This window comes from Terrabacter sp. RAF57 (genome assembly GCF_052113925.1).
Classification (GTDB): domain Bacteria; phylum Actinomycetota; class Actinomycetes; order Actinomycetales; family Dermatophilaceae; genus Terrabacter.
In genome coordinates, this window is sequence record NZ_JBFRDT010000003.1 from 1 (window position 1) to 57,671 (window position 57,671).

The 57,671-nt window shown below is 70.9% G+C and carries 49 protein-coding genes and 2 tRNA genes (1 of these 51 running past the window's edge); 25 read left to right on the forward strand and 26 right to left on the reverse strand.

Features of this window, described 5'->3' with window-relative positions; all coding sequences use genetic code 11:
- Nucleotides 1–340: 340 nt before the first annotated feature.
- On the reverse strand, nt 341–4,369 hold the full coding sequence (locus AB4Y83_RS04985; RefSeq protein WP_442296198.1) for a PKD domain-containing protein: 4,029 nt from the start codon (nt 4,367–4,369) through the stop codon (nt 341–343).
- 648 nt (nt 4,370–5,017) lie between these two features.
- Entirely contained in the window at nt 5,018–5,776 is a 759-nt protein-coding gene (locus AB4Y83_RS04990) for an endonuclease/exonuclease/phosphatase family protein (RefSeq protein ID WP_442296199.1), read from the reverse strand.
- 304 nt (nt 5,777–6,080) lie between these two features.
- On the opposite strand from AB4Y83_RS04990, the gene AB4Y83_RS04995 reads away from it, so the two are divergent.
- Complete coding sequence (locus AB4Y83_RS04995) at nt 6,081–6,971, forward strand: alkaline phosphatase family protein (RefSeq protein ID WP_442273365.1); 891 nt, start codon at nt 6,081–6,083, stop codon at nt 6,969–6,971.
- A gap of 115 nt (nt 6,972–7,086) precedes the next feature.
- Here AB4Y83_RS04995 and AB4Y83_RS05000 read toward each other — a convergent pair whose 3' ends face one another.
- Entirely contained in the window at nt 7,087–7,725 is a 639-nt protein-coding gene (locus AB4Y83_RS05000; RefSeq protein WP_442273366.1) for a DUF4203 domain-containing protein, read from the reverse strand.
- A 255-nt stretch (nt 7,726–7,980) separates the two neighbouring features.
- Between AB4Y83_RS05000 and AB4Y83_RS05005 the strand changes: the two genes are divergently transcribed.
- Nucleotides 7,981–8,304, forward strand: coding sequence for a hypothetical protein (locus tag AB4Y83_RS05005; RefSeq protein WP_056777381.1), 324 nt, complete (start codon nt 7,981–7,983; stop codon nt 8,302–8,304).
- 182 nt (nt 8,305–8,486) lie between these two features.
- Here AB4Y83_RS05005 and AB4Y83_RS05010 read toward each other — a convergent pair whose 3' ends face one another.
- From AB4Y83_RS05010 to AB4Y83_RS05050, 9 genes are all read right to left on the reverse strand, one after another.
- Entirely contained in the window at nt 8,487–9,227 is a 741-nt protein-coding gene (locus AB4Y83_RS05010; RefSeq protein ID WP_442273367.1) for an ANTAR domain-containing protein, read from the reverse strand.
- 37 nt (nt 9,228–9,264) lie between these two features.
- Nucleotides 9,265–9,972 carry a GAF domain-containing protein gene (locus AB4Y83_RS05015; protein WP_442273368.1) on the reverse strand — a complete coding sequence of 236 codons (708 nt, stop codon included), beginning with the start codon at nt 9,970–9,972 and terminating at the stop codon, nt 9,265–9,267.
- 60 nt (nt 9,973–10,032) lie between these two features.
- Nucleotides 10,033–10,761 (reverse strand): glycosyltransferase, encoded by a 729-nt coding sequence (locus AB4Y83_RS05020; RefSeq protein ID WP_442273369.1) that lies wholly within the window; start codon nt 10,759–10,761, stop codon nt 10,033–10,035.
- Nucleotides 10,758–12,110, reverse strand: coding sequence for a PIG-L family deacetylase (locus AB4Y83_RS05025; protein ID WP_442296200.1), 1,353 nt, complete (start codon nt 12,108–12,110; stop codon nt 10,758–10,760). Before AB4Y83_RS05025 ends, AB4Y83_RS05020 begins: the two co-directional genes overlap by 4 nt.
- Nucleotides 12,104–13,201, reverse strand: a complete 1,098-nt coding sequence (locus tag AB4Y83_RS05030) for an acyl-CoA dehydrogenase (RefSeq protein WP_442273371.1) — start codon at nt 13,199–13,201, stop codon at nt 12,104–12,106. The genes AB4Y83_RS05025 and AB4Y83_RS05030 overlap by 7 nt, the downstream gene beginning before the upstream one ends.
- Before the next feature lie 163 nt (nt 13,202–13,364).
- On the reverse strand, nt 13,365–14,840 hold the full coding sequence (locus AB4Y83_RS05035) for a glycoside hydrolase family 3 N-terminal domain-containing protein (RefSeq protein ID WP_442273372.1): 1,476 nt from the start codon (nt 14,838–14,840) through the stop codon (nt 13,365–13,367).
- Nucleotides 14,841–14,960: 120 nt separating this feature from the next.
- On the reverse strand, nt 14,961–15,812 hold the full coding sequence (locus AB4Y83_RS05040; RefSeq protein ID WP_442273373.1) for an alpha/beta fold hydrolase: 852 nt from the start codon (nt 15,810–15,812) through the stop codon (nt 14,961–14,963).
- 410 nt (nt 15,813–16,222) lie between these two features.
- Nucleotides 16,223–17,275: a glutaminase A gene (gene glsA / locus AB4Y83_RS05045; RefSeq protein WP_442296201.1), complete on the reverse strand. Its 1,053-nt coding sequence runs from the start codon at nt 17,273–17,275 to the stop codon at nt 16,223–16,225.
- 85 nt (nt 17,276–17,360) lie between these two features.
- Nucleotides 17,361–18,815 carry a DUF2252 domain-containing protein gene (locus AB4Y83_RS05050; protein WP_082619866.1) on the reverse strand — a complete coding sequence of 485 codons (1,455 nt, stop codon included), beginning with the start codon at nt 18,813–18,815 and terminating at the stop codon, nt 17,361–17,363.
- Nucleotides 18,816–18,967: 152 nt separating this feature from the next.
- On the opposite strand from AB4Y83_RS05050, the gene AB4Y83_RS05055 reads away from it, so the two are divergent.
- On the forward strand, nt 18,968–19,666 hold the full coding sequence (locus AB4Y83_RS05055) for a 4'-phosphopantetheinyl transferase family protein (protein ID WP_442273375.1): 699 nt from the start codon (nt 18,968–18,970) through the stop codon (nt 19,664–19,666).
- A 4-nt stretch (nt 19,667–19,670) separates the two neighbouring features.
- On the opposite strand, the gene AB4Y83_RS05060 is transcribed toward AB4Y83_RS05055, so the two are convergent.
- Nucleotides 19,671–21,050, reverse strand: a complete 1,380-nt coding sequence (locus AB4Y83_RS05060) for a M1 family metallopeptidase (protein WP_442296202.1) — start codon at nt 21,048–21,050, stop codon at nt 19,671–19,673.
- Complete coding sequence (locus tag AB4Y83_RS05065) at nt 21,047–25,084, reverse strand: Pls/PosA family non-ribosomal peptide synthetase (RefSeq protein ID WP_442296203.1); 4,038 nt, start codon at nt 25,082–25,084, stop codon at nt 21,047–21,049. Before AB4Y83_RS05065 ends, AB4Y83_RS05060 begins: the two co-directional genes overlap by 4 nt.
- A gap of 202 nt (nt 25,085–25,286) precedes the next feature.
- Between AB4Y83_RS05065 and AB4Y83_RS05070 the strand changes: the two genes are divergently transcribed.
- The 4 genes from AB4Y83_RS05070 (at nt 25,287) to AB4Y83_RS05085 (ending at nt 29,868) form a co-directional block, all read left to right on the forward strand.
- Nucleotides 25,287–26,423 carry an aminopeptidase P family protein gene (locus AB4Y83_RS05070; RefSeq protein WP_442296204.1) on the forward strand — a complete coding sequence of 379 codons (1,137 nt, stop codon included), beginning with the start codon at nt 25,287–25,289 and terminating at the stop codon, nt 26,421–26,423.
- 197 nt (nt 26,424–26,620) lie between these two features.
- Nucleotides 26,621–28,084, forward strand: a complete 1,464-nt coding sequence (locus tag AB4Y83_RS05075; protein WP_442273379.1) for an APC family permease — start codon at nt 26,621–26,623, stop codon at nt 28,082–28,084.
- Entirely contained in the window at nt 28,081–28,524 is a 444-nt protein-coding gene (locus tag AB4Y83_RS05080; protein WP_442273380.1) for a hypothetical protein, read from the forward strand. The genes AB4Y83_RS05075 and AB4Y83_RS05080 overlap by 4 nt, the downstream gene beginning before the upstream one ends.
- 6 nt (nt 28,525–28,530) lie before the next feature.
- Entirely contained in the window at nt 28,531–29,868 is a 1,338-nt protein-coding gene (locus AB4Y83_RS05085; RefSeq protein ID WP_442273381.1) for a dipeptidase, read from the forward strand.
- A gap of 25 nt (nt 29,869–29,893) precedes the next feature.
- Here AB4Y83_RS05085 and AB4Y83_RS05090 read toward each other — a convergent pair whose 3' ends face one another.
- Nucleotides 29,894–31,432 carry an MFS transporter gene (locus tag AB4Y83_RS05090; protein ID WP_442273382.1) on the reverse strand — a complete coding sequence of 513 codons (1,539 nt, stop codon included), beginning with the start codon at nt 31,430–31,432 and terminating at the stop codon, nt 29,894–29,896.
- A gap of 125 nt (nt 31,433–31,557) precedes the next feature.
- Between AB4Y83_RS05090 and AB4Y83_RS05095 the strand changes: the two genes are divergently transcribed.
- Nucleotides 31,558–32,946 carry a threonine/serine ThrE exporter family protein gene (locus tag AB4Y83_RS05095; RefSeq protein WP_442273383.1) on the forward strand — a complete coding sequence of 463 codons (1,389 nt, stop codon included), beginning with the start codon at nt 31,558–31,560 and terminating at the stop codon, nt 32,944–32,946.
- Nucleotides 32,947–32,971: 25 nt separating this feature from the next.
- Here AB4Y83_RS05095 and AB4Y83_RS05100 read toward each other — a convergent pair whose 3' ends face one another.
- The 8 genes from AB4Y83_RS05100 to AB4Y83_RS05135 form a co-directional block, all read right to left on the reverse strand.
- Entirely contained in the window at nt 32,972–34,267 is a 1,296-nt protein-coding gene (locus AB4Y83_RS05100) for a cation:proton antiporter (RefSeq protein ID WP_442273384.1), read from the reverse strand.
- 17 nt (nt 34,268–34,284) lie between these two features.
- On the reverse strand, nt 34,285–35,646 hold the full coding sequence (locus AB4Y83_RS05105; protein WP_442296205.1) for a M20/M25/M40 family metallo-hydrolase: 1,362 nt from the start codon (nt 35,644–35,646) through the stop codon (nt 34,285–34,287).
- 43 nt (nt 35,647–35,689) lie between these two features.
- A complete protein-coding gene (locus tag AB4Y83_RS05110; RefSeq protein ID WP_442296206.1) occupies nt 35,690–37,045 on the reverse strand; it encodes an anaerobic C4-dicarboxylate transporter family protein in 1,356 nt (451 codons plus the stop codon).
- Between the two features lie 32 nt (nt 37,046–37,077).
- A complete protein-coding gene (locus AB4Y83_RS05115; RefSeq protein WP_442296207.1) occupies nt 37,078–37,464 on the reverse strand; it encodes a hypothetical protein in 387 nt (128 codons plus the stop codon).
- Between the two features lie 41 nt (nt 37,465–37,505).
- Nucleotides 37,506–38,642, reverse strand: a complete 1,137-nt coding sequence (locus tag AB4Y83_RS05120; protein ID WP_442296208.1) for a M20/M25/M40 family metallo-hydrolase — start codon at nt 38,640–38,642, stop codon at nt 37,506–37,508.
- Nucleotides 38,639–39,019, reverse strand: a complete 381-nt coding sequence (locus tag AB4Y83_RS05125; protein ID WP_442296209.1) for an SHOCT domain-containing protein — start codon at nt 39,017–39,019, stop codon at nt 38,639–38,641. The genes AB4Y83_RS05120 and AB4Y83_RS05125 overlap by 4 nt, the downstream gene beginning before the upstream one ends.
- 125 nt (nt 39,020–39,144) lie before the next feature.
- Nucleotides 39,145–39,372 carry a hypothetical protein gene (locus AB4Y83_RS05130; protein ID WP_056825321.1) on the reverse strand — a complete coding sequence of 76 codons (228 nt, stop codon included), beginning with the start codon at nt 39,370–39,372 and terminating at the stop codon, nt 39,145–39,147.
- Between the two features lie 140 nt (nt 39,373–39,512).
- Nucleotides 39,513–42,110: a LuxR C-terminal-related transcriptional regulator gene (locus AB4Y83_RS05135; RefSeq protein WP_442273387.1), complete on the reverse strand. Its 2,598-nt coding sequence runs from the start codon at nt 42,108–42,110 to the stop codon at nt 39,513–39,515.
- A gap of 151 nt (nt 42,111–42,261) precedes the next feature.
- Here AB4Y83_RS05135 and AB4Y83_RS05140 point away from each other — a divergent pair, with 151 nt between their 5' ends.
- The 3 genes from AB4Y83_RS05140 (at nt 42,262) to AB4Y83_RS05150 (ending at nt 43,418) form a co-directional block, all read left to right on the forward strand.
- Nucleotides 42,262–42,489, forward strand: a complete 228-nt coding sequence (locus AB4Y83_RS05140) for a hypothetical protein (protein WP_056777314.1) — start codon at nt 42,262–42,264, stop codon at nt 42,487–42,489.
- Nucleotides 42,490–42,598: 109 nt separating this feature from the next.
- A complete protein-coding gene (locus AB4Y83_RS05145) occupies nt 42,599–43,051 on the forward strand; it encodes a DUF6325 family protein (RefSeq protein ID WP_056777311.1) in 453 nt (150 codons plus the stop codon).
- Between the two features lie 88 nt (nt 43,052–43,139).
- The gene (locus tag AB4Y83_RS05150) at nt 43,140–43,418 is read left to right on the forward strand and encodes an SHOCT domain-containing protein (RefSeq protein ID WP_442296210.1); all 279 of its coding nucleotides are present in this window, start codon (nt 43,140–43,142) and stop codon (nt 43,416–43,418) included.
- Nucleotides 43,419–43,487: 69 nt separating this feature from the next.
- Here the strand turns inward: AB4Y83_RS05150 and AB4Y83_RS05155 are convergent, their stop codons facing one another.
- Nucleotides 43,488–44,330, reverse strand: a complete 843-nt coding sequence (locus AB4Y83_RS05155) for a class II glutamine amidotransferase (RefSeq protein WP_442296211.1) — start codon at nt 44,328–44,330, stop codon at nt 43,488–43,490.
- Nucleotides 44,331–44,503: 173 nt separating this feature from the next.
- Here AB4Y83_RS05155 and AB4Y83_RS05160 point away from each other — a divergent pair, with 173 nt between their 5' ends.
- The 11 genes from AB4Y83_RS05160 (at nt 44,504) to AB4Y83_RS05210 (ending at nt 53,273) form a co-directional block, all read left to right on the forward strand.
- Nucleotides 44,504–44,830 carry a putative quinol monooxygenase gene (locus AB4Y83_RS05160; protein WP_442296212.1) on the forward strand — a complete coding sequence of 109 codons (327 nt, stop codon included), beginning with the start codon at nt 44,504–44,506 and terminating at the stop codon, nt 44,828–44,830.
- A 107-nt stretch (nt 44,831–44,937) separates the two neighbouring features.
- Nucleotides 44,938–45,010, forward strand: a tRNA-Gly gene (locus AB4Y83_RS05165).
- Nucleotides 45,011–45,121: 111 nt separating this feature from the next.
- Entirely contained in the window at nt 45,122–46,099 is a 978-nt protein-coding gene (ligD, locus tag AB4Y83_RS05170) for a non-homologous end-joining DNA ligase (protein WP_442296213.1), read from the forward strand.
- Nucleotides 46,100–46,252: 153 nt separating this feature from the next.
- Entirely contained in the window at nt 46,253–46,735 is a 483-nt protein-coding gene (locus tag AB4Y83_RS05175) for a glutathione peroxidase (protein WP_442273731.1), read from the forward strand.
- Nucleotides 46,736–46,751: 16 nt separating this feature from the next.
- A complete protein-coding gene (locus AB4Y83_RS05180) occupies nt 46,752–47,804 on the forward strand; it encodes a chorismate-binding protein (RefSeq protein ID WP_442296214.1) in 1,053 nt (350 codons plus the stop codon).
- Between the two features lie 52 nt (nt 47,805–47,856).
- The gene (locus AB4Y83_RS05185; RefSeq protein WP_442296215.1) at nt 47,857–48,702 is read left to right on the forward strand and encodes an aminotransferase class IV; all 846 of its coding nucleotides are present in this window, start codon (nt 47,857–47,859) and stop codon (nt 48,700–48,702) included.
- Nucleotides 48,699–49,178, forward strand: coding sequence for a TIGR02611 family protein (locus AB4Y83_RS05190; protein WP_442273393.1), 480 nt, complete (start codon nt 48,699–48,701; stop codon nt 49,176–49,178). Before AB4Y83_RS05185 ends, AB4Y83_RS05190 begins: the two co-directional genes overlap by 4 nt.
- A gap of 105 nt (nt 49,179–49,283) precedes the next feature.
- A tRNA-Val gene (locus tag AB4Y83_RS05195) sits at nt 49,284–49,357 on the forward strand.
- A gap of 186 nt (nt 49,358–49,543) precedes the next feature.
- A complete protein-coding gene (locus AB4Y83_RS05200; protein WP_442296216.1) occupies nt 49,544–51,295 on the forward strand; it encodes a SulP family inorganic anion transporter in 1,752 nt (583 codons plus the stop codon).
- Complete coding sequence (locus AB4Y83_RS05205) at nt 51,292–52,647, forward strand: diacylglycerol/lipid kinase family protein (RefSeq protein ID WP_442296217.1); 1,356 nt, start codon at nt 51,292–51,294, stop codon at nt 52,645–52,647. The genes AB4Y83_RS05200 and AB4Y83_RS05205 overlap by 4 nt, the downstream gene beginning before the upstream one ends.
- Nucleotides 52,644–53,273 carry a phosphatase PAP2 family protein gene (locus AB4Y83_RS05210; RefSeq protein WP_442296218.1) on the forward strand — a complete coding sequence of 210 codons (630 nt, stop codon included), beginning with the start codon at nt 52,644–52,646 and terminating at the stop codon, nt 53,271–53,273. The genes AB4Y83_RS05205 and AB4Y83_RS05210 overlap by 4 nt, the downstream gene beginning before the upstream one ends.
- A gap of 79 nt (nt 53,274–53,352) precedes the next feature.
- Here AB4Y83_RS05210 and AB4Y83_RS05215 read toward each other — a convergent pair whose 3' ends face one another.
- Nucleotides 53,353–54,093: a phosphatase PAP2 family protein gene (locus AB4Y83_RS05215; RefSeq protein WP_442273397.1), complete on the reverse strand. Its 741-nt coding sequence runs from the start codon at nt 54,091–54,093 to the stop codon at nt 53,353–53,355.
- An 86-nt stretch (nt 54,094–54,179) separates the two neighbouring features.
- On the reverse strand, nt 54,180–55,040 hold the full coding sequence (gene ppk2 / locus AB4Y83_RS05220; protein ID WP_442273398.1) for a polyphosphate kinase 2: 861 nt from the start codon (nt 55,038–55,040) through the stop codon (nt 54,180–54,182).
- Nucleotides 55,041–55,266: 226 nt separating this feature from the next.
- On the opposite strand from ppk2, the gene AB4Y83_RS05225 reads away from it, so the two are divergent.
- The 3 genes in view from AB4Y83_RS05225 to AB4Y83_RS05235 are tightly spaced (at most 49 nt apart) and all read left to right on the forward strand, a layout consistent with a single transcriptional unit that may run on beyond the window.
- Entirely contained in the window at nt 55,267–56,994 is a 1,728-nt protein-coding gene (locus AB4Y83_RS05225; protein ID WP_442273399.1) for a SulP family inorganic anion transporter, read from the forward strand.
- Between the two features lie 10 nt (nt 56,995–57,004).
- Nucleotides 57,005–57,355, forward strand: a complete 351-nt coding sequence (locus tag AB4Y83_RS05230; protein WP_442273400.1) for a hypothetical protein — start codon at nt 57,005–57,007, stop codon at nt 57,353–57,355.
- A gap of 49 nt (nt 57,356–57,404) precedes the next feature.
- Nucleotides 57,405–57,671, forward strand: partial view of a flavin reductase family protein gene (locus AB4Y83_RS05235; protein WP_442273401.1) — the 5' portion only. The gene runs 255 nt beyond the window's last position; only the first 267 of its 522 coding nucleotides appear in the window; its start codon is at nt 57,405–57,407; its stop codon lies off the right edge, out of view.

Sequence of the window (57,671 nt, forward strand, 5' to 3'; positions counted from 1 at the left end):
GACCCCAAAGGACTCGGGCAGGCACGATGGGTCACCCGGTGGAAGCCGGCCCTGAACGCGTTCGCGGTCACCTTCGAGGCGCGCATGCCGGCGCCGGAGAACCTCTAACCATGAAAACGCCAGTTACACCGTTCGCCTGACAGACCCCCGGTCGGGGGGGCTGCCCTGTCGTGTGGGGCACCTCGCGCAGCCCGGGGGAGTGACTGGGACCAGGCCGTGTTGGCAGGAGGCGTCCCCTGAGGGTCGTCACGGCCCCCGATCAGCAGCTGGCGCCGATCAGCAGCTGGCGCCCATGACCGGGGATGTCGTTGAAAGGGTGAATCGGTCGGCGGCGGTGACTCTACGGTTTGAACGTGATCACGAGGGCGGCCCAGGTGCCGGCGATGGTGCCGTCTGCATTGAAGGTGCCCACTGAAGTGGGGAGCTGGTAGGCCCTTCCGAGGCTCGCCTTGGACACTGCTTGGGCAGTGAGGGCGGTCCACGAGGTGGTCCATGAGGGGGTGGTGGCCCTCGTGAACGTGGCCACGGCGCCGAAGACGACTTCGCGGGGTGCAGTGGTCGTGGCGGTGAGACCGGAGGCGTAGTTGGTGCTCGTGCCGATGGCGGCAGCCGCACGGTCCACGCGGGTCACGCCGGCGAGCTCGTCGGCCACCATCTGATACGTGCTCGATCCGGGAAAGGTTGCCGTGATCTTCGCTCCGGTGGTGAGCGGCTTGGTGGCCAGCCCCGTCAGGACCAGGAGTCGACCGCCGCTCACCGGCACATCACGGGCCACCGCGTAGGTGTTGCCCGCCGTGTCGGTGGCCGCCACGGCTCCGGTCGTCGACTTGGCCGCGATCTGAAGCGTGATCACCACCAGGTCGCCTCGGCCCACGCCAGCGACGGGGCTCACGGTCACGGTTCCCGAGTTCTTTGTCGTGGTGGCTGAGCTGGTACCCAGCGTCGCGACGTAGGCGGGCTGTGCGCTGGTCGTGACGGTTTGCTGGGCGGTGGAGGCTTGCCCGGAGGTGTTGGTGACGGTGACGGTGGTCGTGAAGGTGCCGGTGGTGGTGTAGGTGTGGGTGGCGGTGGGGCTCGCTTGGGCGGCCGCGGTGGTGCCGTCACCGAAGTCGAAGGCGTAGGTCAGGCTCTGGCCCTGCGGGTCGCTGGAGGCGGACGCGTCGGCGGTCACCGGTAGTGGTGTGGTGCCGCTGGTCGGGTTCAGCGTGAGCCGGGCCACCGGGGCCTGGATGGGCGCGGCTGCGCTGACGGTTTGCTGGGCGGTGGAGGCTTGCCCGGAGGTGTTGGTGACGGTGACGGTGGTCGTGAAGGTGCCGGTGGTGGTGTAGGTGTGGGTGGCGGTGGGGCTCGCTTGGGCGGGCGCGGTGGTGCCGTCGCCGAAGTCGAAGGCGTAGGTCAGGCTCTGGCCCTGCGGGTCGCTGGAGGCGGACGCGTCGGCGGTCACCGGTAGTGGTGTGGTGCCGCTGGTCGGGTTCAGGGTGAGCCGGGCGACGGGAGTCTGAATCGGGGGCGGGTCGCTCACGGCCACCGTGGTCGCCGCCGTGTCGCTCAGCCCGCTGACGTTCCGGACCGTCAGCGTCACCAGGTAAGACCCTGCCGTTGTGTAGGTGTGCGTGGCGGTGGGGCTGGCTTGGGCGGGCACGGTGGTGCCATCGCCGAAGTCGAAGGCGTAGGTCAGGCTCTGGCCCTGCGGGTCGCTGGAGGCGGACGCGTCCGCGGTCACCGGCAGTGGCGCCGTGCCACTGGTCGGGGCCACGTTCAACGATGCGGCGGGCGCCTGGACGCTCGAGGCCTTTGTCGCCGTGACCGTGGTGCTGGCGACACTGGTGAGCCCGCTGGCACTCGTCACCGTGACCGCTGCCGAGAACGTGCCTTGGCTCTGGTACTCATGGGTCGCCGTGGGGGCGGTCTGAGCAGGCAGGACCGTCCCGTCACCGAAGTCGAACGCATACGTCAGTGCGGCGTCCTGGGGATCGTTGGAGGCGGACGCGTCCGCCGTCACCAGCAGGGGCGCAACCCCATCGGCCGGTGTGACGGTGAGCATGGCGGTGGGTGGCAGTACGGGTGGCGGTGGGGCGTTGACCGTGACGGTCCCGCTGGCGGTGCCCGTGACGCCGGAGGTGTTCCGCGCGGTGACCCTGACGATGTAGACCCCGCTGTTGAGGTACGTGTGGCTGAAGGTTGACTGCGCCTGCGGCGCCACCGTGGTGCCGTCACCGAAGTCGAAGGCGTAGCTGAGGACTTGCCCCTGTGGGTCCAAGGAGGCGCTGGCGTCTGCCGTCACCGCGAGGGGTGCGGTGCCCTGCGTCGGGGTGAGCGTCAGGTCGGCGACCGGCGGCTGGATGGGGACCGGCACGATGTCCGGCTGGAACTCGTAGGCGCCGAGGTCGTCATACAAGCGCGGTCCCGCTGCGTTGGCATTGCTGACGCTGGCGTCTCGCACCCTCGGGTAGCTCAGGATGTCGGTGGTCTGCTCACCCGGCACCCCGCTGTCGGCGCGGTCGATGGCGGGCGACCCCTCCTTGAGCTGAAGGTTCCAGGAAGGCTTGTCGAGGAACACGGGGTCTGCCTGTATGCCCGCGGCCTCCTGCCCGGATACCGCCTTCATCGCGGTCAGGGAGCTGTACGTCGTTCCCCACGCGTACATCACCCCGGACTTGCTCAGGAAGACCAGATTGTGATCCACCAGGGTGGAGTTCTGCGCGCCGTCCCACACACCGATGTTGCCGGCGCGGCGAGCGCAGGCGATGCCTGAGTACGCGGGATAGACGGCGTTGTCGACGGCGATGTTGTTGGCTATGCGGTAGCTCCCCGACGTCGAGCCTTCGAGGTTGATCCCGCTCGTGCAGTTGTGGAAGACGGTGTTCCCGACGATCAGACCCCCGGTCACGTTGAGGTTGTCGATGCCGTGGTCCCCGTTGTTGTAGGAGACGTTCAAGGTGACCAGGTTGTTGTTGGCGCCGGTGTAGAGCTGGACACCCGTGTCCTCGTTGTCATGGGTGACGTTGCGGATGATGGTGTTGCCCGGACTGGTGACGTTGATGCCGTTGGCGTTCCGTTGCCAACCCTGGGCGTTGTAGCTCGCCTCGTTGCTGCTGACCGTGTTGCCGGTCGACGTGTTCGTCACGTAGATCCCGGTGTCGCTGTTGTGGGTGCTGTTGTTGTTGGACACCACCGAGTTGTTGGTGGCCCGGATGCTGATCCCGGGAGCTGTCGCTCCCTGCGCCTGCCGCCCCGTGTTGGTCACGGTGTTGCCGGTGACGGTGATGTGGTCGCTCTTGGTGACATAGACCCCGTCACCAGTGGTCGCGGTGAAGGTGAGGTTGGAGAGCGTGATGTAGCTCTTGCTCGAGATGTAGGCCCCGTTGGTCACGCCGTTGCCGATCACCGGGCTGCGGCCCGGCCAGCTGGTGATCGTGACCGGTGCGCTGGCCGTGCCTGACACGGACGGCTTGACCGTCTCGGCGTAGCTGCCGTCTCCGATGTAGAGGGCGTTGCCGGGCTGCAGGCGGGCAACCCCCTTGGTGACCGTGCAGAACGGCGCCTCCTTCGACCCGGGCCCGGAGTCGCTGCAGGCCGAGACGGTCTTGTCCACGTAGAAGTCGCTCGCAACCGGCAGGGCTGGTGGAGTGCCGATGACGAACTCGTCGATGACACTGCCCGCACTGCACGTGAGGTCCTCACCCGGAGTGGACTGGTCGCAGATCGCCTGGAGCTTGATGCCGGTGTCGCCGACGTCGACCCGCAGGTGGGACAGGTGCATGGCGCGCATCGCGGTGCGCGGGTCTGAGCTGGTCCACGGCTGCTCGAGTGACGACGGCGCCCCCACCGTGACATGCGTGACGCCCTGGATGGGCTGGAACCGCTCGTAGTTGTGCGAGTGGCCGTTGATGTTCAGCACGTACTTGCTGTAGGCCTCTCCGAAGCCGCCCAGGATGGAGGCGATCTGCGTCTCGCCCGCGTGGTAGCCGGTCGAGTACGCGGGACGGTGACCATAGGTGACGATGTACTTGATGTTCGGGTCGTCCTGCGCCTGGCGCATCAGCGGGCCGGCCTTGGACTGCCAATCGGCCCACGCGCCGGTCCAGGGCTCCGGGTACGACATGAACCGCACGGGGCCGGAGTCGAACCATCCCCAGTCGTCGCCGCAGCACGAGATCGCCGGAGACCCGGGGGAGGCAGCAGCATTGGGCATCAGCAGGCGACCCTTGTAGTTACGCAGATCGTCCGAGCCCGGCACGTCGTACTCGTGGTTGCCCCAGGCGGGCATGTACGCGGCCCGTCCGCTCCAGCGCATCACATCGTTGAAGTGCGTGTCGACGGCGCTCTGACCGCTGCTCCCGCTGTTGGCATACGTCAGGTCGCCCACCATGAGCACGAACGACGGGTCATCCGCGCTGATGTTGTCAAGCGTGGTCCCGAGCTTGCCGAAGTGTGCCGTGTCACCGACGTCCCCGATGGCATCGAACCGGTAGTTCGTCGTCGGCGGGGCGTGGAAGGTGTAGTCCGGGCCTCCGCCGATCGAGTAGTGGTACGTGCTGCCGGCACTGAGCCCCCCGATCTGCAGCTGCCAGAACGGGCCGGGTGACGACCACGGCATCACGCCCGGCGCCACTCCGGTGGCGGTGTTTCCGTAGTCAGTCGTCGTCCCCCAGCGCACGTCGTTGGCCGGCCCGCGCCAGTCGATGGCCACCGAGGTGGAGCCCGTGAACGTGTAGTGCACTTCGTCGGACACGGTCGAGGCCCACGTCGCCGAGGGCGTGACGCCAACGGCGAGCACCATCGCCGCGACCAGGCTCGTCCCGGCGGCGCGCAGCGCCAGGCGTGCACGGGAGGACGCCGGGCGCGAGGGCCGGGGTGATGGCCACAGAGTCATGCTTGGAACGCTATGGATTCAACACCCAGCCGTGCCCCGCCGGACGCCCGATCTGCCTCTACGACATTTGGATGACGCCGCACCCCACCCGGCTCGGGTCCGCTGCTGCCGTCGGGTGCGGGGGAGGGACCCGGCCTGCGCTCAGGGGCGTGGCAGGACGAGGTCGACCAGCAGGCCGGGGTGGTCAGTGGTGCCCTGCATGTCGATGACGGAGTGCGTGCGCACCCCGATACCCGGACTCACCACCACGCTCTGCAGACCGCCGTCGTCGGTGCGCTGGTAGCCGCTGGGCAGGCATGACTGTGGGCTGGGTGAACCGCGAGCCGCGAGGTTGAGATCTGCGCCGAGGACGATCGGGCGGGCCCCGTTGTGGCGGCTGATCCCGGGCACCGCGGAGCTCAACAGGTACTGGCACTGGTTCAGCGCGATCGTGGCGTCGACGCTGGTGGTGTGCGTGGTGCAGGCGGAGAACCGTGTGGCCAGGTCGATGCAGACCCAGACGCGCTCCTCTGAGTCGTGGGGGTCTTGAACCGGGTAGACGCCGCTGTAGCTGCGGGAGCCAACTACCGGGGGCGAGACCATGACCAGGACGCCGTCGCCGAACTCCTGGCCGTTCTGACAACGGACCGGTGCATGGGTCTGGCGGTCCTTCGCGGACGTGAACGCCGAGGCGACCGCCGTCACCGGGACGGTGGCCGACATCGCCTGCTCGAGGACGGGCAGGTCATCGCGGCAGACCTCGTTGAGGCTGACCATGTCCGGCTGATGCTCGTGGATCAGTGCAACCGCCCGGCTGACGGCACGCCCGCCGGAGTAGCAGTCAGCGCGTCCGCTGTTGCAGAGATTCATCTGCAACACGCGCACCGTGGTGTCGAGCCGGCCGATCGTCGGGCGGCTCATGTCGGTCGGGTCGCTCGCCGCGCGACCGGCGTCGCAGGCCGCGAGACAACCGGCGAGGAGCACGGCGAAGCCCGTTGCGGCGGCAGCCCACCGGGGGCTGCGGACGTGCCGGACGCGCATACGGCCATCGAACCCCGGAACTCGCACGGCGCGCAATCGATGTGGGCATGCAGGCAGGCGCAGCGTTGGTCCGCCGCTCGTCGGCCCGTTCGACGAACCGGGCGCACGCTCTCGCTTCCCAGCCCGTTGTGACGGCCCCGAGGTACTGTCGGCCCGGCAAGCTGCTTCAGACGGTGGAGGACGCGTGTCGCACAAGGTGTTCGGCTTGGTGATCGCCACGGCACTGGTGGTTCTCAGCGCCTGCGGAGCGGGAGAACCCTTCGCGCCGGTCACCTTCGCCACGGTTCAACCGGCGAAGGTGACCAAGCTGCTGGTGTTCGTCGTCGAGAACCACTCGTTGGACCAGATGCGTGCGTCCATGCCCTACACGGCAGCCCTGGGTCGGGAGTTCGCGATCGCGACGACCTACGAGGCGGTGACCCATCCGTCGCTGCCCAACTACCTGGCGATGACGGGCGGCAGCACGTTCGCCGTCGGGGATGATGCCCCGCCATCCAGCCACACGACCGACCAGCCGTCCGTGTTCGGCCAGGCGCTGGCGCTCGGCAAGTCGGCGAAGGTGTACGCCGAGGGAATGCCCGGCAACTGCGCCACGGAGAACTCCGGACGGTACGTCGTGAAGCACAACCCGTGGGCCTACTACCGGAGCGAGCGACCCTCCTGCGCTCGGTACGACGTGCCGGCCGGTGAGCTGAGCGACGACGCCGCCAGCGGCCGGCTACCCAACGCCGGTATGGTCATTCCCGATCTGTGCGACGACGCCCACGACTGCGATCTCCCCGTCGCCGACCGTTGGCTCCGGACGCAGATCGAGGCGGTGATGTCGGGTCCGGACTGGCGCGCCGGGCATCTCGCGATCGTGGTCACCGCCGATGAGGATGACCACCAGCAGAACAACCTCGTCCTGACCACCGTTGCCCACCCATCCCTGCATGGCGCCGTCGTCACGACGCCGCTGACCCACTACTCACTCGCCCGTCTCTACAGCGAGGTCATCGCTGCGGAGCCGCTCGGCGAGGCGGCCGGCGCTCCTTCGATGGCCACGGCATTCGGGCTGGATCTTGCCGGCCGTTGAGGGAAGGGACGACGGCGCCCACCAGGGTTCACGCGCCTCGACGAAGGGTGCCGAAGACGGAGTACCTGCGGCCGCAGGGCGCGCTTGACTGCGGCGCCTGGATGTCGGTCCTACGTCAGCGGCTCTCGACGTACCAGGTCTCCTGGACGGTGCGACGCATCGCGAGCCGCTGCCGGGTCTGGGCGACGATGCCGATCAGGGCAAGGGCGAGCAGGGTCAGGTACCAGCCCCAGCCGGCGTGCACCGCCTGCGTGAAGGTGCCCCGGGTGAAGTCGGCGGAGTCGATCGCGCCCACCAGCAGCATCAGACCGGCGACGACGCTGACCGCCCCGGCGATCGAGCTGACGACAGCCAGCACGATCATCGGGAGGTTGCCGATGACCGCCACCAGTCCGAGCACCGCTCCGACTGCGATGCCCACCAGGACGGCAACCCAGTTCCAGTCGATGCCCAGGGCGACGACGAGGCCCGAACCGATCGCGAAGCCGAAGGCCGCCATGGCGAGAACGACCGCCACCGCGAAGTAGAGGTACGCGAGGAGAGCGAAGATCAGGGCGCACACGAATCCCGCCACCCAACCGAGCACCGTGCCGAGGACACGCTCATCGGCAAGTTCCGCGAAAAGCCCTGCCCCGAACGCAAACCCGGCGAAGAAGCCCCAGATGGGGAGGACCAGACGCAGCGCCAGCTGTCCGGCGAAGAGCATGAAGCCGCCGGCAACGATCGCGAAAAGGCCAAGCATGATGTCTGCCATGCCCCACTGTAGGGCTCCCGGCGTTCGGTCCGGACGTGAACGGCGCACCTCGCGACCACGTGCTCCGTCGTGCAGCGCTGGACGTCGCCACGTGCGGCCCCGCCCGATCCCCGACGTCGGTGCGCCTGAAGCATCGCGCACGCCGCCGTCGTCTCGCTACTCTCGTCGTAGACGCGGGATGGTCGGCCGGAAGGCCGGCCCTGGAGCCGGGCCGCGCCGCGGACCTGCGGATGGCGTCGGGTGAGGAGCGGTGGGATGAGCGCAAGGAACACGCGGTCGATGACGTTCCGGGCGAGCGGCGGCGAGGCGGTCACGGCCCTCGAGGAGGCAGCGCGCCGCTCCGGGATGCAGCATCTCTCCTCGGATGCTGCGACCGGCGTCTTCGTCTTCACCGCGGGGCGGATGGTGCTTGCGTTCGGAGAGAAGGTCACGGCCCGAATCCGCGAGGTCGCTCCCGGCACCGTGCAGGTGACGCTGTCCTCGAACCTGCAGTTCGGGCTGGGGAACATCGGGCGCAACGGTGCGAGCCGGGACCGCATGGGTGACGCGCTTGCGCAGCTCCTCCCTCCGGCCGCATAGGCGGGACGTGGCGGCGTCGTGCCTTCGACCTGGCGTCCGACCACCTCGCACTGTGTCTCCGTCCCTTTGGCGGCGCTGGTTCGACTCAGCGAGTGACCACGGCAGCGGAGGCGCGCGCACGTCCCGCTAACGACAAGGCGGCCGAGTGTGCCGGCGAGGTCGTCATCCCTCGTGCGAGGTGGTCAGACCTCGGGCAGGGCTCCGGTCTCGAGGAGGTCGGTCGCCACCTGCGCGAGCTTGCGGTTGGTGTGCTGGCTCGCCTCGCGCAACATCTGGAAGGCCTCGTCGGGCAGGATGCGGTGACGCTCGACGAGGATGCCGATCGCGGCCCCGATGGTCCGGCTGTGCTCCAGGGCCGCCTGCAGCTGGACGGCGCGGTCGTCGCTGCGAGCCGCCTCCACGGCGATGGCGGCGTGCTCGGCGACGAGAGTCGCCCGCGCGACCGACGACTCGTCGAACGAGTGGGGCGTGGCGCTGTAGAGGGTGAGCACGCCGAGAGTCGCGTCGTGGAAGCGCAGCGGGACCGACAGCACCGCCCGGATGGGCGTGCGTGCGACGAGCTGCGTGGCGTAAGCCGTGAACCTGCACTCGTGCGCGAGGTCGTCGCACCGCACGGTCTCGCCGGCCTCGAAAGCGGTCAGGCCCGGGCTGTCGCCGGCCTCGGCCGCGACCACGGCCACTCTCTCCATGAGCACATCGTCGGTCGAGTCGGCCAGTCGGGCACGTCGACGCGTGAAGCGTTCCGCGACGGCGACGGCCGCCCAGTCGCAGGGCACGAGGTCCACCGACCTCGTGGCGATCTCGTGGAGGGTGGGCAGCACTCCGGGTGTCTCGGCCAGGACCCTGGCCAGGGTCGTGACGACATTCGCGGCATCCAGACCGGAAACGTCGCCCACCATCGTGTCGGGGCGGTGCGTGGTCATAGGTGCATGATGGCACCGCGCCGGCCCGATCGGGAGGTCACGGACCTCCGCTCTCGCCCCCTTCGCCGATCACCATGAGCGCCAGGGCCACCACCGGTATGCCGGCCCGCGCGGCGGCCTCGTAGAGCTTGCTCTCGGCGACCTCCGGGGACACCCCTTGGGCGTCGACGAGCACGCCCACTGCGACACGCACCGTCTCGACCTCCTCGAGGCGTCGGGGCGCGTCGGTGGCCTCGACCCGGCTCCGGAAGCTGAGGTCGGCGTTCGTCACCGCGCCTTCCGCCCACCCGCCGACGAGCGCCGCGACCTCGTCGTGACGGCCCACGAAGGTGTCGGTGCCGCTGCCGTAGAGGTTGACGCCGCCGATGACGCGTGACGCGTCGAGGACGGGGAGAGACAGGGTGCTGCGGATCCCCACAGCAGCGCCGGCTTGGGCGAAAAGCTGCCAGCGACCCTCGTCGAGGAGCTCGCGGTGGTCGACGGCGACGACCTCACCGCTGCGGGCCGCCTGCTCGCAGGGACCGTCGTCGACGTACTGCACCCCGTCGAGCCACGCGGCCTCGAGGGTGCTCGACACGTAGGTCAGCGTGACGTCGTGGCGGGCGATGCCGATGCTGAACGCGACGATGGCCGGCACCACGGCCGTGAGGCTCTCGGTCACCCTGGCCAGCTGGCCGGCGATGTCGATCTCTCCACGCAGTGCCATCCGTCGCAGCGCGTCACGGGTCTGGGGTATCGGCTCCACGCAGCGGACATACCCGCCAACGCGCCACGGACTCGGCCGGCCGCATGTCGGGCTGGGTCCTCAGCCGGTGAGTGAACCCTGGGCAACCAGCGCCCCGAGGTAGTCGGCGAAGCCGCCGGGCGTGCGTCCCTGCGTGCGGCCCGAGGTGCGCACGTGTACTGACGAGCTGGCGAGACAGGCGGCTCCGGACGCACGGATGCGCTCGACCAGACCCACGTCCTCATGGACCGCGAGCGGCTCGAAGCCCCCGGCCGCCAGGTAGGCAGAGAGCCGGACGCCGAGGTTGGCGCCGTGGACGTGCGGGTGACCATCACGCAGCTGGTGCAGGGCGTGCCACCGGGTGAGGGATTCTGCGTCGAGCTCGTCGTCGGGTTGCACGGTGCCGGTCACGAGATCGAGGCCGGCATCGGCGAGCATGACCTGCCGGACGAGCCAGTCGGGCGGGACCACGCAGTCGGCGTCCGTGCCGGCCAGCCAGTGACGACCGGTGTCCGGCTCCGCGACGTCGGCCGTCGCGACCACGACGCCGTGGGCGCGAGCGGCACCGACGCACCGACGGTCGACCTCGACGACCGTGACGTCGCGGTGCCGGGCGGCGACCTCGCGTGAGCGGTCGACGCAGGCGTCGAGCACGAGGACGACGCGTGCGTGGACGCCGGGTCGGGACCGGTGCAGCTCCCCGACGGCGTCGTCGATCGAACCGAGGGCGCGGGGGAGCAGGGCCTCCTCGTCGTTGGCCGGGACGATCACGTGCACGTGCGTCAGGGGGCGGTGGAGGTGGGCCGTCATGGCGAGCCGGCCCGGTGCGCCGAGGACCTCGACATCACATCGAGCCGAAAGTCCCGCTCGAGGTGTGTGGCCACGACGGGCAGGGCGGACGTGCGGGTCCACAGCTCGTGGACCCGCAGGCCGTCGAGCGGCCAGCCCCGCACGGGATGCCGCCAGTGGCACAGCACGAGCGCGCCGTCGTCCGTGAGGGACGTGTCGACCCGTGTCACGAGCCGTCCCAGCCGCGCCGGACTGAGGAAGTACCCGACCTCCGAGACGACGACGAGGTCGAAGGGGCCGTCGGGCCAGTCCTCGGGGACGCTGCCGAGCACGACCTCGACGTGGTCGAGCCCTCGCAACGAGGACCGCGCGGCTTCGACGGCGGCCCCGCTCTCGTCGACGACGACGAGCCGGTCGCACCGTGTCGCGAGGTCCTCCGCGAGCGCCCCGACGGACCCACCGACTTCGAGCGCGCGGCCGTAACGCTCGTGCGGGAGGGCCGCCAGGGTGACGTCCCGCTTGCGCTGCTCGTACCAGCTCGTGCGCACCTGCCACGGGTCGCTGGACGAGTCATGCAGCTCGTCGAGGCTGTCATCGGTCGGCAGGTCCAGCCGGAGGAAGACCTCGAAGGGCCGCGCGAAGTGGGCGAGCATGTCCTCGTGGAGGACGGCCTCGTCCCCGGGCTCGTCGGAGACCGGAGCCACCTGGGTGCGGTGCAGCGCCACGGCCTCCTGCTTCGTCGCCTGCACGTCGGCGTCGAGGGTGAGGGCGTGGAGGTCCCCCCACGGCGCCCGCTCGGGCTCGCACCAGTGCCACAGCCACAGGGGGTACTCCCAGAGCACCGCGTCGGTACGCCGGCACGCCACTCCCGCGGCCCACCCGGCCGCGTCGTGGTCGGCGTGGCCGTCGTGCCGCCACGGGGCGACGACGACGGTGTCGCCGCCGCGCTCGCCGACGACGTCGACGAGGCCCGTGACGATCTCGGCGGTGCAGGCGGCCAGGCGGCTGTCCGGCAGACCGAGCCTCTCGAGCGTCGCCGACGGCGCGAGTCGAGCCAGCGCGGCGCGGGACTCCGCGACCCGGAGAGTGGCCAGGTCGCCGCTGGACACGGTGGGGGAACCGGGGTGCGACGCCTCACCGTCGCTGAGCAGCACGACCGTCACCTCGAGTCCGGCTCGTGCTGCAATCGCCATGAGTCCGCCTGTGGCGAGCGTCTCGTCGTCGGGGTGCGCAGCGACGACGACGAGGCGCCCACGCCCTGAGAGCAGAGCGTCTGCGGGCCTGAGGTCGGCCCACTCGGGTCGCTCGCACCACAGGCTCTCCGCCGTGCCCCGCTCGGAGTGCGTGAAGGGCCGCGCGCGGGTCACCACGGTCGGCCGTCGGTGCCGCTGCCGCCGTCGAGGACGGGACGCTCGAGGACATACCGGCCGAGGGCAGCCTCGTCGCGCTCGGCATGCTCCTGCCGCAGGTAGAGCTGCAGGTCCGCGACGCGCGCGGCGTGGTCGTCGTCGAGCGCCAGGGGTGCCGGTCCGGTCGCATGGCCGACGCGCTCGACCACGGACTCCGCGGCACGTGCCACGACGTGCCGCACGCGCAAGGCGAGTCGTGCGCCTTCCTCACCCGTCGCGCGGCCGTCGTCGACCCGGGCAGCCGCGTCGTCGAGGCAGGTCCGAGCCGCCCAGAGCGCGGCGTCGACCGCCCCCACGTGCATCTGCGCGATCTGGTCGGGCTCTCGTCCGCCGAGGAGCAGGCGGCGGGCCACGCCCACCGCGCCGCCGTACCAGATGGCTGCCACGCCCATGCCGCCCCAGGCGAACCCGGGGCGCTCGAGGTACCACCCCGTCGGACCGACCGGGACCGCCTCGGCGCCGTCGAAGTCGACCGGACCGCTGGGCACGGCGGTCAGACCCCGGGCGAACCACGCCGAGGGCTGGACGGTCACGCCGTTCGACGGACCCAGGCGGACGGCATACAACCGCCGGGTGGTGTCGCTCTCCCAGGCGGTGACGAGGGCGTGCGACAGCGATCCGGCCAGCGAGCACCACGGCTTCGTCCCGTGCAGTCGGACGGTGCCGGCGGCGCGGCCCGTGTCGCCTCGCGCCTCGAGCCGGACACCGGGCCCCTCCGCGGCGAAGACTCCCCACGCAGCGTCGTCGGGGACTGGCGCGGCGACGGCGTACCCGGCCGACCGGGCCTCAGCGAGGATCGCCAAGGCATCGAGGTGTGGTTCGAGGGTGCGGGCCGCCGTCAGGTCCACGGCCGCGACGGACGCCAACGACTCCCACAGGATGCGGGTCGACCCCGAGCCCGGAAGCGGGAAGGCGTCGGGCCGGACCCGCACGAGCTCGGTCGTCGCCACCGGGTCGCGACCGTGGCCAAGCCGGACCCGGAGGTCGTCGACGAGGGCCGCGAGCCGCGACGGCGGAGTCGCGTCGTCGGTCAGCCGCACAGCCCCCGTCACCGGACGGACCGGGGAACGGTTGGGGTGGGACGGGCTGCGGGTCGGCTCACGGGGGGCACATACCCAGCAGTGCCGCAGCGCCTCGGAGGCGTCCGTCGAAGGGCGGCCGTGTCGGCCGGGCGGCGTGGCTGACGTCGATGCGGCGACATCTGCCGGTCAGCCTTCAGAGCTGGGTGTCGAGGTAGCGCTGGAGTGCGGCGACGGTGCGGGTGTTCCACGTCGTCGCGCCGTCGAGATAGAGGCCGAGGTAGCTCTGCAGGGCCGCCATCGAGTGCGGTCCCCAGACGCCCACGGCAGGTGCACCGACCCGGACCTGCAGAGCGCGGATCGTCGCGCTGTCGAAGACGCCGGTCTGTGAGATACCCAGCCAGCGCTGCAGGGCCGTCTTCGTCAGTGGGCCGAAGTATCCCGTGACCGGGAGCCGCGGCGCGAGCAGGCCGTACTGCGCCTTGACCGTCAGGACGCGCATCACCGCTGCCTGGACACGACCGCGGAACACGCTGTCGGATGCGGCCCGCGCGGTGACGGCAGCGACCATCGCCGGGACGACGTAGGGGTTGCCGGTCAGCACGACGTCACCGCCCGCGTTGATGAACCCCACGGCACGGGCGCCGGGCGACCACGCGGCCACCTGCTTGGCGTTTCCCAGGTCGTCACTGATGACGACGCCCGTGAAACCCAGGTCGCCGCGGATCATTCCGCGGATCACCGTGGGCGAGAAGACCGCCGGGTGCGACGCGTCGATGCGGGAGTAGTAGGCCGATGACACCATCAGCAGATGCGCACCGGCGCTGATCGCAGCTCGGAACGGCGTGATGTCGGTGGACGTGCGGGTGGTCACCGTGTCGGTCACTCCCGCTGTCGTGTCGGTGTTTCCGGTCACCCGTCCGAGCCCGGGGAAGTGCTTGGCCGTCATCGCGAGACCGGATGCTCTCATGCCCTTGAGGAAGGTCGTGCCCTTGTCGGCGACGACGGCCTGGGTGTACCCGTACTCCCGCTGGTAGAAGCCGATGGGCTTGTTGAGGCTCGCGAAGCTCTTGGCGACCGTGTCCATCACCGGTGCGAGGTCGACGTCGACGCCCGAGCGCATCACCTGCGTGCCCCACGCCCTGGCGTATGCCGTGAGCGACGTGTCGGACCAGGTGCCCTGCGTCAGGGCGGTCGGCATGCGCGAGAAGCCCGGCCCTTGGAGGACCTGCACGTATCCGCCCTCCTGGTCGGAGGCGATGAACAGCGGCACCCCTGCCGTCGCCGCGGTCGTCGTCAAGGTGTCGGCTCGCCCCGTGAGGTATCGCACCGGCGGGGCGCCCGCGGTCGTGCGGCCCGTGAGGATGAGGTTGCCGACGTGGTACCGGCTGATCGCCGTCGTCGTGGCCGAACCGAGCCCGGTCACGGCACCTCCGACCATGAAGAGCTGCCCGACGCGCTGTGCCGTCGTCATGCGGTTGTAGACGGCCTGGGCCTGGGCACCCGGGCTCAGGGTGGTGGCGACGGTGCCCGCGGACACGACGAGTGGAGGGGCCGAGCCGGCCGGACGGGCGGAGGCAAGCGTCGCGGCGGGGAGGGCGAGCACGACGACGGCGATGGGAGCGAGAGCGGCGGCGCACGCTGTGGGCACGCGCGGGAAGCAGGAACGCATGGCGATCCACCTACCATTCAAGGAAACTGCGCGCGACGCCCTTTCAGTGTAGGCCTCGGCACCGGGCGCGTCGGTCACGTCGCAGGGAAATGCCGGACCGCAGGCCGCCGCGGCCACGGTTCAGGTCGAGGGGCAGGTGAGGAAGCTCCGCAGCGCCGCGACAACCTCGTCGCGGCGGTCGATGAACACGTAGTGGCTGGCGTGGAGCTCGATGACGTGAGCATCCGCGGTCTCCGCTGCGAAACGGTCACGGCACGTAGCCCGCCAGATCGCGTCGGGTCCCTGCCACTGGTCCCCGAGGGCGTAGATGGCGAGCGCGGGAGCGGTGATGTCGGAGTAGGGGTGTCGGAACGCCTTGAGGGCCCGGACGAACGGCGCCGAGGCCGCCGTAGAGAACGTGTCGATCACGGACCCGTCCGGGAGGGTGTCCACGGAGGCGCGCATCATCGCGTCGAGAGCAGGTCCACGGATGTCGTCCGGGAGCAGGGAGTGCACGAAGTCGACGTAGTCCTCGTACGTGGCGAACCGGTCCGGGCTCGCTGCCTCCTCCGGCCACTCGACCGTCGGGCTGTCGGCCCAGTCGTAGGCACCGTCGAGGTAGACGACCCCGGCGACGCGTTCGGGATGTCGAGCGGCGAGGGCCGAGACCTCACCTCCTCCCATCGAGTGCCCCACGACATGGGCCCGCTCGATGCCCAGGGCGTCGAGGAGGCGGCGCGCGTCCTCGGCGGCGTCTGCAAGCGCGAAGCCGTTCTGGACCCGGTCCGTCCGCCCGTGCCCGCGTCGGGTCAGGGCGACCACCCGGAACCGGTCGCTCAGGTGCGGGGCCAGCTCCGAGAACACGTGGGCGGTGCAGCCCAGACCGGCCAGCATCAACAGCGGGTCTCCGTCGCCGCCCCAGTCCAGGTAGTGGAAGCGGACACCGTCGAGGACGACGAACCCGTCGGGGGGTATCTCGATGGGACCCGGCACCCGGTGACGGTATCGCGACGAGCCGACACGCAGGACGTTCCTGAAGCGGGCACCGAGCGCGACAGCATGGCTGCCGGCACGTTCGTGGCTCACGCCCCGGCGTGGGCGGGTGTGCGCGTCGACCGACGCGCGCGGTCCACGCGCGGGTATGGATACCGGGGAGGCACACCGCACCCGGACATGCGGGACCCCTCCCGAGCAGACCGACAGGGCCGACCCCCCAGAAAGGTGTTCGAAGGTGGACGTGGACACGATCCGGATCCCGTGCTTGACCGAGGGTTGCGAGGGCGAGATCCATGCCGCGAGGGAGCTGGACGAGGACGGAACGCGATGGAGGATCATCTGGTTCGAGGGGGTGCCAGTGGTCCTGTGCTCCCGAGGTTGTCGGCGGCCGGAGGACCTCGTCTGCCTCATCGATCCCGAGGTTCGCGCTGCTTGATCTCCAGCGGCCCTCGGTCCGGCGAGACCGTCATCGAGGCGAAGAGGTTGAGCCCGAGCCGTTCCGCGAGGTACTTGGTGACCAGCTGCCCGCGCACGCTGTTGCCCGCCACGTCCAGGGGAGGGGAGAACGTCGCCAGGCCGCCCTTACCGGGTGCGACGGTGACGATGCCGCCGCTGACCCCGCTCTTGCCCGGGACCCCGACCTCGTAGAGCCAGTCGCCGGACAGTTCGTACAGGCCCGCTGTGGCCATCACCGCCAGGACGCGCCGGCACACGCCCCGCCCGACGACCGTCCTCCCGGTCACCGGGTTCACCCCGCCGTTGGCCAGCGTGGACGCCATGACCGCAAGGTCGTGGACGCTCACGTCGAGAGAGCACTGGCGCGTGTAGATGTCCGTGGCCTCGTCCGGGTCGAAGTAGAGACGGCCGTAGCTCTGCAGCAGGTGGGCGATGCCCTGGTTGCGCAGGTTGGTGGCGGACTCCGAGGCGTAGACCCTCTCGTTCAGGCTCAGCTCACGGCCGGCGAAGCCTGACAGGCCCTCCCTGACCCGGTCCCACTTCTCCTCCGCCGTGCTCCCCGGCACCAGACTCGTCGCTGCGATCGCACCCGCGTTGACCAACGGGTTCATCGTGCGGTCCAGGTTGAGCTCCACCGCCACGAGGGAGTCGAAGGGGAAGCCGGTGCTGTTGACCCCGAGGAGGCGACGCGCGTCGACGTCTCCGACCGCCTCGCAGACCAGCGCGAAGACGAACGGTTTCGACACGCTCTGGATCGAGAACGTCCTCTCGACGTCCCCGATCTCGAACGACCTCCCTCGTGCTCCCACCACGGAGATGCCGAACCAGTCCGGCGACGCCTCGGCCAGGACCGGGATGTAGTCGGCGACGGCACCCTCCCGGTTCGCCCGATACCGCTCGTACGCCTCGGTGACGGCGCCGATCACCTCGTCCGGTTCTGGGAGCTCTCCGGTCGAGATCGACGACCTGACCGCTTCCTCGTCGAACGGGAGCTGCTCATGCATCGACAGCCTGGTCATCGCGTGCCTCTCGTGCTGGTCGTCCGCAGCCCATGGCATGCCTCCGGCACCTCACGCACCCCGAAGCCCTCTACATGCCCGTCTGGGCCTCGAGGCGCCCGGATCGGACTGCCGCCACGAGGGCCTCGTAGTCACGTTCGTTCTGGTCGGCGTAGGACGACGCGAAGTCGGCGATCGCGCGGTCGAAGGTGTCGCTCGTGCCGAGGTAGGCGGCGATCGCGATGCGGTCACCCGAGCGGGCGTGTGCTCGGGCCAGCGTCGCCCCGCAGATCCGGGCGTAGGCGGTCATGACGCCGGAGCTCATGGTGTCGACGTCGGCCGAGCCCTTCCAGTCGCGCAGCTGACGCAGGTAGAAGTCACGCACCTGACCGTCGAACCCGTGGACCCGCTGCCACCCGAGGAAGATGTCGCTGGCCGCCTGCATGAGCCGCTGGCCGGCGACGACGCGCTGGCCGTGGTTGGCATACCGGCTCGCCCCGACGAACCTCTCGAGGACGGACTCCTGGGCCTCCTTGGCCTGCAGGAACAGCGGGTCCTGCCCGTCCCGGCCGAGCAGGAGGATGATCCAAGCCCGGGTGCCGACGCTCCCGACCCCGACGACCTTGCGGGCGGCGTGGACGTATTCGAAGGACTCGAGCAGCTCGCGCCGATCGGTCTCCAGGGTGCGGCGGTACGACCTGATGAGAGCGCGGAGCTCACCCTCGACGTCGTCATGCCCCGTGCCCGCCGCCAGCTCCTCGATCGGCACGATGAGGGGCGCGTCGGAGATGATCCGTCGCTCACCGTCGACGTCATGGGTCAGCTTGGTGAAGGCCTGCATGCTGTCCCGGGTGCGGGCCTTGGCCGCGTTGGCCTGTGCCTTGGCCTGCTGCTTCTTCGTGATGCTGGACTTCAGCAGCTCGAACACCGTGTCGACCTCGATGTGGGCGTACCAGACGTCGAGGTTGCGCGCGGCCGCGAACAGCTGCATCCGGGCGCGGTACTCGGCGACGCAGGACCTGACGACGTCCCGGCGGTCCGCCGCCGAGAAGCCCCGATCGCGACCGGCGATCTCGAAGCTGGCCGCGAGCCGCTTGACGTCCCACTCCCACGGACCCGGAAGCGTCTCGTCGAAGTCGTTCATGTCGAAGAGGAGGCGCCGCTCGGGAGAGGCGAACACCCCGAAGTTCGACAGGTGGGCGTCGCCGCAGATCTGGGAGATGAATCCCGACCGTGGGGTCGCGGCGAGGTCGCTGGCCATGATGAGCGCCGCGCCGCGGTAGAACGTGAACGGAGAGACGAGCATCCGTCCGTAGCGCAGCGGGACGAGCTCCGGGACCCGGCTCGTCGCCTGCTCCTCGAGCAGCGCGACGGGGTCGGGCCGGTCCGTCGACGGCTCCCACGACCCGTGGCTGCGCCTCGGTGTCTCGTTGCGGGCGGCCCTGCCCCGGGTCACGCGCTGGTCCGGGGTCAGGTGGGCCACCTTCCGGGTCGCCGTCCCCGCTCGCGCCCCGGATGTCGTCGCCGACTGGCTCTCGTTGCTCACAGTCTCTCCTCAGGGTGACGCCTCGTGACGTGGCGCGTGGTGCGCTCTCCTCGACGCTCGCACCACCGGACAGTGCGCGCATCACCTCGGCAGGGCGATGTCTCGGCGGACGCCGCCTTGCGGATCGGGGACCACGCGTCGATCCTTGGCGCGTGGACGGCACCGAGCGGTCGCGGAGACCGACCGACGCGACGGTCGACGTCTGGGTGCGCGAGTCGACGCCCGGGGCATGGGTGCCGCCCGATTCTGCGGCCATCGCCGCCGGGCTCGACGAGCACGAGCGCGCGCGGTGGGCGCGCCTGGCCGACCGACGCGACGCGGCGGCGTACCTGCTGCTCCACGCCATGGCCCGCCGGGAGGTCGGCCGGATCCTGGGCCGACCACCGGAGTCACTGCGCTTCGACCGCACGTGCCCCGACTGCGGCCGGCAGCACGGCGCCCCCCGCCTGCTCGACGACCCGGGGCTGCACCTGTCGCTGAGCCGGACCCGCGCCGTCGTCGCGCTCGCACTGAGCCAGCACGGACCTGTCGGCGTCGACGTCGAGCCCGTCGACGCCGTGCGGTTCGGTGGCTACGGCGACGTGGCACTCCACCCCGGCGAACGAGCCCGCGGCACCGAGGAACTCACGGACATCACGACGTGGGTGCGCAAGGAGGCCGCCCTCAAGGCGCTCGGGGTCGGCCTCCGCATCGACCCCACGAGCTTCGCGACGCCCGCGCCGGGCGTCCCCACCGACGTCGTCCCCGGCATGCCGTCGGTCACGGTCGCCGACCTCGACGTGCCGAGGGCGTATGCCGCCGCCGTCGCTCTCGAGTCCGCCGTGGGAGCGCTGGAGGTACGCGCCCACTGAGACGTCAGGCGGGCTGGGCGAACCGTGGCAGGGGGGTGGCCCAGAGCCACCGCTCGAGCAGGTCGCGGGCCCGCCGGCCCGCGGCGTCGCCGTCCCCGTCCCCGTCCCCGTCCGTGGGCGGGATCTCCCGCACGAACGTCTCGACGTGGCTGACGAACTCGTCGGTGGTCACGGACCCGTGCCGGTGGGCCGCCACCCAGTCGCGCAGGAGGTCGAAGAACGCGACGTCACCGAGCTCCACCCGCAGGGCGTGCAGGGTCAGGGCCCCGCGCTTGTAGACGCGGTCGTCGAACATGTGGTCGGGCCCGGGGTCGGCGAGCACGACGTCCTGTGCCAGACGGGAGAGCCGGGACCAGTGGGTTCCGGCGTTGACGCGCACCGGGACGCCGTCGGCGTGCTCCGCCCAGAGCCACTCGGCGTAGCAGGCGAACCCCTCGTTGAGCCAGATGTCGGCCCACGTCGACGGGGTCAGGCTGTTGCCGAACCACTGGTGCGCGAGCTCGTGGGCGACGAGGCGCTCGTGGCGGCGACGCCCGTCGAGCCAGTTCGGCCCGAACGTCGCCATGGCGTGCGCCTCGAGCGGGATCTCGAGGTCGTCGGCGGTGACGACGACGGTGTAGTCCTCGAACGGGTAGGGCCCGAAGAGCGCCTCGTAGAGGCTCGTCATGGCAGGCAGCCGCTCCAGGTCGTGCATGACGTCGCGCTCGCGGGTCGCCGGCAGCACGACGGAGATCGGCACGTCGGCCGGGGCCAGGGCGCGCCGCACGTAGTGGCCGACGTGGACCGTGGCGAGGTAGGTCGCCATGGGGACGTCCTGCTCGAAGACCCGCCGCGTCCGGCTGCCGCGCGCCCGCGCGGCCACGAGTGCCCCCGTCGCGACGACGTCGTAGGGCGAGTCGCACTCGAACGCCAGCCGGTACGTGGCCTTCGTCCGGGGATGGTCGTTGCACGGGAACCACGTCGCCGCTCCGTTGGGCTGCGCGGCCACGAGCGCCCCCTCCGTGAGCTCCTCCCAGCCGACGTCGCCCCAGCGCGTGGCCACGGGACCCGGCGTGCCGGCATACGCGATCGCGACCTGGGTGCGCTCGCCGCGCGCCAGCGGGACCGACGGGGTGACGACGACCCGGGGGCCGCGGTGGACCCACTTGGCGRCCCGGCCACCGACCGAGACCTTGAGGACGCGCAGGCCCACGAGGTCGACGACGAGCCGCCGCACGTCCTCGAGCACGGTGATCTCGAGGACGGCGCGACCGGCGAGGCGGTTGGTCGAGACCTTGTAGTCGAGGTCGAGGTCGTAGTGCGTGACCTCGTAGGCGGGATCACCACGGTCGGGCGTGTACGCGTCGGTCAGCGCGGGCACCTGCTGGACGAGGCCGCCCGTCATCGCACGCCGCTCGCGACGTCGCCCGCGGATCCACCCGACGCTGATCCCGGCGCGGGTCCGGACGCGTGGGCCACGGGGTCGGCACCGCTCCACGGTGCGATCGGGTTGCCCGTCCAGCGGGTCCCGCGCGGCACGGCCTCGCCCCGGAGCACGAGCGAACCGGGACCCACCGTCGCGGCCACCCCGATGCTCGCCGCGGGAAGGATCACCCCGTTGGGGCCGAGCGTGGCTCCGTCCTCGAGCGTGACCGTGTCCATGCTCATGATTCGATCATGGAAGAGATGGGTCTGGAGCACGCAGCCCCGGTTGACGGTCACGCCGTCACCGAGGGTCACGAGGTCCGCCTCGGGCAGCCAGTAGGTCTCACACCACACCCCATGCCCGATCCGGGCCCCGAGGCTTCGCAGCCAGACGTTGATGGCCGGTGTGCCCGTCGCCGTCCACGCGAACCACGGTCCCGCGACCATCTCGACGAACGTGTCGACGACCTCGTTGCGCCAGACGAAGGAGCTCCACAGCGGGTGCTCGACGGCGCCGATGCGGCCGACGACGACCCACTTGGCGACGGTCGTCACCCCTGCGGCGACGGCTCCGGCGGCGGCGAGGACGACACCGCCCAGAGCCGCCGCGCCGGCCAGGCCGACGCGGTCGACGAGCCACTGGAGCGCCACGAGGACGGTGACCCCGATCGCCACGGTCACCATGACGGGCACGACCCGGCACAGCTCGACGAGGCCACGCACCACCTTGAGGCGGAGCGGGGGAGCGAAGGTCCTCTCGTCGTCGGATCCCTGCGGAGGACGGCGCAGCCGCACCGGCGGGCTGCCGAGCCAGCTCGATCCGGCCTTGGACTTCTGCGGTGCGGCCGAGAGCACCGCGACGAGGCCGTGCTTGGGCACACGGCGGCCCGGCGCCGTCATCCCGCTGTTGCCGAGGAAGGCGCGCTTGCCGATCTTGGCCGGTGCGATGTGCACCCACCCGTGGGCGAGCTCGTAGCCGGCGACCATCGTGTCGTCGGCGAGGAAGGCGCCGTCGGCGACCGACGTCATCGACGGCAGCAGCAGAACCGTCGAGGCCTCGACATCGCGACCGACGCGCGCACCGAGGGCGCGCAGCCACATCGGGGTGACGAGACTGGCGTAGACGGGGAAGAGCAACGTGCGCGCCTGGTCGAGGAGGCGCTCGGTCGCCCACACCTGCCAGCCGACCCTGCCGCGGACGGGGTGGTAGCCCTCGCGCAGCCCGATCGCGAGGAGGCGCACCAGCACGATCGTGATGGCTGAGAGCGACACGAGACTGAGCACGGTCAGGACGGGCACGGCCGCGTATGCCGTCACGACCGCCTCGCGTGACCCCGTGGCCCGGGCGACCGCACCGCCCACGACGAGCACGCCTGGCAGRAGCGCGAGGAAGGGCAGGACCGACAGGAAGACGCCGGACAGCCCGTAGACGACGAGCCAGGCCGGTGCGTTCGGGGGACGATCCGTGGGCCACCTCGAGCGGCCCGGGTCGTCGACCCGCTGGGCCGGCGACCCGGCGACGACCCGCCCGGGTCGCACCGACCGGAGGACGGTCGAGCCGGCCTCGACGACGACGCCACGGCCGATGTGCACGTCCGGACCGATGGTGCTGCGGGCGCCGATGACCGCCTCGCGGCCGATGTGGACGAGGCCGACGTGCACGACGTCGCCGTCGATCCAGTAGCCGGAGAGGTCGACCTCGGGCTCGACGCTGGCACCGGACCCGATCGTCAGCATGCCCGTGACCGGGGGCACGGAGTGGAGGTCGACACCGGGACCCACCGAGGCGCCGAGCATCCTCGCGTAGTAGATGATCCACGGCGCTCCGGCCATCGTGATGGCCCCCATCGCATCGGCGAAGCGCTCGGCGGCCCAGAGCCGCATCTGCACGCTCCCACCACGGGGGTACGTGCCCGGACGCACACCGGCGAGGAGGACCCGGGCGGCCAACGCGGACAGGCCCATCCGGCCGAGGGGGGTGATGAAGAGGAGCCAGCCGATGCCGAGGGCCCACCAGGACACCGGTTGCGACCAGTCGGCAAGGTGGGCGAGGCGCAGGAGCTCGGTGAGGGTGACGAGACCGACGAGCCACTGCAGTCCCTTGACCGTGAGCAGGACGAGGGACACGGCCGTCTGCACGAGCTGGGTGCCGCGCGGGATGCGGCGCACCGTGCGCTCGGTCCGTGACCCGTCGGCCGTGTCCATCGTCTCGAGCAGCTCGGCCTGGGCGCCGAGGCGCGGGTGCGTGTGGACGTCGGCCACGGTCACCGTCGGGTAGCGCTCGCGGAGCAGCGACACGAGGCGCGCCGACGACAGGCTCCCGCCGCCGTGGTCGAAGAAGTCCGCCTCGGCCGAACGCACCTCGGTGCCGAGCACCGCGGTCCAGTGACCCGCGAGCCATGCCGCCGTGCCGGACAGGTCGCTGGGCTCGCCGTCGTCGGCCGCGCCCGGCAGCGGCCACGGGAGCGCCGCACGGTCGACCTTCCCCGACGTGCGCGTCGGCAGGGACTCGACGACGGCGAGCACCGGGACGAGGGCGGCCGGAAGCTCATGGTGGAGGCGTGCGAGCGCCGCCGTCCGGTCGAAGTCGGTGCCCGACGCCGGGAGGCCAGCGCGGCTGACGGAGTCGGGCACGACGTAGCCGACGAGGACCTGGCTCCCGGCGCCCGTCGTCTTGACGGCCGCGGCTGCCCCCGACACGCCGGGGAGGGACTGCAGCGCCGCGTCGACCTCCCCGAGCTCGATCCGGCGACCGCCGAGCTTGACCTGCTCGTCGGCGCGCCCGACGAAGACGAGGCCTTCGGGGTCGTTGACGACGAGGTCGCCCGACCGGTAGGCGCGGTCCCAGCCGAGGGTCGGCATGGGGGCGTACTTCTCGGCGTCCTTGGCGGGGTCGAGGTAGCGGGCGAGCCCCACGCCGCCGATGATGAGCTGGCCCGTCTCACCCTGGGCGACGGGCTGGTCGTCCGGGCCCACGACGGCGAGGTCCCAGCCATCGAGGGGCAGGCCGATCCGGATCGGGGTGGTGCCGTCGAGCCGCGCTCCGCAGGCGACGACCGTCGCCTCGGTCGGGCCGTAGGTGTTCCAGACCTCGCGGTCCGGGGCGACGAGCCGTTCGGCCAGCTCGGGCGGGCACGCCTCGCCCCCGAAGACGAGCAGCCGCACCGGCTCGAGGGCCTCGGCCGGCCAGAGCGCGGCCAGCGTCGGGACCGTGGAGACGACGGTGACGTCCTGGGCCACGAGCCACGGTCCGAGGTCCATGCCGGTGCGCACGAGACTCCGTGGTGCCGGGACGAGGCAGGCCCCGTGCCCCCAGGCGAGCCACATCTCCTCGCACGACGCGTCGAACGCGACCGAGAGCCCGGCGAGCACGCGGTCACCCGGACCGATCGGACTGTCCTGCAAGAACATCCGGGCCTCAGCGTCGACGAAGGCCGCCGCTGAACGGTGGGAGACCGCCACGCCCTTGGGCACGCCGGTCGACCCCGAGGTGAAGATCACCCAGGCGTCGTCCTGCACGCGGACGTCCGGCAGGACGCCCGGGTCATGCCGACCGTCCCGGCCCGCGCGCGCCGGCCGCGGTGCCGCGCGTCGGGCGGTCCGCCCGGACGCCGGGACCGGTGAGCCGGGCGACGGCACCGTGATCTGCCGACGCGCTCCCACGACCGCCTTCACCGCAGCCTCGGAGAAGACGAGGTCGGCCCGCTCCTGCGGGTCGTCGACGTCGACAGGCACGTACGCCGCCCCGGCGTGGAGGACTCCGAGCACGGCGACGTAGAGGTCGGTCGTCCCCGACGGCACGCGCACGCCCACCCGGTCGCCACGGCATACGCCCGCGGCCACGAGCTCTGCGGCCATCCGTCTCGCCTGCTCGGTCAGCTCGGCATACGTCAGGACGGTGACGGTGTCGTCGAGCGCCGGCGCATCGGGGTGACGCGCGGTGACGTCGGCGAGCACGTCGACGAGCGTCCGCGGCGCGGCGGCGCGGTCACCGGCCAGCAGTGGGTCCACCATGCACGCTCCTCGTCGGGTCGCCGCGGACGCGTCGACCACCATGCCGAACCTAACCCTGTCGGGTGAACGAATGGTGGTGGCTCGACGACGTCGGCGCGCATCTCCCGGTGGCGGCCGAGCAGGCACGGAGTCATCCCGATCGGGTGAGCAGACCTCCTGGAGACGAGACCTAGCATGGAGCGCGCTACCCAAGGAGACATCCATGAGCCCCGTCGACGTGCAGCCACCACCCCCGTTCACCGCGGAGGACTACCGGGCGCGTGGACGACGCGTCGTGGCAGCCGCGACCGAAGCCGGCCTCGCGGGCGTCCTCGTGACTCCGGGACCGGATCTCGTCTGGCTCAGCGGATACCAGCCCACCGCGATCACCGAGAGGCTGACGGTGCTCGTGCTCGCGCCCGACCAGGCGCCGACGCTGCTGGTCCCCGCCCTCGAGCGGCCCGATGCCGAGGCGGCCGAGGGCGTCCGCGGAATGCGGGTGATGGACTGGGCCGACGCCACCGATCCCTACCTGACCGCCGCACCGTTGTTGCGGCCCGACGGCACGTACGGCGTCTCCGACTCGGCGTGGGCGCTCCACCTGCTCGGTCTGCAAGCAGCCCTGCCCCGCTCGACCTACCGGTCGCTCACCGTGGGGCTGCCGATGATGCGCGCGGTCAAGGGACCCGACGAGCTGGCGCGGCTCACGGCGGCGGGTGCTGCGGCCGACGCGGCCTACGGGGAGATCGTCAAGGTCCGCTTCGCCGGGCGCMGCGAGACCGAGGTGGCCGCGGACCTCGCTGCCCTGCTGCGTCACTTCGGGCACGAGCAGGTGGACTTCACGGTGGTGGGGTCCGGCCCCAACGGTGCCAACCCGCACCACGAGGCCGGCGACCGCGTCATCCAGCAGGGTGACGCCGTCGTGCTGGACTTCGGCGGCCTGATGTTCGGCTACGGGTCCGACACGACCCGCACGGTCTGCGTGGGGGAGCCGACCCAGCAGATCCGCGACGTCCACGAGATCGTCCGGCTCGCGCAGGAGGCGGGCGTCGCCGCAGCCCGGCCGGGTGCGACGTGCCAGGACGTCGACCGCGCGGCGCGGGCCGTCATCACGGAGGCGGGCTACGGCGACGCGTTCATCCACCGGACCGGTCACGGCATCGGTGTGACCACCCACGAGCCGCCGTACATGGTCGAGGGGGAGGAGCAGCCCCTCGTCCCCGGGATGTGCTTTTCGGTCGAACCCGGGATCTACCTGGCCGGACGCTTCGGCGTGCGCATCGAGGACATCGTCACCGTGACCGAGACCGGTGCCGTTCGGCTCAACAACACCGACCACGGGCTCGCCGTCGTCCAGTGAGCCCTGTCCGGGTATCAGCCCGAAGGAGTGACGCCGGAACACGAGCCCACGCAGGAATCTGATGGAACGTGCGGTGATCTCATGGGATGGATGGTGGTCGGCATGCAGCGGGACGAGAAGGCATTGACAGGGAACGGTCGGGGGCGTCCCCTCGGACCGGTGGGCCCGACGCCCCGACCACGGGCCCGGTGGTCTCGATGAGCGCCATGGACGCGTCGGCCGACGAACCCGTCGTCGCCACCACGAGGCGCACCAGGGCACCGGCCACGGCCTACATCTCGTGGATCGCCCTGGCGATGATGACGACGAGCTCGGTCGCCAGCCTCCGGGCGGCTCCGACGATGGCGGTGTACGGCCTGGCGTGCGTGTTCCTCTACATCGTGCCGGCCATCGTCTTCCTGATCCCGACCTCCCTGGTCTCGGCAGAGCTCGCCTCGGGGTGGGATGGCGGCGTCTACAACTGGGTGGCCCGTGGCATCTCCAAGCCGATGGGCTTCCTGGCCGTCTGGTGCCAGTTCGCGATGACGATCTTCTACTACCCCAGCCTGCTGGGCTTCGTGGCGAGCACCTTGGCCTACGTCATCAATCCGGCGCTCGCGTCCAACGGCGTGTGGACCGCCCTCGTCATCGTCGTCGTGTACTGGTCCGCCGTGTGGGTCTCGTCGCGTGGGACCAAGGGCGTCTCGGGTCTGGCGAGTGCCGGGCTCATCATCGGCACGCTGATCCCCGGTGTCGTCCTCGTCACGTTGGGCGCCGTCTTCCTGGGTCAGGGCAACCCGTCCGCCGCTCCGATGACCGCAGACAACCTGCTGCCCGTCTGGGCGGGGCTCTCCAGCCTCGTGCTGATCGTCAACAACTTCCTGTCGTACTCCGGCATGGAGATGAACGCGGTGCACGTCGGCTCGTTGAAGAACCCGGCCAAGGAGTTCCCGAAGTCGATGTTCCTGGCGATGGGGCTGGTGCTGACGATCTTCATCCTGCCGGCCCTGGCGATCAGCTGGATCGTGCCCGCCGAGGAGCTGTCGCTCACGGCCGGGGTCATGCAGGCCTTCGACGCGGTCTTCGCGAACTTCGGCGCGCAGTGGCTGACCCCGATCGTCGGGGTCATGCTGGTGACCGCGTCGCTCGGTGGCATGCTCACCTGGCTCGCCGGCCCGTCGAAGGGCCTGCTGCTCATCTCGCGTCAGGAGGGCTACCTGCCACCGGTGCTGCAGAAGCTCAACAAGAACGGCGTCCAGCAGAACATCCTCGTGGCGCAGGGCATCATCACGACGATCATCGGGCTCGGCTACGCCCTGATCCCCAACGTGTCGAGCGCCTACTGGATCTTCTCCGTCATCACGACGCAGGTCTACCTCATCATGTACCTGTTGATGTTCGTGGCCGCGGTGCGCCTGCGGCGCAACGACCCGGACCACGCGCGTGGCTACCGGGCGCCGATGCTGGGGGCGCTCTGCGGGATCGGTTTCGCCGCCTCCCTCGCAGCCCTGCTCATCGGGTTCGTCCCGCCCTCGCAGTTCGGGTCGGGCAGTCCCGCAACGTATCTCGTGATCGTCGCGGCTGGCGCGCTCGGGCTCGGCCTGCTCGTTCCGTTCCTCTTCTACAGGCTGCGCAAGCCCTCGTGGAAGCAGCCTGAGACGTCAGAGGTGGCCGCATCATGAACATCACGGAGAGCGCCACGTACCAGCAGAACCGGACGACCTACATCGTCGCCGGCATCGCGATCGTGGCCCTCACGGTCATTGCGCTGCTGACCTTCCATTCCGGCAAGTCGTCGCAGCAAGCCGACCAGAAGGCCACCCAGCTCATCGCTGCCCTCACCGCGGCAGGTGCTCGTGCGCCGAGCAAGGAGCAGGTCGTGCGGGTTCTCGGGGACGACGGCGGAGCGGTGTGTGACGACCCGAACGGGTCGCTGCGCAAGGGCATCCTGCTCGGCCAGCTCATGAACGGCGCGGCCGGGCCGGGCATGCGACCGGTCATCGCCGACAACCGGGTGGTCAAGGGCCAGCTGGCCGTCCTCAAGATCTACTGCCCCGACGAGGTGCCCACCTTCCAGGAGTTCGTCGACGGCCTCGACCTCGCCGACACGGTGAAGGGGTGACGACGAGTGGAGCTGCGTGAACGCGTCGCCGGTCTGATGGGGCAGGCACGATCGGACCTCGCTGAGCTCGTGTCGATCCCGTCCGTCGCCGACCCGCGCCAGTACCCGCCGGAGGAGTGTGCCCGGGCCGCCCAGTGGGTGCTCGACGCCTTCGCGGCGGTCGGCTTCACCGACGCGCACCTGGCCGAGACCGCGGACGGGAGCCAGGCGGTCGTGGGGTCACGCCCCTGCGGAGACCCCGACGCCGTCACGGTACTGTTGTACGCCCACTACGACGTACAGCCCCCACTCGACGAGACGGCTTGGCGCACACCGCCGTTCGAGCTCACCGAGGTCGACGGCCGGTGGCACGGCCGAGGCACGGCGGACTGCAAGGGCAACATCGTCATGCACCTGACAGCCCTCCGAGCGCTCGGCGATGACGTGCCGGTCAACCTCAAGCTCGTCGTCGAGGGGTCGGAAGAGCAGGGGACGGGTGGCCTCGAGGACTTCGTGCCCAAGCACGCGGACCTGCTCCGCGCCGATGCCGTCCTCGTCTGTGACACCGGGAACGCCGCGGTCGGACGACCTGCAGCCACGGTGAGCCTGCGCGGCATGGTGAATGTCGTCGTCACCGTCGAGGCCCTTGCCTCGGAGATCCATTCCGGCATGTTCGGGGGCGCCGCGCCGGATGCCCTCGCGGCGCTCGTCGCGATGCTCGCCGGCCTGCGCGACGCCGAGGGCAACACGACGGTGTCCGGCCTCGACAACAGCCAGGAGTGGTCGGGGGCCACCTACCCCGAGGACCAGTTCCGCAGCGACGCGGGCGTCGTCGACGGGGCGTCGCTGCTCGGCGACGGGAGCGTGTCCGACATGCTCTGGGCTCGGCCGTCGCTGACGATCCTGGGCATCGACTGCCCGCCCGTCGTCGGGTCGGCAGCAGCCATCGTCCCGCGGGCGCGTGCCCGCCTCAACCTGCGCATCCCCCCGGGGACGGATCCCGCCGTGGCGGAGAAAGCGCTGACGGACCACCTCGTCGCCGCGGCTCCCTGGGGCGTGCACGTGGCCGTCGAGACGGAGGCGACGGGGTCGCCGTTCTCGGCCCGGACGGACGGGCCCGCCTACCGGGCCATCGCCTCGGCGATGGAGGAGGCTTTCGGCAGTCCCATGGTGAGCCTGGGTCAGGGAGGTTCGATCCCGCTGTGCAACGTCTTCGCGGAGACCTACCCTGGCGCCGAGCTGATCCTCATGGGGGTCGAGGAGCCACTGGCGCTCATCCACGCCCCCAACGAGAGCGTTCACCCGCGGGAGATCGCGGACATGGCTCTCGCCGAGGCCCTCTTCCTCCAGCGCCTGACGCGCTGAACGGCGCGACGAGGGACGGCCGGCCTCAGGCGCCCTTCACCGCAGCACCCGTCGCGGTGGTGCGCAGCGTCATGGCAGTGGATGCGGCGGCGGCCGCCGAGTCGTGGATCGTTCCCTTGGCGGCCTGGTGCCGGCCCATCAGGACGGCCATCAGCACTCCGGCCATGCTGAAGGCGGCCATGACCCACGACGCGGTCGCGAGACCTGAGGCCAGGGCGTCTGCAGCGGGCTTCCCTTCCGCGGTGCGGTCGGCGATGACGGCTCCGTAGATCGTCGCGGCCAGCGCGGTTGCGACCGCCGCCCCCACGTAGCGCGCCATGTTCGAGACCCCTGACGCGGACCCGACCTGCTTCTCCGGCACACAGGCGGTGGACGCCGACGATGCGGGCCCGTTCGACAGTCCCATTCCCACGGCGACGGCCAGCAATGGCAGGAGGAAGGCACGGTAGGCCCAGTCGGCGTCGGCGAACCCGAGGGCGGCGAAACCGACGGCCGTCAGGATGAACCCGATGCCAACGACCTGGCGGCCACCGAGGCGCGCGGTGAGGCGCGGCACGGCGGCCGCGATGACGACGAGCCCGATCGTCGCCGGCAAGGTCGCCAGACCTGCCTGGAGCGTCGTGAAGCCGAGGGCGTTCGGGTCCTGGAAGTAGAGGCTGAGCAGATACATCAGCGCATTGATGGTGCCGGCACCGATGAGGATGGCGATCGTCGAGCCGACGAGGACGCGGTTGCGAAGCAGTCCGAGGTCGAGCATCGGGACGGCCACCCGCCGCTCGACGGCGACGAAGGCGAATCCTGCCGCGACACCGATGGCGATGCACGCGAGCGTGGCGACCGACCCCCAGCCCCAGTCGCCGCCCTTGCTCAGCGCGAGGATGAGCGGCGCCAGCGTCAACGCGATGAGGATCGAGCCGGCGTAGTCGATCGACCGCGAGCGGGTCGTGTCGCGTGACTCGGAGACGCGTCGGGCCGTGATGAGGATGCAGACGACCGCGATGACGGCGTCGACCCAGAAGAGCCCCTGCCAGCCCATCACCGAGACCAGCACCCCACCCATGAGCGGGCCGGCCGCCGCTCCGACGGCGGCGGCGGCCCCCCAGAGCGACACCGCCCGCAGCTGCTCCTGTCCGTCGTTCGCCACGGAGAGGAGGCTCAGGCCGCAGGCCAGGATGGTGGCCCCCGCCGCGCCCTGGATGACGCGGCCGGCGATGACGGCACCTCCGGACGACGACAGGGCGATGAAGATGCAGGACACGACGAAGAGCATCAGGCCGAGCTGGAAGACCCGCTTGCGTCCGAAGACGTCACCCAGCGAGCCGGACGTCACGATGACCGCGGCGCCGACGAGCGAGTAGCCCGTGACGGCCCACTGCAGGGTCGTCACGTCCATGCCCGTGTCCGCGCTGATGGCCGGCAGGAGGATGCTGACCGCTGACGTGTTGGCGTTGACGACGAAGGTCGACAGGCAGGTGGCGGCCAGCACCCCGCCCGCTCGGGCCGCAGTCTGCGCCGCCGCCCGTCCGGAACTCCCGGACGCGGCTGACGAACTCGCTTCGGTCATGGTTGCGCTCCCTCCGCCAAGCACACGCGCCTGCCGCGCTCCTCGAATCTAGGACGCCACACAGCCCGTGAGAGTCACCCGTGGAGGATGACTCTCACGACCACGGCGGCTGCCACGCTGGTGTCGTGTCCAGCGAATCGGACCCGGTACCCGGGGGGCTCGTCACACCGGGTGCACGCGTGCGGTCGGTGAGCCGTCGCTGGTGGTCGCGCGTCGCGGAGGTCGCCCAGTCCCACCTCGCGCCTCTCGGCCCTGCGGCGGACCCCGAGCCCGAGGACTTCGACGCACCGCCCCCCGAGGCCGTCCTCGACCTGCTCCGCCATCTCGGCGTCGTCATGTCCCGTGCCGGCGACGCGACGGAGCGCGTGACCCAGATCCTCGAGCAGGTCGCGGACGTCTACGCGGCCACCGGCGTGACGTTCTTCGTCGTGCCCACCGGGGTGTTCGTGCGCATCGACACGGGTGACTCCAGCCGGATGGACTTCGAGGCCGGCAGCAGCGTGCCCCTGCGGCTCGACCAGGTCGACGCGCTCTACCGGCTCATCGACGACATCCGCCACGGCTCGGTGGAGGCCGGCGTCGCGCGCGAGCGCCTCGATGCGCTGGTGGCCTCACAGCCGCGCTTCGGCGGCGTCGTCGCGGTCCTCGCCAGTGGCGTCGTCACCGTGGGCCTGGGTCTCCTGCTCAACCCCACGGCCAGCGCCCTGCCGGCGTTGCTGCTCATCGGCTTCCTCGTCGGCGGCCTGCGGTGGTGGGCCGACCGAGAGCCCATGCTCTCCCTCGTGCTCCCCGTCGTCACCGCGACCGTGGTCACGGCCATCACCTTCCAGTGGGTGGCACCGGCTGTCGGCTCGACGCCCCTGGAGATCGTCATCCCCGCGCTCGTGACGTTCCTGCCCGGCGCCGCACTGACGATGGCCACCGTCGAGCTCTCCACCGGAGACATGCTGGCGGGTTCGGCTCGGCTCGTCTACGGACTCGAACGGCTCTTGGTCCTGAGCTTCGGCATCGCGATGGGGGCCGAGATCGCCGGTCTGCCACCGGCCCTGGAGCAGGCACCTGCCGCGCTCGGGGGATGGGCGCCCTGGGTGGGGGTCCTCGTCTTCGGGGTCGGACAGTTCGTCGCCTCGTCCGCGCCGCCTCGAACCCTCGGATGGCTCCTCGTGGTCCTCTACGTCGCCTACGGCGTCCAGGCGCTGGCCGGTCGTGCCCTCGGCACCCTCGGCGCGAGCTTCCTGGCGGCAGCCGTCGTGCTTCCCGTGTGCTACACGATCCAGAGCCGGCGCAGCGGCCCTCCGGTGCCGGTGACCTTCCTGCCGACGTTCTGGCTGCTCGTGCCGGGTGCGCTCGGCCTGCAGGGCGTGGCTCGTATCGTCGGCGCAGACCAGGCAGGGGGCCTCGGCGACTTCGTCAACGCCCTGCTGAGCATCGTGGCCATCGCCGTCGGGGTGGTCGTCGGCTCCGGGCTCTCCGAGCGCATCGGCCGCGCCACCTCGACCTGGCGCGGGATCTAGCGGCAGGCCGGGGGAACACGGAGGGTCACCGCAGCGGCGGCACGCCTTCCTCCCGGGGGCCGTACGTGGTCTGCCCGCCCACCGACCGGCGCACGGCCAGCGGCTCTGCCGCGGGCTGGGTCTCGACCGCGGGACCGGTGTGCTGTGCCCAGTCCCCGTACCGCTGCGCCCAGGGCCCCGCGGAGAGGCCGTGCAGGATGACACTGAGGAGCACGGTCGTGGCGACGGCGCCGATGAGGGTCTGGACAGCGGGGTCGGCTGCGCCGAGGGTCTCGTAGGTGATGAGCGCGAAGACGACGGAGGCGAGCCCGCGCGGCCCGAACCAGCCCACGAAGAGGACGGTGCGTCGTTGCAGTCCCGTGCCCAGCAGACACAGCGCGACGGGAAGCATCCGGAGGGCGGTGAGGGAGAGCGCCGCGTAGAGCAGGCTCTGCCACCGCACCATCCAGTCGAGATGGTGGGCGACCGTGATCCCGAAGAGCAGCCACACGCCGAACCCGAGGAGTGCAGAGAGCCGATCAGTCATCTCCAGGCCGGCGTGCGTGTGCCTCGAGTCCGTCTGAGCAGCTGCGTATGCCGTCCCGGCCACGAAGGCTGCGACGAACCCGTTGCCGCCGACCTCGACGGCGCCGTAGTACGCGAGCACCGGCACCGAGAGCGTTGCGATGGGCAGCAGCCCCGACTCCGCCCACCCGGCTCTGCGCGACCGCTCGATCAGCCGGCCGGACGCGTACCCCGCTGCGATGCCGACGAGCGCTCCGATCGCGAGCTCGCGCAGGGCGTCGACGAGGGCGTCCTCGGGCGCGACCCCAGCAGCAGCTGCGATGGCGAACAGCACCACCGGGGTGGCCATCCCGTCGTTGAGACCGCTCTCGACGTTGAGGATGCGCCGCACCCGGACCGGCACGACCGGGTTGAGCACGGTGGCCGCGCCGAGTCCGGCGTCGGTGGGAGCCAGGGTCGCCGCGAGGAGCAGTGCCAGCCACGCGCTGGAGCCGGGGAAGATGCCGCGCGCCAGCAGGTACCCGGCCCCGATCGTGAGGGGGAGACCGATGAGGAGGAGTCGCCCGGTGAAGACCGAGTCACCACGCACCTCGCGGGGCTGCAGCTGTGCAGCGTCGTGGAAGAGCGTCAGCGCCAGCGTCACCTCGGCGATGGTGCGGCTCGTCGTCGTGTCGGCCCCGCCCGACACGAGGACGCCGAGCACGATGCCGGCCGCGACGAAGACGATGGGACCGGTCAGGTGCGCCCGGCCGACGCGGGCCGACTGGGTCACGAAGACGATGACCAGCAGCGCGAAGACTGCGACGACCCACGTCATGCGCCGGCCGCCGCGGCCTACCCGGACCCGGACCCGGCGCCGTCGGCGAGGCGCTGGAGCAGGAGGGCCTGGGCCACGATCATCTTCTCGATCTCGCTGGGGTCGACGCTCTCGTCGGACGCGTGGATCCGCGCGGCCGCGACGTCCTCCGGCCCCCACAGCACGAACTCCGCGCCGGGAGCAGCCGTCTCGAGCGTGCGGAGCAACGGGATGGAGCCGCCGCAGCCGGCCTCGCCGGCCGGTCGGCCGTAGGCCTCGGCCAAGGCGTCGCGCGCCGCGGCATACCCCGGCCCGTCCGTCTTGCAGAGGAACGGGGGAGCGGCCTTGGTGCGCTGCACCTCGACCTGGGCTCCCCAGGGGGCGTGCGTCTCCAGGTGAGCCACGAGGGCGTCGAGCTCGGCGTCCGGCTCGGACCCGGGGACGATGCGCATCGAGATCTTGGCCCTGGCCTCGGGGATCAGCACGTTCGAGGAGGTGGCGATGTTGGTCATGTCGACCCCGATGGCGTTGACGGACGGCTGCGCCCACAGCCGGCCGCCGATCGGACCGCTGCCGGTGAGCCCGACGCCGTCGAGGACGTCGGCGCTGGACCGGAGGTCCGCCTCTGAAAGGTCCTCACCTTCCCAGACCGTGGTGGAGACGCCGGCGATGGCCACGTTGCCGGCGTCGTCGTGCAGGGTCGACAGGAGTCGCGCGAGCGCCATCATGGCATCGGGCGCCGGCCCGCCGAAGACGCCTGAGTGCAGGGGGTGCTCGAGGGTGCGCACCGTGACGACGCAGGCGACGTCACCACGCAGGGCCGTCGTCAGGGCCGGCTCGCCGACACGCAGGTTGCCCATGTCGCAGATGACGAAGAGGTCGCAGGCGAAGAGCTCGGGGTGCGCCTCGACGAAGGCCTCCAGGTTGCTCTCCGTCTCCTCCATCCCCTCGAGGATCAGCTTGACCGTGCAGGGTGGCTTGCCGTCGAAGACCCGCAGCGTGCCGAGGTGGCTGACGAGCCCGCTGATGTCGTCGGCCGCACCCCGGCCGTAGATCCGGCCGTCGTCCTTGTGCGTCGGTGTCCACGGGTCGCTCGTCCACCCCTGCTCGGGTGGAGCCGGCTGGACGTCGTAGTGGGCGTAGAGCACCACGACCGGTGAGCCCGCCGGCCCCTCGATCTCGGCGTAGATCGGCGGGTACCCCGAGGGCACTTCCATGAGCTCGGCGTTGGTGAAGCCGACGTCACGGAACATCTGCAACGTCGTGGCCCCCATCTGCTCCATGGGCTCCGAGGGATACCCGGGGAAGGCGATCGACGGGATCGCCACCAGCTTCTCGAGGTCCTCGATGACCCCGGGCATCAGTGCCCGAGCCTTGTCGGCGATCTCCTTGGCCTGCATGGTCTCTCCTTCGTGGTTGTCAGGGGGCACGGTCAGGCGGGGGTCAGAAGAAGACCCCGCCGATCAGCGCGCCGACGGCGATGGTGACCACGGACATCACGAGCATGGGGACGAAGAAGCTGTGGTCGAGCAGCTTCGTGCCGAGCTTGGTCGTGCCCGTCAGGTCGAAGTTGGCCGCGGCGATCTGGGTGCCGTTCGCGGGCAGGGTGTAGACGCCGCTCAGGGCGCCGGCCCACATGCCCGTGACGACTCCCACCGGGAGGCCCGCGGCGAGGCCGATGGGGACGATGGTCCGCGTCGCCGTCGACTGGCTCGTCGTCAGTGCGGCCACGAGGAAGACCGCGAGGGCGAAGATGAACTGCCAGCTCGTGACCCAACCACCGATGGTGCTGACGATGTAGTCCTCGTGGGCCGAGATGAAGGTGGCGGTGAGCCAGGCGATCCCGAAGAGGGCGATCGCCGAGATCATGCCGGCCTTGAACACGGACTGGTCGGGCACGGTCTTCACCTCGGGCCGTCCGAGGAAGAGGATCGCGACGCCGACCACGAACATCACCAGGACGATGGTCGTCGTCATGTCGATGGGCACGGCGGCCTCGCCCTCGGCGGCGAAGGCCGGCCGCAGCTGGGGGAAGAGGCCGAAGACGACGATGAGGATGACGCCGGACAGGAACGCGAGCGCGGAGTTGCGACCCTCCTTGGTGTAGGTCAGCCTCGAGGAGGCCGACTCGCCCTCGATCGCGTGCTGGGGTGCGGCAAGCTCGCCGGAGGAGATCTTGGCCTGCACCTCGGGGTCGTCGTCGAGGTTCTTCCACATCCGGTTGACCACGAGCGAGGTGACGACGATGCCGATGACGCACGACGGGATGGTGATCGCGAGGATCTGCGTCAGCCCGAGGTTGTAGGGCGCGACCTCCGTGAGCGTCAGCATCGCAGCCATGGCCGCCGAGACGGGCGAGGCGGCCAGCGCCATGCCTGACTGGACGACGGTCACCGTCAGGGGCCGCGCCGGGCGGATGTGGTTCTTGTACGACACGTCGTAGATGACCGGCAGCAGCGGGTAGATGATGTTGCTCGTCCCCGCGCCGATCGAGAAGAGGAACGCCGTGAGGGGTGCGATGAGCGTGATCTGCTTGGGACGCTTCTCGATGACACCTGCTGCGACGTAGACCATCCAGTCGATCCCGCCCGCCGCCTGCATCATGGCGGCCGAGGTGACGACGGCGAGGATGATCGCGAGGGCCGCTGCGGGCGGCTCGCCGGGCGGCTCGCGGAAGACGAAGACGAGCACGAAGGTGCCGAGGCCGCCCCACAGGCCGACCCCGACGCCGCCGGCGCGGGTTCCCATGACGATCGCCCCGAGCACCACGAGTGCCTCGAGCACGAAGCTGACGCTCATGTCGTTTCCTTCCTAGCGAGATGCCCGGCCGGTCAACCGGTCGGGCACTGGGTGGCGAGGGACTCGTTGAGTGCCGCGTAGGCCGAGCTGACGTCCTTGAGAGACGACGTGAGCTGCGGTGCGGCGGCGGTGAACGCCTCGTTGCTGGCGGCGGCCAAGGTCTGCCGGAAGGCGTCGAGGTTCGCGCGCAGCGTGGAGACGGCGGAGTCGAACCGTCCTTCGGTCACGGCCTGGAACGTGTCGAGCTTGGCGAGGGCGGCATCGACCTTGGCGGTGAGGGCATCGACCTTCGTACCGTCCGGTTTGAGGGCGCGCATCTCCTCGACCGCCGTCGTGAGGTTCTTGGCGTTGCTGCACAGGTCCTGCGTCGCCGGGGCGGTGGCGCAACCTCCGAGGACGAGCGTTGCCGATACGGCCACGGTGGCTGTTGTCCGACTCAGGGTCCGGTGTCTCATGGCGTTCACTCCTGAGCTGGTTGGGTGACGATCGCGACGAGGGTCTGGCAGGCCAGCACCATGTCGTCGATGGCGATGTGCTCACTGGTTGCGTGCTCGTCGACCATGCCGGTCGGCAAGGCCACGCACGGGATTCCCTTGGCGTTGAAGTAGTTTCCGTCCGTGCCGCCACCCGACTTGCGTGGAGAGACCTCGAGCCCGAGGGACCGGATCGCCGAGGCTGCCTCTCGGTAGGGGAGGGCGTCCTCGGCGATCTTGTACGTCTTGTAGATCTCCTCCGCCGCGAAGTCCACCGTCGCCCCAGCCTCATCGGCCGCGCACTGGCACGCGCTCCGCATCGCCGCCAGCTGGCGGTCGAGCTTGTCCTGGTCGTGGCTGCGCGCCATCCCTTCGAGCTCGACGGTGTCGGGGATGATGTTGCGGGCCTCGCCGCCCCGGATCGTGCCGATGTTGGCGACCGTCTCCTCGTCGATGCGTCCGAGGGGCATCGAGGCGATGGCCTGTGCGGCCACCTGCACGGCGCTGATGCCCTTCTCGGGCTCGACGCCCGCGTGCGCCTTGCGGCCCTGGACGGTGATGGTGAGGTAGACGGAGGTGGGTGACCAGTAGGTGATCGACCCCATGACGCCCGCGGTGTCGAGGACGAAGCCGTGCGTCGCGTCGAGCCGGCTCACGTCGAGATGACGTGAGCCGACCAGACCTCGCTCCTCGCCGACGGTCGACACGAACTCGATCGTCGGGAAGGTCCATCCGCGGTTGGACTGGAGCAGCCGGAGCAGCTCCAGGCAACCGGCGAGCCCGGACTTGTCATCGGCCCCGAGGATCGTCGAGCCGTCGGTCCGGATGATCCCGTCGTCCCCGATGATGGGGACGATCCCGCGGTCGGTGCCGGCCGTGTCCATGTGCGTCGACACGAGGATCGTTCCCGGCCGCGTGCCCGGGTAGACCGCGACGATGTTGCCGATGTCGTCCATGGTGGTCGAGCAGCCCAGCTCGCGGTAGCGAGCCTCGAGGACCGTGCCGATCGAGCCTTCGTGGCCCGTCGGGCTGTCCACGGCCACGAGCCCCAGAAACGTGGCCAGCAGTCGATCACGGTCGACGGCCCCGGCCGGCCGAAGCGCACCCGGGGCGGTCGGGGTCATGCCAGGGCCCGGGACTTGATCTGTGCGAACTCCTCGGGCGAGATGGCGCCGGCGTCGAGCAGCGCCTTGGCCTGCGTCAGCTCCTCTATGGACGACGACTTGGGCGCGGCGACGGTGCGGATGTAGTCCTCCTGCGCCGCCATCTGCTCCGAGGTGCGCTTCATGGTGCGCTCGGCCATGCCGCGACCACGGACGATGACGTAGACCAGCGCGGAGATCAGCGGGAAGAAGATGAGCACGATGACCCACAGGGCCTTCGCGACGCCGCCCAGGGACTCGTCACGGAAGAGGTCCCCGAAGATCTGGAAGAGCATCATCAAGTAGGCGACGAAGAAGAAGGACCAGACGAGCAGCCAGAAGAAGCTCCAGAAGTCCATGGTGAAGACCGACCTTTCAGTGCCGCCGCGTGCTGCGACGGTAGAGTGGATTGACCTGTTGTCGAGCCCTACATTCATCCCGCCGAGGGGAGTGCGGCATCGCTCTCCCAGAGCGAGATCGGAGGTCAGCGCCGGGGGTCGGAGGGGGCGGGGCCACCCGGCTCGTCGACGAGCCGGGTCGAGATGACCTCGAGCCCCAGCGCGGTCAGCGCGGCGAGCACGCCGACGAGCTCCTGGCTGTCGTGCACGGTGACGGTCAACGTCGTGCTCGTGCCGTCGCCGTCGGACCACACGGCATACGGCCACACGTCGCGCTCGTCGACGTCACCGGCCACGACCACGATCGCTCGCATGCTGGCCCCTCTCGTGACGGGGGTGTCCACGTCTCTGTCGCAGGATGTCGCGAGGTCCCGGCACCGTGCGTCATCCGTCGAGGGGGAGATGGACGCCGAAGGCGCGGGAACGGCCGGTCGAGCGAGGTGCGGGGTCGGGCCTAGTAGAGCTCGAGGTCGGCGGCCCGACGGATCGCTGCCCGGCGGCTGCCCACCCCGAGCTTCTGGTAGATGTGCGCGATGTGCGTCTTGGTCGTGTGGAGCGAGATGAACTCGGCCTCGGCGATCTCGGCGTTGGTGAGGTTGGTCGCCAGGTACTGGAGGATCACCCGCTCACGGTCGGTGAGGCGCTCACCCCACCCGGGCACGTGGTGCTCGTGCTGCCTCGAGAGGCGCGCGAGCACCTGCGTCAGCGCAGCGGGGTGGCTGGTCCCGTGACGCAGGTGCGCCTTGAGCAGCTGGGCCATCGTCTTGCCGCCGGCGAGGAACGGCCCGTAGAGCTGGTCGGGCTCGGCCGCCGCGAGCGCGAGCTCGAGGGAGGCGTGGGCGTCGGCTCGCCCGAGCTTGGACCGGGCCTCTGCCTCGATGCACCGGCCGAGGCAGGTGAGGTGGACGAACCCCCCGCCCATCGGCACGCGGGAGATCTCCGCCAGCGCAGCCTCGGGGTCACCTGCCAGCAGCAGGACCCTCGCGCGGTGAGCCGGCGCGAGGCGGTAGTCGGCCTCCAGGGGGGCCGAGGATGCGAGGGCAACGGCTTCGGGCTTCCGGCCCTCGGCCATGAGGGCCAGCCCCTCCAGGCCGTCGAGCATGGAGGGCCACCACGGGATCTGGGGATGGGAGCCGGTCATGGCGCGGATCTCGGACATGCTGGCCCGGGCGGCCTTGGTGTCGCCGAGTGCCAGGCACGTCTTCGCGTGGAAGTTCAGCGTGAGCCCCCGCAGCTCCAGGTCGAAGGGGAGCACCATCGAGAGGCTGCGTTCGAGCTGCGCCCTCGCCTGGGTCAGGTTGCCCCGCCAGTAGTCCAGCCAGCCGAGGTAGGCGACCGCAGGGGCGAGCGTCACGAGACCGACCCAGCCGCGGTCCGCGGCCCGGGCCAGCACGTCGACGGCGAGGTCGTGCACCTCGGTCAGCCGGCCCTCGGCGATAGCGGGGATGCAGGACTCGGCCAGGGCGGTGAGCTCGAGCGCGAGCAGGCCGGTGTCGTGAGCGGTGGCCGCCGAGGCCCGCAGCATCTCGAGGGGCAGCTCGTCGTGGGTCTGGAGGCGCGCCTCGCCCATCCCGACGAAGACCTGCAGGGACGCCTGGACCACCGGGTCCGGGGCGCGGTCGCCCCGGGCGAGCCGCTCCAGCATCGCCTCCCCGGACTCCACCGCGGCGCCCAGCCCCTGGTCGTAGCCGGTGAGGAAGAGCTCGACGATCGCCGTGCGCTCCTCGATCCCGTCCCGGTCCTGCTGCGGCAGCCGCTCCACGGCGCGTCGAGCAGAGGCGATCTCGGCGCGGGCGGCGTCGAGCCGGCCCCGGCGCACGAGGACGAGCGCTTGGGCCAGGTGTACGTCCGCGCTGTCCGCGACGGCGTGCGGGAGGTGCTGCACGGCGTCCGTGACGGCGTCGACCCGACCCTCGAGGAACAGCTCCAGCCAGTGCTCGGAGAAGATGCGCGACGCCATGTCACCGTCGCCCGCGGCCACGGCGTGCCTGATCGCCGTCGGCGCGTCGACGCGGACCCACCAGGCTGCCGCTGCGGAGTGCAGCTGGACGGCGCGCTCGGGCCGATCCGTCGCCAGACGGCGCTGGATGTGGCTGGCGAAGAGCGGGTGCCACTGGTACCAGGGCTCGTCCGTGGGAGCCGCGCCCCGCGACAGGAAGATCCCGTCGGACAGGCACTGCTCGAGGAGCGCCTCGGCGGTGGTCGTGCCACGGATGCCGTCGATGAGGGATGGGCACACCAGCTCGTCGAGGCAGCTGTCGAGGACGAAGTCGCGCATCTCGTCACTCAGGGCCGCGAGCACCTCCGTCGCGAGGTAGTCGGCCAGCGCCCGGTCGCGGCGCAGCTCGACCGGCACGTTGCGGGGTCGGTCGTCGTGGCGGGCCGCGAGGATGGCCATGCGGACCCCGGCGGGCCACCCGCCCGTGGCCTCGTGGATGGAGGCCACGGTGTCGCCGTCCAGCTCGAGACCGGACGCCTTGACCGCCTCGGCCGTCTCGTCGGCGCTGAAGGCGAGCTCGCTGTGGGCGAGGTAGGTGAGGTGGTCGTCGAGCCGCAGTCTCTGCAGCCGCAGCGGCGGCACCACCCGCGCGCCGATCACGACGCGCATGTTGGCAGGGGCCCATCTGAGCAGGTGGTTGACCAGCTCTGCCGAGGCCTTGGCCCCTGCGAGGTGCTGTGCGTCGTCGAGGGCCAGGACGAGGGGCTCAGCGGTGTCGTAGAGCGCCTCGAGCAGCGCGTCGACGAGGGCCACGGGCTCGGCACGCAGCGACGAGGCACGAAGCGGAGCCAGGGCCGCGGTGAGCTGTTCGATGCCGGCGAGGCTGGCCGCGGCCAGCAGATCCGACACCAGACGCACCGGGTCCCGGTCCGAGTCGTCGACGGTCAGCCAGAATCCCGCTCCGCGGACCTGCTGCCGTCGCACCGTCTCGGACAGCAGCGTCGACTTGCCGAACCCCGCCATGCCGGAGAGCACCGTCACCGGACGCCGCTCGAGCAGTGGGGTCAGCCGCAACCGGTCGATGGCGCCGGCCGATGGGAGGGGCACAGACATCCGGGCGTGGCGTGGACCGACCATGGGTGCCCCTGCTTCCCAAGAGGTCACCCCCGCTGAGGGATGCGGGGATGTCTGGATCCCCTCCAGAGTAACCACGTGGGCGAATGCCGCGGAAGGGCATCGCCGAGATCGGGATGTGGGGCGCAGCATGCAGGTGTACGAGGTCGTCGTCGACGGGCAGCTGTCAGCGGACCTCGCCGACGCCCTCGGCACGATCCCGCGACGTGACGTCGGCGGCGCGACGGTCCTCAGTCTGCCGACGGCCGACCCCGAGGCCTTGCCTCGCGTCCTGGCCCTGCTGGAGACGCTCGGGATCGGCGTCACCGCGGTGCACCAGGTCGGCGACCCGACGCCGGGTCACGACCCCGTGAGCTGAGCAACGCCGTCGACAGGTCACGGTCAACTCATCCTCGTGGAGCGATGCACGGGGACCAGCCCCGGGACGAGTGTCGGGGTGTCAGTCGAGAGTCGCCAAGGAGGCAGACATGAGTGTCAACGTCGATGTCGGACCGATCGACTACCTTGCGCTGGAGTTTCCCGGCGCCCGGCTCACGGGCGAAGGTCTGGCCGAGCTGGTCAGGCTCGTCGACGCCGGCACCATCCGGGTGCTCGACATGCGAGGCCTCGTCCGGGACGCGGACGGGACGGTCACCGCGGTTGCCATCACCGACCTCGACGGGGACGGCACGCTCGACCTCGCCGTCTTCGAAGGCGTCGAGTCCGACCTGTTGGACGAGGAGGACCTCGCCGCGGCGGCGGACCTCGTGAAGCCCGGGGATGCGGTGGCCGTCCTCGTCTACGAGAACACCTGGGCCGGTCCGTTCGTCTCCGCCATGAGGCGGGCCGGAGCCGAGGTCGTCGCCAGCGTCCGACTCCCCGCCGACGCCGTCATCGCCCGGCTCGAGGCGCTCGAGGCCGCCGCCGGCGACGCCGAGTAGCGACGCCGACCAGCGACGTCCCGCACCGGCTCGGTGCCAGGGCTCGTGAACGTCAGGACGAACCGCAGTCGAGAAGGAGGAGAACACGATGGGACTACTACGTGGGGTGGCGCGGACGGCCGTCGTCGCCGGGACCGCGACAGCGGTGTCCAACCGGGTGTCACGGCGACAGGCCGGCCGGTGGGCGGCCCAGGAGGCACCACCGGAGCAGGAGCCGCAGTACGCCGCTCCGCCACCGCCACCACCCGCGGCCCCCGACCCTGACGCCGACCTGGCCCGTCTGCAGCAGCTCGGCGAGCTCCGTGCCTCGGGGGTGCTCACCGAGCAGGAGTTCCAGACCCAGAAGTCCCGGATCCTGGGTCTCTGACCAGAGCCCGGCTCCGGGGTCATCCGGCCCGTGCAGTCCTTCGGGGGTGCACGGGCCGACTGGCGCCCCTCAGGCCACGTGGGTGGGTCGGACCGGCTCGAAGGGCCGCAACTCGTCGTCGCCGGGCTGGATGATGCCGCAGGACGACTCCGGCACCTCACGCCAGGCGCCCGGCAGGTCCCGGAGCGGCTCGGACACGACGAACCGTGCTTCGTCACCCAGGGTGCGGAGCATCTCCACCTCCGGGTGGAGCTCGCGCAGCTGACCCACGTTGGTCGAGTGGAAGAGGGTGCGGCTCTGGTGCTGCGACGAGTAGCGGAAGGCCCAGACACGTTCGCCGTCGCTCGTGGCCAACGTGGCCTGGACGGGGTTGCTCACGCCGCGTCGTTCGGCGAGGTCCTCGACGAAGCCGACGGCTCGGGCGACACCGCCGACTGGGTCGTCCTGCAGGCCGAAGGTCAGGGCGAGGAAGAAGAGCGCCTCGGAGTCGGTCGATCCCTCGACGTCGGGATAGAGCGAGGGGTCGATCGCGAACATGAGGTCGCGCTTGAGCTCGTGGAAGCCGTAGACGGCGCCGTTGTGCATCCAGAGCCACGTGTCGTGCCGGAACGGGTGGCAGTTGCTCCGTTGCACCGGGGTCCCGGTCGAGGCCCGCACGTGGGCGAACATCAGGCGCGTGCGCACCTGCGTCGTGAGCTCGCGGAGGTTCTCGTCGTTCCATGCGGGGTCGACGCTCTTGAAGACCGCGGGTCGGGGGTCGTCTCCGTACCAGCCGATCCCGAACCCGTCGCCGTTCGTCGTCGTGGCGCCCATCCGGGAGTGGAGGCTCTGCTCGATGAGCGAGTGCTCCGGTTTGAAGAGCAGGTCCTCGGCGAGGATCGGGTCACCCGAGTACACCATCCAGCGGCACATACCTCCATGGAACGTGCCGGCCCCACACCCGACATCACTCCCCGGGGATGAAGCGGCAGGAGGCTGCACGATGGGTGGCGTCCCCGGTTCGGGTATCCCACCCGAGGACCGTGTCGCGAGCGCCGCTCCCGGCACACACGAGACCGACCCATCCAGACCAGGAGTGACCTGCCTTGATCTTCATCACCGCGAAGTTCCCCGTGAAGCCCGAGCACGCCGACGACTGGCCCGAGATCTCCCGGGCCTTCACCGAGGCCACCCGCGCCGAGGACGGCTGCCTCTGGTTCGACTGGTCGCGCAGCCTCGACGACCCGACCGAGTACGTCCTCGTCGAGGCCTTCCGTGACGACGCCGCCGGAGGCGCCCACGTGCAGAGCGAGCACTTCCGCGAGGCCACCTCCGACCTGCCGCCCTACCTCGCGGCCACCCCGAGGATCGTCAACACGACGGTCGCCGGGACGCAGTGGTCCGAACTCGGCGAGATGGCCGTCGACAAGTAGCCGAACGGCCACTCCGAGAGTGGGTTTCGGCGCATTTCGCCAACCGGGTGACCGTCCGCTATGGTCTACCTCGCACCCACGGAGCCCCCGCTCCGAGGGCCTGCCAGGCGGACGTAGCTCAGTTGGTAGAGCGCAACCTTGCCAAGGTTGAGGTCGCCGGTTCGAGCCCGGTCGTCCGCTCCGTCGGAAGGGCCCGTCGACTCACGTCGGCGGGCCCTGCCGCACGTTCGGGGGCGTGTGCCGCCGGCCGGTTCAGGCGCCGACGCTGATCCGGTCCGTAGGCTGTCGGCCATGGCTGCGTCGAGCAAGGCCCCCGCCGTCGAGATCGAGGTCGGCGACCACACCGTGCGGCTGTCGAGCCCCGACCGCGTCTACTTCTCCCAGCGCGGCGAGACCAAGCGCGACCTCGTCGACTACTACCTGTCCGTCGGCCCCGGGATCGTCAACGCCCTGCGTGAGCGGCCGTGCATGCTGCACCGCTTCCCCAAGGGCGTCGACGGGCCGAAGGTGCACCAGAAGCGGCTGCCCGCCGGTGCCCCGCCCTGGGTCGAGACCGTACGTCTGCACTTCCCGCGCTACGGCCTCCACGCCGACGAGCTCTGCGTGACCCGTCTCGCCGACGTCATCTGGGCGGTGCAGATGTCGACGGTCGAGTTCCACCCGTGGAACAGCCGTCGCGCCGACACCGAGAGCCCCGACGAGTGGCGCATCGACCTCGACCCGATGCCCGAGTGTGGCTTCGAGAAGGTGCGGCGGGCCGCGGCCACGACACACGAGATCCTCGACGAGCTCGGCGCCGTCGGCTGGCCCAAGACCTCGGGCGGCTCAGGGCTGCACGTCTACGTCCGGATCGCCCCCGACTGGGGGTTCAAGGACGTGCGCCGCGGCGCGCTGGCGTTCGCCCGCGAGGTCGAGCGGCGGCTGCCCGACGACGTGACGACGACGTGGTGGCGCAAGGAGCGGTCGCCGAAGGACCTCTTCGTCGACTACAACCAGAACGCGCGTGACCACACCATCGCAGCGGCCTACAGCGTCCGGGGCAACCCGCGCGGCACCGTCTCGGCTCCGCTGGCGTGGGACGAGATCGCCGACGCCGAACCGCAGGACTTCACCATCGCCACCATGCCCGAGCGCTTCGCCCGCCTCGGTGACCTGCATGCCGGCATCGACGACGCCGTCTTCGACTTCAGCACGCTGCTCGAGTGGGCCGATCGCGACGAGCGCGACGGCAACGACGTGCCGCCCGAGCCCGACGACGCGGGGGCCTGACCCATCCGCGTGGTCCACGGCGGCGAACCACCGTCACGACGCACCGCGACGACGCTGCACCCTGCCGCCGCACGACCGCACGACCACCGATTCGTGGTTCGGGGGCTCCACGGGTGAGGATCGGGGTGACGCATGACCACCAGAGGAGACACCGTGACCGTCCTGCACGACTTCAAGGCCACCTCCATCGACGGCGGGGAGGTGTCGCTGGGCGAGTACGCCGGTGACGTCGTCCTCGTCGTCAACACCGCCAGCGAGTGCGGCTACACCCCGCAGCTCGGCGGCCTCGAGCAGCTCTACGAGACCTACCGCGCCCAGGGCCTGACGGTCCTCGGCTTCCCGTGCAACCAGTTCGGCGGTCAGGACCCGGGCAGCGACGAGGAGATCGGCGCCTTCTGCCAGAAGAACTACGGCGTCACCTTCCCGATGTTCTCGAAGGTCGACGTCAACGGCGCGGACGAGCACCCCGTCTACACGTGGCTCAAGTCCGAGAAGGGCGGCCTGCTCGGCAAGAAGATCAAGTGGAACTTCACGAAGTTCCTCGTCGCCCGCGACGGCACGGTCATCGGCCGCTACGCACCGACGACCGACCCCGCCGACCTCGCCGGCGACATCGAGAAGGCCCTCTCCGCCTAGGCCCTACGATCTGCGGGTGGACCACGCCCGCTTCGCCGACCGGGACGCCCGCGGTGTCGTCGACGTCCGCCACGGCCACGAAGCCCTCGACGCGATGACGCGCGAGGGCTTCTGGGCTGTCGTGGCCACCTTCGAGGGTGCCGTGACCGCCGTGCGTTTCGCCGCGGTCACCCCGAGGGCGTATGCCGCCGGGCCGGCCGCCGCGGCCACCCGGGCGTCCGCTGTGGCATGGCAGCCGCTCGACCGCCACTGGCACTCGTCACTCGACCGGACGGCATACGTCGGCGTCGTGCGCGAGGTGCGTGAGCGCATCGCGTCCGGGACCGTCTACCAGGTCAACGTCTGCCGCGTGCTCAGCCACGAGCTGCCTGACGACGCCGACCTCGACGGGCTCGATGCCCTTCTGCGACAGGGCAACCCGGCGCCGCATGCCGCGCGGGTCCGATGCGATGAGGCAGGCCTCGACGTCGTCAGCGCGTCGCCGGAGCTCTTCCTCGGGCGACGCGGCGCGTCCCTCGTGACCCGGCCCATCAAGGGCACCGCCGCGACCGCCGAGCAGATGCTGCCCAAGGACTACGCCGAGAACGTCATGATCGTCGACCTCATGCGCAACGACCTGTCGGGTGTCTGCGAGCCCGGGACCGTCTCCGTCGACGAGCTCTGCACGATCGAGGCCCACCCGGGTCTCGTGCACCTCGTCTCGACGGTCAGCGGGCACCTGCGTGAGGAGGTGGGATGGGCCGACGTCTTCACTGCCGCCTACCCGCCGGGGTCGGTCTCCGGGGCGCCGAAGTCCAGCGCGCTCACAGCGATCCGGGACCTCGAGACGGTGCCCCGCGGCCCGTACTGCGGCGCGGTCGGCTGGGTCGACGCCGACGCCCGGGAGGCAGACCTCGCCGTCGGCATCCGGACCTTCTGGGCCGAGCGCGACGAGGTGGGCCGGCGGTGGCTGCGGTTCGGCACGGGTGCCGGCATCACGTGGCACTCCGACCCCGAGGGGGAGTGGGCCGAGACCGAGCTCAAGGCGGCCCGCCTCATCGGGCTCGCCGCCGGCACTGTGACACCATGAGGGCTCCCGTCGGGCGCCTTCCGGGCGGCCGCCGAGCTACCAGGAAGGGACCATGAGCACGACCACGCGCGTCTGGGTCAACGGCGACCTCGTCGACCCGACCGGCCCCTCCGTCTCCGCGCTCGACCACTCGGTCACGGTCGGGGACGGCGTCTTCGAGACCGCCAAGATCGCCTCCGGCGTCCCCTTCGCGCTGACGCGACACCACCGACGCCTCGAGCGGTCGGCCACCGGGCTCGGCCTGCCGCCCCTCGACCTCTCCGTCGTCGACAAGGGTGTGGCCGCGGTCCTCGACGGGCCCGCCATCGACTTCGGGCGGCTGCGCTACAGCGTCACGGGCGGCGTCGGGCCGCTCGGGTCCGACCGCGACGACACGGCGCTGACCTACATCGTCCTCGCGGCTCCGCAGCCACTCCCTCCGTCGAGCGGGAAGCTCACCGTCGTCCCGTGGACCCGCAACGAACGCTCTGCCGTCGTCGGGCTCAAGACGACGTCGTACGCGGAGAACGTCGTCGCCTTCGCCCGCGCCAAGCAGGTGGGCGCCGTCGAGGCCGTCTTCGGCAACACCCGAGGCGAGCTCTGCGAATGCACCGGGAGCAACGTCTTCGTCGTCGTCGACGGCGTCGTGCTGACACCGCCGGCCGAGTCCGGCCTGCTGCTCGGCATCACCCGCGAGCTCACCATCGAGTGGGGCCGCGCCGCCGGCCTCGAGATCCGCGAGGAGACCCTGCCGCTCGACGTGCTCCGCAGCGCCGACGAGGTCTTCATCACGAGCTCGACCAAGGACGTCCTGCCCGTCCACGCCGTCGACGACCGGGACCTGTCCGCCGACCGCCCCGTCACGACCGAGCTGCAGCGGGTCTTCCGCAGCAACGCCGAGCGGGACAGCGACCCGTGACCGGGGAGGACCGCACCCGCGACGAGACCCGACCGCCCGTCGACTACTCCGACCCCAACGTCACGCTCGACGCGAGCGAGGACCGCTGGGCCTGGCGGGCGCGCCTTCGCCGCAACCGCGTCACCCACGTCATCTGGCGCACGGCCGTGGGCGTGGTCGGCGGCGTCGTGACGATCGGTGGCCTCATCATGGTCCCCGCGCCCGGGCCCGGATGGCTCGTCGTCTTTTTCGGTCTGCTCATCCTCGCGAGCGAGTTCGAGTTCGCCCAACGCTGGCTCGACTTCGCCAGGCGCCACGTCAGCCGCTGGAACGACTGGATCATGGACCAGGCGATCTGGGTGCGCGGTCTCGTCGCCCTCGGCACCCTGCTCATCGTGTGGGGCGTCATCTGGGGCTACCTCGCGTGGGCGGGCATCCCGCAGTTCGTGCCCCAGTGGGCCGAGCAGCTGCTGACTCAGGTGCCCGGCGTCGACTGACCCACGCCTCGCGCGGGGCGATTACCGTGACGGCGCCACCACCGGCTATTGTTTCCCTCCGTCACCCCGACGCCAGCCGGACATCACGTCGGCACAGGGGTGCCCGGACGTGTAGCTCAGCTGGTTAGAGCGCTCGCTTCACACGCGAGAGGTCAGGGGTTCGAGTCCCTTCACGTCCACCGACCGACGAACGTTGGGTCGAAGCCGTCCACGGAACGACGGCTCCGACGAAACCGGATGAAGCACGGGGACGGGCGCTCGCCCCGCCTGTAGGCTCCACCTGTGAACGCTCTTCACGCGGGACGACACCGCTCGGGCGCAGGCCGAGCCGGCCGCGGCATGCGCACCCAGAACCTCGGCTGACCGTGGCCGCGCCCACCGACCGACCTGATGTCGGAGAGCGCACGTGGAAGGAGCACGTCCCCGGTCTGCGACTGGTGCGCTCCTACGAGCGGTCCTGGCTGCCGAAGGACGTCGTCGCAGGTCTGGTCCTGTCCGCGTTGTTGGTGCCGCAGGGAATGGCCTATGCACAGCTCGCCGGGCTGCCGCCCGTCACGGGGTTGTACACCTCGATCCTGTGCCTGATCGGCTATGCGGTCTTCGGGCCCTCGCGGGTCCTCGTGCTGGGACCGGACTCGTCGCTGGGGCCCATGATCGCGGCGACGATCCTTCCTCTCCTGCTCGCCGGTGGAGACCCTGCCCGAGCCGTCGCGCTCGCGTCGATGCTGGCGATCATCGTCGGCGTCGTCATGGTCGTTGCGGGACTGGCCCGGTTCGGCTTCGTCGCTGACCTGCTGTCGAAGCCGACCCAGATCGGCTACATGAACGGGCTGGCGCTGACGATCATCGTCGGCCAGCTACCCAAGCTCTTCGGCTTCTCCACCGACGCGAGCGGTCTCGTGGCCGAGGCGAACGCCTTCGTGTCCGGGCTGTTCACGGGCTCGGCCAACCGTACGGCGGCCGTCATCGGGGTCAGTGCCCTGGCCGGCATCCTGCTCCTCAACAGGTTCATCCCGAAGGTCCCGAGCGTGCTGGTGATCGTGGTGCTGACCGCTCTCCTGGTCAAGGTGTTCGAGCTCCAGGCCCACGGGGTCGACACGGTCGGGGTCCTCCCACAAGGCCTCCCGACGTTCACCATCCCGCAGGTGGGCTGGGGCGACGTCCCGCCCCTCTTCCTCGGGGCGCTGGCCATCGCCGTCGTCGCTCTCGCCGACACGATGTCCACGGCCTCGGCCTTCGCGGCCCGTCAGGGCGAACGCGTCCAGGGGAACCAGGAGATGGTCGGCATCGGAGCAGCCAACATCGCCGCCGGCGCGTTCCAGGGCTTCCCGGTCAGCACCAGCGGTTCGCGGACCGCGGTGGCGGAACAGGCCGGCTCTCGGTCCCAGGTCACCGGGGTGGTCGGCGCCGCAGTGATCGCCGCCGTCCTGCTCTTCGCCAACGCCCTCATGCAGTACGTGCCGCAACCCACGCTCGGCGCCATCGTCATCGCGGCGGCCGTGTCGCTGACCGACGTCGCCGGCACTCGTCGGCTCTGGTTGCAGCGCCGGACGGAGTTCCTCCTCTCCCTCATCGCCCTGCTCGGTGTGGCCCTCCTCGGGGTGCTGCCCGGCATCCTCATCGCGGTGGGTCTGTCCATCCTCAACGTCTTTCGCCGCACCTGGTGGCCGCACCAGGCCGAGCTCGGGCGCGTCGAGGGGGTTGCGGGACTGCACGACACCGAGAGCTACCCGGACGCGGAGCGGTTGCCCGGGCTGATCGTCTATCGGTTCGACGCGCCGCTCATCTTCGCCAACGCCCGGGGCTTCGGCGAGAACGTGCGCGCGATGGTCGACGACGACCCGGCGCTGCGCTGGATCGTCGTCGCCGCCGAGCCGATCACGGACGTCGACACGACGGCCTCGGACATGCTGGAGGACCTCGACACGTGGCTCAACGAGCGTGGGGTGTCTCTCGTCTTTGCGGAGATGAAGGATCCGGTGCGTGCGAAGATCGAGCGGTACGAGCTGACCCGCACCATCTCCCCGGAGCACTTCCTCCCGACGGTCGACGAGGCCGTCGCCGAGTTCCGGCGCCAGACCGGTGCCGGCTGGCGCTCTCCGAAGGAGCCGGCATGACGACGTCCGACAGTGGCGGCAGACGCAGCGCCGCTCGCAGAGCCTCGGCAGCACTCGCGCTGACAGCGTTCGCTGCCGCCTTGCTGTTCCTCGCGGTCGTCTCCATCCGCCGCTGGGACGTCCTGCTGGCCAGTGTGGTCTCGCTCGGGGTGGCGGTGGTGGCCGCGTGGTACGTCGTGTCCCGCAGGGGCGCCGTCCGAGCAGCTGCCGCTGCGCTCGGGGCCATCGCCCTGGTCGGCTTCGTCGCGGTGATCCTCGCGAGCCAGAGCGGTCGTGTGCTGGCGGTCGGGCTCGCACTCGCCGCGGTCTCCACCGCAGCGGCCGGCTACGCACTGGCCCCGACAGCCCAGGCCGACGACGCCGAGGCCGCACCCGGGGCGAGGCAGGCGGTCCTCATCATGAACCCGCGGTCCGGCGGGGGCAAGGTCGAGCGTTTCGGCCTCGTCGACCTCTGCCGGCAGCGTGGTGTCGAGCCCTATGTCCTCAACCCCGGCGACGACCTGCGAGCAGTGGCCGAGGACGCGGTCGCCCGCGGCGCGGATCTGCTGGGGATGGCCGGAGGGGACGGCTCACTTGCGCTCGTCGCCTCGATCGCGAGTCGGCACGGTCTTCCCTTCGTCGTCGTGCCCGCAGGGACGCGCAACCACTTCGCGCTCGACCTGGGCATCGACCGCGAAGACGTGCCCGGTGCGCTGGATGCCTTCGACGACGGAGTCGACACGAGGGTGGATCTCGCTGAGATCAACGGGCGCGTCTTCGTCAACAACGCGTCGATGGGCGTCTACGCCAAGGTCGTGCAGTCGGCGGACTACCGGGATGCGAAGGTGCAGACCGCCTCGGCCCTGCTGCCCGACATGCTCGGACCCGGGGCCAACGCTCTCGACCTGCACTACACGCTGCCCTCCGGTGAGGAGGCGGTTCCGGGTCAGCTGCTGCTGGTGTCCAACAACCCCTACGATCTCGCTCACCTCCGCGGCGGGGGCACGCGAGAGCGGCTCGACAGCGGCGTGCTCGGGGTCGTCTCGCTGCGGGTCGGCTCGGCGGCGGACGCCGAGAAGCTCGCCGCCCTGGAGATGACCGGTCAGGTCCAGCGTTTCTCCGGGTGGGATGAGTGGACGGCGTCCGAGTTCGACGTACGGTCTTCGGGGCGCGTGGAGGTCGGCGTGGATGGCGAGGCCCTGGTCCTCGACCCCCCGTTGCGCTTCACCATCCGCCCCGGCGCGGTCACGGTCCGACTTCCGCGCGCGGCTCTTCGACGATCGCGTGCTGCCCGTCCCGCACGCATCACTGCCAGGTCGACACTCGCTGCGCTCTGGCAGGTTGCGACCGGGCGGGAAGCGGGGGCCGGATGAGCGGTCCGACCCCGCCCGAGCCTGTCGAAGCGCTGCTCGCCAAGGGCCTCGAAAGTCGCGGCTCGCCTCGCCTGGCCGGGGTCGTGCGGCTGCTGCGGAGATTGGACGCGGCCGACCGCAGCGCCTATCGCGTCGTGGCAGAGCTGAACACACCGTGGCTCGACGAGCCGCTACGCCGGGCGTCAGACTTCGCCAACTTCTCCAAACCCTGGCTCCTCGTGGCGGGGGGCCTGGCCGTATTCGGTGGGGCGAGGGGGAGCCGTGCCGCCCTCACGGGGGTAGCCGCGATCGGGGTGACCTCCCTCCTGGTCAACCAGCCGATGAAGCTGGCAGCCCGTCGTCGCCCGCGGCGCGTCGAGCTGGGCGTGCCCGAGTCCCGATGGGTGGGCATGCCGTCATCTGCCTCCTTCCCTTCGGGGCACTCCGCGTCCGCGACGGCATTCTGCGTCGCGACCAGCGCGATGGTGCCAGAGCTGCGGTGGCCTCTACGAGTGTCTGCGGCAGTCGTGGCGTTCTCGCGCGTGTACACCGGGGTGCACTACCCCGGCGACGTGCTGGTCGGTGCTTCCGTCGGTGCCGGACTCGGACGCGCGTCCTCGACCGTGGCCTCGCGGCTGGGCCACTGATGACCGCAGCTCCCGGCGCTCCGGGACCACTCGTCACCGGGTCAGGTCCTCGAACCACGCTTCACGCGCGAAGCGCCCTTCATCGTGATCCCGGACCGCCGGACTCTGCCACCTGCTCCGTACGGACCCGCGCCGCCGGGTCGACGACGTAGGCGGCGATCAGGCCCACTCCGACTCCGAGGGCGTAGCCGGCAACCACCTCGGTGAGCGTGTGCACCCCGAGCATGAGCCGATCGAGGCCGACGACGAGCGAGACCAGCACACCGACCACCAGGACGAGTCGGCGACGCGCGCGCTGGCGGAGGAACAGAGCCGACAGCACGCACGCGGTCGTGACGGCTGCGGCGATGTTCGACGCGTGGCCGCTCGGCATCGCGCTGGACGCGTACTCGATGATCGGGTGCACCACGACGGGCCTTCCCAGGTCGACGTAGTGCTTGAGCACACTGGTCACGAGCGAGGTGCCGCCGATGGCCACCACGACGTACGCGGCCGCCCGACCCTGCTTCCTGACCACCAGCACACCGGCCACGAGGGCCGTCGCGACCGCGCTGGCCACGGTGCCGAAGGCGTAGGAGATCCCCACCAGCGGGCGTTCGAGCCACGGTGAACCGGGCCGCCACGCGTCGGGACCGAGCTGCAGGACGTGGTCCCAGCGGTCGAGGATCTCCGGATGGGCCACGGCCAGGGCGCAGAGGGCCAGGCAGACCGCGGTGCTCGCCGTGCCCCAGGCCAGGAACAGCCGGCGGGTGCGCGTCGTGAACGCGCCGCGGCCCGGTCTCTCGTCCGCTGTCGTCCGGTCCGTGTCGTCGACGGTCATCGGGGTGACCTCCTGCGCGTCGGCTCGGTCGGCCGGCAGGGGACCCGGGCGCCCCACTGCAGTCCCGGGTTGGACAAGGGGCGCACTCAGAACGGAGTCGGGATGAAGCGCGGCGGCAGGGCCGGGGCACGGTAGTCGCCCGGTGCCTGACGCTCCGGTAGCTCGACGTCCTTCGACTCGAGCGGCTCGTAGGGCACCTGGCTCAGCAGGTGGCTGATGACGTTCAGCCGGCCCCGCCTCTTGCTGTCCGTGTAGGCGACGTTCCACGGGGCCCACGGGGTGTCCGAAGCGGCGAACATCGCGTCGCGAGCCCGGGAGTAGTCGTACCAGCGGCTGTAGGACTCCAGGTCCATGTCGGAGAGCTTCCACACCTTGCGCGGGTCATGGATCCTGTTCTCGATCCGGCGGGTCTGCTCGTCGGAACCGACCTCGAGCCAGTACTTGAGCAGGATGATGCCCGAGTCGACGATGGCCTTCTCGACGGCAGGGACCTGCTCGAGAAAGCGGTCGGTCTGGGCGGGCGTGCAGAAGCCCATCACCCGCTCGACCCCCGCTCGGTTGTACCAGCTGCGGTCGAAGATCACGACCTCACCTGCCGCCGGGAAGTGCTTGATGTACCGCTGGATGTACATCTGTGACCTCTCCCGGTCAGTCGGCGACGGCAACGCGACCACGCGGAAGACCCGCGGGCTCACGCGCTCGACGATGCGCTTGATCGTGCCGCCCTTGCCGGCCGTGTCCCGCCCCTCGAACACGACGCACACCTTGGCACCGGACGCCTTCACCCACTCCTGCATGGCCACGAGCTCCGCCTGCAGCACCGCCAGCTCCGCCTCGTAGGCCTTCCGACCCAGTTTCGCCCCAGCCGAGGACGCGTCGCGCTCACCCGCGGTCCGGGCGCGCAACAGCTCACTGGGGTTCGACTTCCTGGCCTTCTTCTTGCTCATCGCTGGCCTCCGGCGCTGCGTCGTCGCGTCTGGGCGTCGTCCGGTCCAGGGTCTCGCCTCGCCGCCCTCGTAGGCTACCTCCGACGCCGCCGCAGCGGTCGGGCCTTCCTCAAACCTCGGCGAACCGCCGAGTGACCGTTCGCGTCCATGGTTCGTCACCGGCGGTAGACGCACGTGGTCCTCTTCGGGCGATGCGGGTCGTCGCGCAGATGGCTTGGCTGGAGCCGTGCAGCCGTTCGACAGGGCCTACAAGGGTCGCGGTGCGTTCGCGTCCGCGACTCGACCGCCGATCACGACGCGGTACGTTCCCTTCGCGCGGTCCCTCGCGGCGTACACGCGGCCGCGGCTGCGCACGGACCTCGTCGCCGGTGTCACGGTGGCGGCGTTGGCCCTGCCGTCGGCGATGGCCTACGCCGAGCTGGCCGGCGTCCCGGTCAGCGCCGGTCTCTACGCCCTGCTCCTCCCGGTGCTGGCCTACGCGGTCCTCGGGTCGGCGCCCCGGGTGGTGGTCGGCCCGGAGGGCACCGTGTCGCTCTTGATCGCGACCGTGGTCGCGCCGCTGGCCGCGGGCGGCAGCGCCCAGTACGCCGCGCTGGCCTCGTTGCTCGCGATCATGGTGGGGGTCGTCTTCCTGGCGGCCCGGCTGGCCCGCCTCGGCTGGATCGCCGACTACTTCTCGCAGGCGGTCCTCGTCGGCTACATCACCGGCGTCGCCGTCGTGCTGATCCTCGGCCAGCTCGGCAAGCTGCTCGGCGTCTCGAGCGACGCGGAGGGGGCCATCCCCGAGACGGTCGACATCGTCGGCCACCTCGGCAGCGCCAACGGCGCCACCGTCCTCGTGGGTCTCGTCTCGTTGGCCCTGCTGGTCGTCGCCGGCCGGATCAGCAAGCGACTGCCGGGTGCCCTCGCGGTCGTGATCCTCGGCATCGCCGCGTCCTGGGCCCTGGACCTCGTCGCCCACGGGGTCTCGGTCACCGGGCCCGTGCCGCGGGGACTGCCGTCGCTCGAGCTGCCGGACGTGTCACGCGCAGACCTCGGGACGCTCGTGGTCGCGGCCCTCGCGGTGTTCCTCGTCGCCTTCTCGGACTCCATCCTCACGGCACGCTCCTTCGCCGCGCGCCACCACGAGGTCGTCGACGCCAACCAGGAGCTCCTCGCCTTCGGGGTGGCCCAGATCTCGGCCGGCGTCACGCAGAGCATCCCGGTCGGGACGAGCGGGTCGCGCACCGCGGTCAACGACGACATGGGGGCCACGAGCCAGGTCAGCGGGCTGGCGGCCGCAGGGACGATCGTCGTCATCCTGCTCTTCCTCACCGCGCCGATCGAGTACCTCCCCTCGGCGGTGCTCGGTGCGGTCATCGTGTACGCGGCGGCCAAGCTGATCGACCCGGTGCAGTGGCGCGAGCTGGCCCGCAGCAGCAGGGTCGAGGTCGTCATCGCCGCCATCACGGTCGTGTGCGTCGTGGCGGTCGGGGTCCTCCAGGCGATCATCGTGGCGGTCCTGCTGTCCGTCGCCGACATCGTGCGTCGGGCGGCACGACCCGCCGACGCCGTGCTGGGCTGGTCCGCCCATGACGACCGCTACGTGGACGTCGCGGACCAGCCCGACGCGGGCGTCAGCGCGGGTGTCGTCGTCTACCGCATCCAGGACCGGCTGTTCTTCGCCAACGCCCACTACTTCAAGCGCCGGCTGTGGGCCGCCGTGGACGGTGCGCCCAAACCCGTGCGGCACGTGGTGCTCGACGGCTCGTTCATCAGCGACCTCGACGCCAGCGCTGAGGTCGCGCTGCGCGAGGTGCTCGACGGGCTCCGCGAGCGCAACATCGAGCTGCACGTGGCACGGGCGGCGCAGGAGCTGAGGGACCGCCTGGACTCGGTCGGGCTGGTCGAGGCCATCGGCGCCGACCACTTCCACGGCACGGTGACCGCGGCGGTGCAGGCCTGCACGCACTAGCGTGGCGACCATGATCGCCACGGTCTCGAGCCTGTTCATCTATCCCGACTCCGACGCCCCCGGCCAGGAGCTCGCCTCCGTCGAGGTCACCGAGTCCGGCCCGGAGGGCAACCGCTCGAAGAAGCATGCCGTGCACCTCGTCGCGGTCGACGACTTCGTCGCGACCCACCCCAAGGCCAACATCGTCCTCGACATGGAGTCGTCCGTGCTCGAGAAGCTCGTGGGCCGCATCGTCCGTCTCGGCGAGTGCACGCTCGAGGTGACCCAGACACCCTCGCAGTGCGCCGGCGTCTACGCCCGCGTCGTCGAGCCGGGCGAGGTGTCGGTCGACGACGCGTTGCTCGTCGCCGAGGCGGAGTGAGCACCGGCCCGGCTGACCGGCCCGGACCGCTCCCCGGCAGGGACGCGACATGACGATCCACACGGAGCACCCGTTCGACACTCCTGACGAGGACCGCGACCCGGTCCGGCGCCTGCGGGGGCGCATCGGTGGCACGGTGTCGCTCTGGACGGCAGGCGAAGGCATCGAGCGGGTCGGCCTGACGGTCTCGTCCTACCTCGTCGCCACCGGTGACCCGGGCCGGGTCGTCGGGCTCCTCCATCCCGACTCCGACGTGCTCGACGCCCTCGAGGAGACCGGCACGGCCGTCGTCACGCTCCTCGGTGCGCGTGACGAG

Coding starts and splice junctions, on each gene's coding strand:
- AB4Y83_RS05140 (WP_056777314.1), top strand. CDS start 42,262: ATGCAGGTGTACGAGGTCGTCGTCGACGGGCAGCTGTCAGCGGACCTC.
- AB4Y83_RS05080 (WP_442273380.1), top strand. CDS start 28,081: ATGAACATCACGGAGAGCGCCACGTACCAGCAGAACCGGACGACCTAC.
- AB4Y83_RS05035 (WP_442273372.1), bottom strand. CDS start 14,840: ATGCGTTCCTGCTTCCCGCGCGTGCCCACAGCGTGCGCCGCCGCTCTC.
- AB4Y83_RS05010 (WP_442273367.1), bottom strand. CDS start 9,227: ATGACCACGCACCGCCCCGACACGATGGTGGGCGACGTTTCCGGTCTG.
- AB4Y83_RS05110 (WP_442296206.1), bottom strand. CDS start 37,045: ATGAGCGTCAGCTTCGTGCTCGAGGCACTCGTGGTGCTCGGGGCGATC.
- AB4Y83_RS05100 (WP_442273384.1), bottom strand. CDS start 34,267: ATGACGTGGGTCGTCGCAGTCTTCGCGCTGCTGGTCATCGTCTTCGTG.
- AB4Y83_RS05005 (WP_056777381.1), top strand. CDS start 7,981: ATGAGCGCAAGGAACACGCGGTCGATGACGTTCCGGGCGAGCGGCGGC.
- AB4Y83_RS05210 (WP_442296218.1), top strand. CDS start 52,644: ATGAGCGGTCCGACCCCGCCCGAGCCTGTCGAAGCGCTGCTCGCCAAG.
- AB4Y83_RS05075 (WP_442273379.1), top strand. CDS start 26,621: ATGAGCGCCATGGACGCGTCGGCCGACGAACCCGTCGTCGCCACCACG.
- AB4Y83_RS05185 (WP_442296215.1), top strand. CDS start 47,857: ATGAGCACGACCACGCGCGTCTGGGTCAACGGCGACCTCGTCGACCCG.
- AB4Y83_RS05000 (WP_442273366.1), bottom strand. CDS start 7,725: ATGGCAGACATCATGCTTGGCCTTTTCGCGATCGTTGCCGGCGGCTTC.
- AB4Y83_RS05105 (WP_442296205.1), bottom strand. CDS start 35,646: ATGCAGGCCAAGGAGATCGCCGACAAGGCTCGGGCACTGATGCCCGGG.
- AB4Y83_RS05230 (WP_442273400.1), top strand. CDS start 57,005: ATGATCGCCACGGTCTCGAGCCTGTTCATCTATCCCGACTCCGACGCC.
- AB4Y83_RS05155 (WP_442296211.1), bottom strand. CDS start 44,330: ATGTGCCGCTGGATGGTGTACTCGGGTGACCCGATCCTCGCCGAGGAC.
- AB4Y83_RS05020 (WP_442273369.1), bottom strand. CDS start 10,761: ATGACGGCCCACCTCCACCGCCCCCTGACGCACGTGCACGTGATCGTC.
- AB4Y83_RS05130 (WP_056825321.1), bottom strand. CDS start 39,372: ATGCGAGCGATCGTGGTCGTGGCCGGTGACGTCGACGAGCGCGACGTG.
- ligD (WP_442296213.1), top strand. CDS start 45,122: ATGGCTGCGTCGAGCAAGGCCCCCGCCGTCGAGATCGAGGTCGGCGAC.
- AB4Y83_RS05090 (WP_442273382.1), bottom strand. CDS start 31,432: ATGACCGAAGCGAGTTCGTCAGCCGCGTCCGGGAGTTCCGGACGGGCG.
- AB4Y83_RS05215 (WP_442273397.1), bottom strand. CDS start 54,093: ATGACCGTCGACGACACGGACCGGACGACAGCGGACGAGAGACCGGGC.
- AB4Y83_RS05150 (WP_442296210.1), top strand. CDS start 43,140: ATGGGACTACTACGTGGGGTGGCGCGGACGGCCGTCGTCGCCGGGACC.
- ppk2 (WP_442273398.1), bottom strand. CDS start 55,040: ATGAGCAAGAAGAAGGCCAGGAAGTCGAACCCCAGTGAGCTGTTGCGC.
- AB4Y83_RS05135 (WP_442273387.1), bottom strand. CDS start 42,110: ATGTCTGTGCCCCTCCCATCGGCCGGCGCCATCGACCGGTTGCGGCTG.
- AB4Y83_RS05205 (WP_442296217.1), top strand. CDS start 51,292: ATGACGACGTCCGACAGTGGCGGCAGACGCAGCGCCGCTCGCAGAGCC.
- AB4Y83_RS05120 (WP_442296208.1), bottom strand. CDS start 38,642: ATGACCCCGACCGCCCCGGGTGCGCTTCGGCCGGCCGGGGCCGTCGAC.
- AB4Y83_RS04990 (WP_442296199.1), bottom strand. CDS start 5,776: ATGAGCCGCCCGACGATCGGCCGGCTCGACACCACGGTGCGCGTGTTG.
- AB4Y83_RS05145 (WP_056777311.1), top strand. CDS start 42,599: ATGAGTGTCAACGTCGATGTCGGACCGATCGACTACCTTGCGCTGGAG.
- AB4Y83_RS05125 (WP_442296209.1), bottom strand. CDS start 39,019: ATGGACTTCTGGAGCTTCTTCTGGCTGCTCGTCTGGTCCTTCTTCTTC.
- glsA (WP_442296201.1), bottom strand. CDS start 17,275: ATGCATGAGCAGCTCCCGTTCGACGAGGAAGCGGTCAGGTCGTCGATC.